The sequence below is a fragment of the Candidatus Krumholzibacteriia bacterium genome (assembly GCA_035268685.1).
Lineage (GTDB): Bacteria > Krumholzibacteriota > Krumholzibacteriia > JAJRXK01 > JAJRXK01 > JAJRXK01.
This window is the reverse complement of the sequence record DATFKK010000129.1, coordinates 1-57,671: the sequence shown is the minus strand read 5'-3', so window position 1 is coordinate 57,671 and position 57,671 is coordinate 1. Positions and strand designations below refer to the sequence as shown.

The 57,671-nt window shown below is 68.9% G+C and carries 42 protein-coding genes (1 of these 42 running past the window's edge); 20 read left to right on the top strand and 22 right to left on the bottom strand.

The genetic code is table 11. The features are described from left to right. The 3 genes in view from VKA86_12400 to VKA86_12390 are tightly spaced (each overlapping or abutting the next) and all read right to left on the bottom strand, a layout consistent with a single transcriptional unit that may run on beyond the window. On the bottom strand, positions 1–2,487 hold the 5' portion of the coding sequence (locus tag VKA86_12400; protein HKK72014.1) for an efflux RND transporter permease subunit. It extends 696 nt beyond the left edge of the window; 2,487 of the gene's 3,183 nt are visible here — the first part of the coding sequence; the start codon lies at positions 2,485–2,487; its stop codon lies off the left edge, out of view. Further along, the gene (locus tag VKA86_12395; protein ID HKK72013.1) at positions 2,484–3,575 is read right to left on the bottom strand and encodes an efflux RND transporter periplasmic adaptor subunit; all 1,092 of its coding nucleotides are present in this window, start codon (positions 3,573–3,575) and stop codon (positions 2,484–2,486) included. Before VKA86_12395 ends, VKA86_12400 begins: the two co-directional genes overlap by 4 nt. Next, a complete protein-coding gene (locus VKA86_12390; GenBank protein HKK72012.1) occupies positions 3,572–5,200 on the bottom strand; it encodes a TolC family protein in 1,629 nt (542 codons plus the stop codon). Before VKA86_12390 ends, VKA86_12395 begins: the two co-directional genes overlap by 4 nt. Before the next feature lie 227 nt (positions 5,201–5,427). On the opposite strand from VKA86_12390, the gene VKA86_12385 reads away from it, so the two are divergent. From VKA86_12385 to VKA86_12375, 3 genes are read left to right on the top strand one after another with little or no spacing between them, the layout of a single operon-like run. Continuing rightward, positions 5,428–6,171 carry a (Fe-S)-binding protein gene (locus VKA86_12385; GenBank protein HKK72011.1) on the top strand — a complete coding sequence of 248 codons (744 nt, stop codon included), beginning with the start codon at positions 5,428–5,430 and terminating at the stop codon, positions 6,169–6,171. A gap of 19 nt (positions 6,172–6,190) precedes the next feature. After that, entirely contained in the window at positions 6,191–7,570 is a 1,380-nt protein-coding gene (locus tag VKA86_12380; GenBank protein ID HKK72010.1) for a lactate utilization protein B, read from the top strand. Then, on the top strand, positions 7,567–8,136 hold the full coding sequence (locus VKA86_12375; GenBank protein HKK72009.1) for an LUD domain-containing protein: 570 nt from the start codon (positions 7,567–7,569) through the stop codon (positions 8,134–8,136). The genes VKA86_12380 and VKA86_12375 overlap by 4 nt, the downstream gene beginning before the upstream one ends. Before the next feature lie 25 nt (positions 8,137–8,161). Here VKA86_12375 and VKA86_12370 read toward each other — a convergent pair whose 3' ends face one another. Further along, on the bottom strand, positions 8,162–8,893 hold the full coding sequence (locus tag VKA86_12370) for a helix-turn-helix transcriptional regulator (GenBank protein HKK72008.1): 732 nt from the start codon (positions 8,891–8,893) through the stop codon (positions 8,162–8,164). On the opposite strand from VKA86_12370, the gene VKA86_12365 reads away from it, so the two are divergent. The 3 genes from VKA86_12365 (at position 8,855) to VKA86_12355 (ending at position 12,766) form a co-directional block, all read left to right on the top strand. Beyond that, on the top strand, positions 8,855–9,988 hold the full coding sequence (locus tag VKA86_12365) for an SRPBCC family protein (GenBank protein ID HKK72007.1): 1,134 nt from the start codon (positions 8,855–8,857) through the stop codon (positions 9,986–9,988). The two genes, VKA86_12370 and VKA86_12365, sit on opposite strands and share 39 nt — an antisense overlap. A 98-nt stretch (positions 9,989–10,086) precedes the next feature. Then, on the top strand, positions 10,087–10,422 hold the full coding sequence (locus tag VKA86_12360; protein HKK72006.1) for a hypothetical protein: 336 nt from the start codon (positions 10,087–10,089) through the stop codon (positions 10,420–10,422). 208 nt (positions 10,423–10,630) lie between these two features. Beyond that, on the top strand, positions 10,631–12,766 hold the full coding sequence (locus VKA86_12355) for a CocE/NonD family hydrolase (protein ID HKK72005.1): 2,136 nt from the start codon (positions 10,631–10,633) through the stop codon (positions 12,764–12,766). Between the two features lie 18 nt (positions 12,767–12,784). Here the strand turns inward: VKA86_12355 and VKA86_12350 are convergent, their stop codons facing one another. After that, positions 12,785–13,405, bottom strand: a complete 621-nt coding sequence (locus VKA86_12350; protein ID HKK72004.1) for a hypothetical protein — start codon at positions 13,403–13,405, stop codon at positions 12,785–12,787. A gap of 294 nt (positions 13,406–13,699) precedes the next feature. Here VKA86_12350 and VKA86_12345 point away from each other — a divergent pair, with 294 nt between their 5' ends. Then, the gene (locus VKA86_12345) at positions 13,700–16,411 is read left to right on the top strand and encodes a protein kinase (protein HKK72003.1); all 2,712 of its coding nucleotides are present in this window, start codon (positions 13,700–13,702) and stop codon (positions 16,409–16,411) included. Here VKA86_12345 and VKA86_12340 read toward each other — a convergent pair. The 3 genes from VKA86_12340 to VKA86_12330 are packed head-to-tail and all read right to left on the bottom strand — an operon-like array spanning position 16,371 to position 22,254. After that, on the bottom strand, positions 16,371–19,757 hold the full coding sequence (locus tag VKA86_12340; protein ID HKK72002.1) for an efflux RND transporter permease subunit: 3,387 nt from the start codon (positions 19,755–19,757) through the stop codon (positions 16,371–16,373). The genes VKA86_12345 and VKA86_12340 overlap by 41 nt on opposite strands. Continuing rightward, positions 19,754–20,917, bottom strand: coding sequence for an efflux RND transporter periplasmic adaptor subunit (locus VKA86_12335; GenBank protein ID HKK72001.1), 1,164 nt, complete (start codon positions 20,915–20,917; stop codon positions 19,754–19,756). The genes VKA86_12340 and VKA86_12335 overlap by 4 nt, the downstream gene beginning before the upstream one ends. Next, complete coding sequence (locus VKA86_12330) at positions 20,914–22,254, bottom strand: TolC family protein (protein ID HKK72000.1); 1,341 nt, start codon at positions 22,252–22,254, stop codon at positions 20,914–20,916. Before VKA86_12330 ends, VKA86_12335 begins: the two co-directional genes overlap by 4 nt. A gap of 893 nt (positions 22,255–23,147) precedes the next feature. Between VKA86_12330 and VKA86_12325 the strand changes: the two genes are divergently transcribed. Both VKA86_12325 and VKA86_12320 read left to right on the top strand, forming a co-directional pair. Continuing rightward, the gene (locus VKA86_12325; GenBank protein HKK71999.1) at positions 23,148–23,561 is read left to right on the top strand and encodes a DoxX family membrane protein; all 414 of its coding nucleotides are present in this window, start codon (positions 23,148–23,150) and stop codon (positions 23,559–23,561) included. 108 nt (positions 23,562–23,669) lie between these two features. Next, on the top strand, positions 23,670–24,140 hold the full coding sequence (locus tag VKA86_12320) for a hypothetical protein (GenBank protein HKK71998.1): 471 nt from the start codon (positions 23,670–23,672) through the stop codon (positions 24,138–24,140). A 23-nt stretch (positions 24,141–24,163) separates the two neighbouring features. Here the strand turns inward: VKA86_12320 and VKA86_12315 are convergent, their stop codons facing one another. From VKA86_12315 to VKA86_12300, 4 genes are all read right to left on the bottom strand, one after another. After that, a complete protein-coding gene (locus VKA86_12315) occupies positions 24,164–26,665 on the bottom strand; it encodes an amino acid permease (GenBank protein HKK71997.1) in 2,502 nt (833 codons plus the stop codon). Between the two features lie 206 nt (positions 26,666–26,871). Next, entirely contained in the window at positions 26,872–28,518 is a 1,647-nt protein-coding gene (locus tag VKA86_12310; protein ID HKK71996.1) for an ABC-F family ATP-binding cassette domain-containing protein, read from the bottom strand. Positions 28,519–28,596: 78 nt separating this feature from the next. Next, positions 28,597–29,736: a quinolinate synthase NadA gene (nadA, locus tag VKA86_12305; GenBank protein ID HKK71995.1), complete on the bottom strand. Its 1,140-nt coding sequence runs from the start codon at positions 29,734–29,736 to the stop codon at positions 28,597–28,599. Between the two features lie 27 nt (positions 29,737–29,763). Next, entirely contained in the window at positions 29,764–30,477 is a 714-nt protein-coding gene (locus VKA86_12300) for an NUDIX domain-containing protein (GenBank protein ID HKK71994.1), read from the bottom strand. Positions 30,478–30,698: 221 nt separating this feature from the next. Here VKA86_12300 and VKA86_12295 point away from each other — a divergent pair, with 221 nt between their 5' ends. Further along, positions 30,699–32,198: an asparagine synthase C-terminal domain-containing protein gene (locus VKA86_12295; GenBank protein ID HKK71993.1), complete on the top strand. Its 1,500-nt coding sequence runs from the start codon at positions 30,699–30,701 to the stop codon at positions 32,196–32,198. A 36-nt stretch (positions 32,199–32,234) separates the two neighbouring features. Here VKA86_12295 and VKA86_12290 read toward each other — a convergent pair whose 3' ends face one another. Next, the gene (locus tag VKA86_12290; GenBank protein ID HKK71992.1) at positions 32,235–34,064 is read right to left on the bottom strand and encodes an HAD family acid phosphatase; all 1,830 of its coding nucleotides are present in this window, start codon (positions 34,062–34,064) and stop codon (positions 32,235–32,237) included. A 198-nt stretch (positions 34,065–34,262) separates the two neighbouring features. Here VKA86_12290 and VKA86_12285 point away from each other — a divergent pair, with 198 nt between their 5' ends. From VKA86_12285 to VKA86_12275, 3 genes are all read left to right on the top strand, one after another. Next, positions 34,263–36,500, top strand: coding sequence for a protein kinase (locus VKA86_12285; GenBank protein HKK71991.1), 2,238 nt, complete (start codon positions 34,263–34,265; stop codon positions 36,498–36,500). Between the two features lie 69 nt (positions 36,501–36,569). After that, positions 36,570–37,229: a hypothetical protein gene (locus tag VKA86_12280; GenBank protein ID HKK71990.1), complete on the top strand. Its 660-nt coding sequence runs from the start codon at positions 36,570–36,572 to the stop codon at positions 37,227–37,229. Continuing rightward, a complete protein-coding gene (locus tag VKA86_12275) occupies positions 37,226–39,283 on the top strand; it encodes a transporter substrate-binding domain-containing protein (GenBank protein HKK71989.1) in 2,058 nt (685 codons plus the stop codon). Before VKA86_12280 ends, VKA86_12275 begins: the two co-directional genes overlap by 4 nt. Before the next feature lie 73 nt (positions 39,284–39,356). On the opposite strand, the gene VKA86_12270 is transcribed toward VKA86_12275, so the two are convergent. From VKA86_12270 to VKA86_12255, 4 genes are all read right to left on the bottom strand, one after another. Next, positions 39,357–40,664 carry a hypothetical protein gene (locus VKA86_12270; protein ID HKK71988.1) on the bottom strand — a complete coding sequence of 436 codons (1,308 nt, stop codon included), beginning with the start codon at positions 40,662–40,664 and terminating at the stop codon, positions 39,357–39,359. Positions 40,665–40,804: 140 nt separating this feature from the next. Then, a complete protein-coding gene (locus VKA86_12265; GenBank protein HKK71987.1) occupies positions 40,805–42,040 on the bottom strand; it encodes an Nramp family divalent metal transporter in 1,236 nt (411 codons plus the stop codon). Further along, the gene (locus tag VKA86_12260) at positions 42,037–43,836 is read right to left on the bottom strand and encodes an ABC transporter transmembrane domain-containing protein (protein HKK71986.1); all 1,800 of its coding nucleotides are present in this window, start codon (positions 43,834–43,836) and stop codon (positions 42,037–42,039) included. The genes VKA86_12265 and VKA86_12260 overlap by 4 nt, the downstream gene beginning before the upstream one ends. Before the next feature lie 86 nt (positions 43,837–43,922). Next, on the bottom strand, positions 43,923–45,113 hold the full coding sequence (locus VKA86_12255; protein HKK71985.1) for an MFS transporter: 1,191 nt from the start codon (positions 45,111–45,113) through the stop codon (positions 43,923–43,925). Between the two features lie 314 nt (positions 45,114–45,427). On the opposite strand from VKA86_12255, the gene VKA86_12250 reads away from it, so the two are divergent. Together VKA86_12250 and typA are read left to right on the top strand one after the other, a co-directional pair. After that, positions 45,428–46,021 carry a YceI family protein gene (locus tag VKA86_12250; protein HKK71984.1) on the top strand — a complete coding sequence of 198 codons (594 nt, stop codon included), beginning with the start codon at positions 45,428–45,430 and terminating at the stop codon, positions 46,019–46,021. A gap of 208 nt (positions 46,022–46,229) precedes the next feature. After that, positions 46,230–48,062 (top strand): translational GTPase TypA, encoded by a 1,833-nt coding sequence (gene typA, locus VKA86_12245; protein ID HKK71983.1) that lies wholly within the window; start codon positions 46,230–46,232, stop codon positions 48,060–48,062. A gap of 99 nt (positions 48,063–48,161) precedes the next feature. Here the strand turns inward: typA and VKA86_12240 are convergent, their stop codons facing one another. The 3 genes from VKA86_12240 to VKA86_12230 are packed head-to-tail and all read right to left on the bottom strand — an operon-like array spanning position 48,162 to position 50,307. Then, positions 48,162–48,911 carry a hypothetical protein gene (locus tag VKA86_12240; protein ID HKK71982.1) on the bottom strand — a complete coding sequence of 250 codons (750 nt, stop codon included), beginning with the start codon at positions 48,909–48,911 and terminating at the stop codon, positions 48,162–48,164. Positions 48,912–48,922: 11 nt separating this feature from the next. Next, the gene (locus VKA86_12235; protein ID HKK71981.1) at positions 48,923–49,747 is read right to left on the bottom strand and encodes a rhomboid family intramembrane serine protease; all 825 of its coding nucleotides are present in this window, start codon (positions 49,745–49,747) and stop codon (positions 48,923–48,925) included. A 2-nt stretch (positions 49,748–49,749) separates the two neighbouring features. Beyond that, on the bottom strand, positions 49,750–50,307 hold the full coding sequence (locus VKA86_12230; protein HKK71980.1) for a NifU family protein: 558 nt from the start codon (positions 50,305–50,307) through the stop codon (positions 49,750–49,752). A 353-nt stretch (positions 50,308–50,660) separates the two neighbouring features. On the opposite strand from VKA86_12230, the gene arcC reads away from it, so the two are divergent. From arcC to VKA86_12215, 3 genes are all read left to right on the top strand, one after another. Beyond that, positions 50,661–51,668 carry a carbamate kinase gene (gene arcC, locus VKA86_12225; GenBank protein HKK71979.1) on the top strand — a complete coding sequence of 336 codons (1,008 nt, stop codon included), beginning with the start codon at positions 50,661–50,663 and terminating at the stop codon, positions 51,666–51,668. A 301-nt stretch (positions 51,669–51,969) separates the two neighbouring features. Next, complete coding sequence (locus VKA86_12220; GenBank protein ID HKK71978.1) at positions 51,970–52,638, top strand: hypothetical protein; 669 nt, start codon at positions 51,970–51,972, stop codon at positions 52,636–52,638. A 38-nt stretch (positions 52,639–52,676) separates the two neighbouring features. Next, the gene (locus VKA86_12215; GenBank protein HKK71977.1) at positions 52,677–53,297 is read left to right on the top strand and encodes a hypothetical protein; all 621 of its coding nucleotides are present in this window, start codon (positions 52,677–52,679) and stop codon (positions 53,295–53,297) included. A gap of 106 nt (positions 53,298–53,403) precedes the next feature. Here the strand turns inward: VKA86_12215 and VKA86_12210 are convergent, their stop codons facing one another. After that, positions 53,404–54,297, bottom strand: coding sequence for a DMT family transporter (locus VKA86_12210; GenBank protein ID HKK71976.1), 894 nt, complete (start codon positions 54,295–54,297; stop codon positions 53,404–53,406). A 73-nt stretch (positions 54,298–54,370) separates the two neighbouring features. On the opposite strand from VKA86_12210, the gene thiD reads away from it, so the two are divergent. Continuing rightward, the gene (thiD, locus tag VKA86_12205) at positions 54,371–55,186 is read left to right on the top strand and encodes a bifunctional hydroxymethylpyrimidine kinase/phosphomethylpyrimidine kinase (GenBank protein ID HKK71975.1); all 816 of its coding nucleotides are present in this window, start codon (positions 54,371–54,373) and stop codon (positions 55,184–55,186) included. Between the two features lie 241 nt (positions 55,187–55,427). Here thiD and VKA86_12200 read toward each other — a convergent pair whose 3' ends face one another. Then, positions 55,428–56,441: an HNH endonuclease signature motif containing protein gene (locus tag VKA86_12200; GenBank protein HKK71974.1), complete on the bottom strand. Its 1,014-nt coding sequence runs from the start codon at positions 56,439–56,441 to the stop codon at positions 55,428–55,430. A gap of 455 nt (positions 56,442–56,896) precedes the next feature. Between VKA86_12200 and VKA86_12195 the strand changes: the two genes are divergently transcribed. Further along, a partial coding sequence (locus VKA86_12195) for a CocE/NonD family hydrolase (protein ID HKK71973.1) occupies positions 56,897–57,671 on the top strand: 775 nt, incomplete at its 3' end.

The window sequence follows — 57,671 nt, the reverse complement described above, 5'->3', positions numbered from 1 at the left end:
GGCGGCGATGGCGTCGAGATCGTCGAGCGCCTGTCCCAGGTCGGCGCCCGGGGCGAGGTTCGCGGTGATGGTGGCCGAGCGCACGCGGTTGTAGTGGTTGAGCTCCTTCGGGGCCACGGTCTCGGTCACCTTCACCACGTTGGCCAACTGCACGAGTCCGGCCTCGCCGCGCAGGTACAGGTTGCGGATCACGTCGGGACGGGCGCGATCGCTCGGCCGCACCTGGGTGATCACGTCGTACTTCTTGTTGCCCCGCGTGAACTCGCTGGCGACGCGGCCGCCCAGGAAGGTCTCCAGGGTGGTGCCGATGTCGGTCACCGACACGCCCAGCTGCGCCGCCCGCTCGCGATCGATGCGGATCTCGAGCTGCGGTTTGTTCAGGCGCAGGTCGGTGTCCAGATTCACCAGGTAGCCAAGCTCGTTGGCGCGTTCCATGAACGCCTGGACGGCCTGGCCGAGGGTCTGGTAGTCGTCGCCCTGCAACACGTACTCCACGGGCGACGTGTTGCCGCGGCCACCCAGGCTGGGTGGATTGATCACGAAGGCGAGCACGCCGGGAATGCCCATCAGGCGTGGGAAGACCGACTGGACGATCTCCTGCTGGCTGCGATCGCGCTCGTCCCGGGGCTTCAGGCGCAGGAACAGGAAGCCGTTGGTCACCCGCCCGGGCCCGCCGAAACCCAGTCCGGTGGCCGTGAACAATGACTGCCGCTCGGGAACGTCGAGCAGGACCTGCTCGACCTGTCGCATGTACCGGTCGGTGTAGTCGAGCGTGGCACCTTCCGGAGCGATGACGATACCGAAGGCCGCGCCACGATCTTCCGTGGGGACCAGCTCGCGCGGGAGCTGCTGGTAGAACCAACCCGAGGTACCGACCACCACCACGATCGCCGCCAGCAGCACCAGGGGCCGTGCCATGACCCAGCGCAGGGTCGCGGCGTAGGAACGGTTCAGGCCGTCGAAGAAGGCCTCGAAGGAACGTTCGCGCCAGTTGCGAGCCGTGCGCTTGCGCACCTCGCCGAGCAGCAGCGAACAGAGCACCGGCGTGAGGGTCAGGGCCACGAAACTCGAGATGATCACGGCCAGGGCCAGCGAGATGCCGAACTCGCGGAACAGGCGGCCCACGGTGCCCGTGAGGAAGGCCACCGGCAGGAACACCGAGACCAGCGAGATGGTGGTGGCGATCACCGCGAAGCCGATCTCCTGCATGCCGGCGAAGGCGGCCTGCCGCCGCGTGCGTCCCATCTCGCGGTGCCGGAAGATGTTCTCGAGCACCACGATGGCGTCGTCGACCACCAGTCCGATGGCGAGCACCAGCGCCAGCATGGTGATGATGTTGATGGAGAAGTCGAGGGCGTAGACCGCGGTGAACGTGCCCACGATGGCCACCGGAATGGCCACGACGGGGATCAGCGTGGCGCGCACGCTCTTCAGGAACACGAGCACCGTCAGGATCACCAGTCCGAGCGCGATGAGGAAGGTGTTGCGCACCTCGGCGATGGATTCCTCGATGAACACCGCCGAGTCGAAGGCCTGCTCGAGCCGCATGCCCGCGGGCAGTTCCTCCTGCAGGCGCGGGATCGCTGCGCGGACCTCCTGGGCCACCGCCACGGTGCTGGCGTTCTTCTGTTTGACCACGCCCAGACCCACCGTTGGTCGGCCGTTGTACCGCGTGGCGGTACGTTCGTCCTCGGCGCCGATCTCCACGGTGGCCACGTCGCCCAGACGCACCACGTTCTCGCCCTGTCGGCGCACGATGATGCGCGCGAACTCCTCGGGCGTCTCGAGCTCGCCCATGGTGCGCACGGAGAACTCGCGTTCCTCGCCCTCGACCCGACCCCCAGGGATCTCGGCGTTGGCCCGGCCGACCGCGCGTTCGACGTCCTGGGCGGTGAGTCCGCGCGCGGCCATGCGCTGCGGATCGAGCCAGACGCGCATGGCGTAGCGGCGCTCGCCGCCGATGAAGATGCTGCCCACTCCGGGAAGGCGTTGCAGACGATCCTTGACCACGCGTTCGGCCACGTCGCTCAACTCGAGCGTGGTGTGCGTCTCGCTGTTGAGCGCGATCCACATGATCGGCTGGGCGTCGACGTCGACCTTGGCGATCACCGGATCCTCGGCCTCGCGTGGAAGGCTGCCCCGGATGCGCGAGACGCGATCGCGGACGTCGTTGGCGGCCTGGTCGACGTCGCGGCCGAGCTCGAACTCGATGGTGATGCTCGAGCCCTGCTCGCGGCTGCTGCTGGTCATGGTCTTCACGTCCTCGAGCGTCGCGAACTGCTCCTCGAGGACGTCGGTGATCTCGGTCTCGACCACGCTGGGGCTCGCGCCACGGTAGAACGTGGTCACCGACACCACCGGCGGGTCGACGTCGGGGTACTCGCGCACGCCGATCCGGCCGAACGAGATCGCCCCGAGCAGGACGATGGCCAGGCTCATCACGGCCGCGAGAACGGGACGTCCGATGGCGATCTCGCTCAGCTTCACGCTCCGGCCTCCTCGTCCCCGCCGCCGACCGGCATCACGCGCGCACCGGGGAACAGTTTCTGGTGGCCGGCGCGCACCACTGCCTGCCCGGCATCGAGGCCGGACACGACCTCCACGCGCGCCGCGCTGCGGGTTCCCAGTTCGATGGGCGTCATGGACACGGTGTCGTCGTCACCGATGGTGTAGACGAAGGCCTGCTGGCCCTGGAAGAACACCGATTCGGCCGGGATCGTCAGCGCGCCCGGGCGCTGCTCGAGGATCACCGTGACCTCGGCCGACATGCCGGGACGCAGCTTCTGCTCGGGGTTGCCGACGCGCGCCACCAGCTCGGCGCTGCGCGACGTGCGTTCGAGCACGGGCGCGATCACGTCGACGGATCCCGTGACCACGAGATCGGGGAAGGGCGAGGTGCGCACCCGCACGGGCGATCCCGGACCGAGCCGGCCGAGGTACAGCTCGGGCGCGCTGAAGGTGACCCGCAGGCTGTCGATCTGGGCGAGCTGCGTGATGGTGTCGCCGGGGCGCAGGTACGCACCGGGGCTGACCTGGCGCGCGCCGACGACGCCGTCGAAGGGTGCGGTGATGCGCGTCTTGTCGAGCCGCGCGCGGACCAGGGCCAGATCGGCCTCCGCGACGGCGAGCGCCGCGGCCGCGTCGTCCAGGTCCTGCGGGGCGCCGGCCTGTTCCGACACCACCGTGCGCACGCGCTCGTAGTTGGTGCGTCGCTGCTGCACCAGCGCCTCGGCGCGCTGGACCTCGGCCCGGATCTGGGCGTCGTCCAGCCGCGCGAGCAGATCGCCGCGCTCGACGGCCTCCCCCTCGGCGAAGGGCAGGGCGACCACGCGGGCGGCGATCTCGGTCACCACGGCGATCTCGAATTCCGCGTCGAGGTTGCCCACCACGGTGAACTCGTCGGCCATGCCGGCCGCCTCCACCGTGGCCGTCTCCACGGGCATGGGCGGGGCCTCGCCGCCACCCCCCGGGCCCCCGCCGCCGGAAGGGCCACCGGCCTGCTCGTCGCCGCCATCGCACGCGACGAGGGTGGTGATCAGCAGGATGTTCGCTGCGAACAGGCTCGCTCGTCTCAAGGGCCGGTCTCCTCTTCGGGATAGGCGCCACCGGTCAGCTGCCGCAGCACCGCTGCGGCGCGGGCGGTGCGCACCAGGGCACGGGAATAGCGTTGCTGGGCCGCGGCCAGGTCGCCGGACAGCCGCACCAGCTCGAAGGCCGAGGTCTGTCCGCTCTCGTACTGGAGCACGCCGATGCGTACCTGCTCCGAGGCCGCTTCCACGCCGAAGCGGGCCGCGGCCAGCCGCTCGCGCCCGTTGGCCAGGGCCCGACGAGTGTCACGAACGTCCGACTCCAGTTGGCGTCGCGCTGCCTCGAGCTGCTGCTCGGCGCGGACCACCTCGGCGACCAGCCGATCGGCCTCGCCCCCGTCGGCACGGCCGCCGATGGGCGCGGCGAAGGTGAAGCCCACCTCCCAGGTGGGGTAGTCGTAGCCCAACACCTGGGAGAGACCGTCGCCCACGTTGCCGGAGAACTCGGTGGTGAAGGTCTCGTCGCCGAACTGGACGTCCTGGGGCGTGCCCGAAAGACCGGTGCCCCCCAGGACACCGAAGACGTCGAGGCTGGGCAGTGCGTTCCGCGAGGCGCGGTCGGCGCGGGCCTCGACGGCGGCCACCTCGTCGGCGAGGGCCTTCAGCTGCAGGTTCTCGGCCGTGGCCGCCGCGATCAACTCGGTGGCCGGTGGGGCCGGGAAGTCGGCCGGCGGTTCGTCGACCGGGCGGTACAGGTCCTCGGGGACGGGACGCTGGCCGATGAGGTCGGCGAGGGCGTCGCTGGCCCGGCCCAGGTCCTCCTCACGGTCGAGCAGGGCCTGGCGTTGCTCGGCGAGGAAGACCCGTGCGCTGGCCGCATCGGCCGGACCCACCAGGCCCGCCCGCTGGCGCGTCCGGGCCTGCTCGAGGAGTGCCTCGGCGCGTTGGGTGATCAGGCGCTGCACCGAGAAGTCGCGTCCGGCCGCGTAGAGGGCCCAGTACGCCACTTCCACCGCGGACTCCGTGCCCAGCCGTGCATCGGCGAGCCGCGCCTCGGCCGCTTCCAGACGGCGTTCGGCGGCGGTCAGGTCACCGCGCTCGCCGGCACCGAAGCCGTCGAGCAGCGGCTGGGTCAGGCGGAGCTCGCCGAAGGTGTCGTACTGGGGCTGCAGCAGGGAGAAGGCGTTGTTGGTCTCCAGCCGCACCGCGCCCAGCGATGCCGAGAATCGGCTGCCCAGGGGTGCACGCCAGCGCAGACCGGCCTCGCCACGCGTCTCGGTGGTCTGCACCACGTCGGCACCCGAGAAGAACGACGCGGCGGGTTCCTCGCGGTCGCGGTGCGAGCCCTCGCCGTACAGCTCGGGGTCGTAGGCCCCGCGCTCGCGCCGCACGGAGCCACGGGCGGCGTCGACCGCGGCCCGGGCCAGGCGCACCCGGGTCGCCCCGGTCCGGGCCAGCGCCCGGGCTTCGTCCAGGGTCAGGGGAGCGCCGGGCAGATTGGCCAGCTCGGCACTCACGGCGGAATCGAGGACCGCCCGCGCGAGTGGGGGCACGTCCGGCACGCCGTCGGGGTCCTGGCCCCTCGAGGGTCCGGCGTGGGCGCCGGCGAGCAACACGACGGTGAAGAGCGGGATCGTCCAGCGCGAGGCCGTCGACAGCATGGTCTGGGACATGGCGTCTCTGCGGGTCTCCGGAGGGATCGGGGCGAACGAAGTGTCACCGTAGTCGCATCCTGGTGTCTACGCACGGTTCCGGGGGCGCGTTGCGGCGTCAAGGGAAGAGGGCGCGGATCGACGCTCCCCGTCGGAGCCTCGGTCTCACAACTCCACACCCCGGGTCTCCACATCTCGGATCCATTTCGGACTACGCTGGGGCCGGCGCCGATCGATGCGAGGTTTCCATGCGCGTTACCCTGTTCGTCCCCTGCCTGGTCAACCACTGGAGCCCGGCCGTGGGCATCGCCACCCTCGAGGTGCTCGAGAAACTGGGACACGAGGTGGTGGTGCCGCTCGGGCAGACCTGCTGCGGGCAGCCGATGACGAACTCCGGCTGCTACGACGAGGCCGAGGACGCCGCGTGGCACATGCTCCACCTGCTGCAGGAGACGGACTGCGACGCGATCGTCTGTCCGTCGGCGAGTTGCACGGTCGCGGCGAAGGAGAACTTCGAGCACTTCGAACCCGGATCGCGCACGCGCGAACTGACCGGGCGGATCCACGAGTTCACGGAGTTCCTGCACGACGTGGCCCCGGTGGACGGCTTCCCGCGCCGGGTCGAGCGCAGGGTCAGTCTCCAACTCTCGTGTCATGGGGTGCGGATGCTGGGCCTGGCGACGCCGAGCGAGATCCGCGGCACACGCGACGACAAACTCGCGAACCTGCTCGGCCGCGTCGACGGCCTCGAGATCCTCTACCCCGAACCGATCGACGAGTGCTGCGGCTTCGGCGGCAGCTACGTCAAGGACGAGGCCGCGGTCTCGGGCAAGATGGGCCGCGACCGCGCCCGCGCCCACGTGGCCACCGGCGCCGACACGGTCGTCGGCTTCGACCCGTCGTGTCTGCTGCACCTCGACGGTGTGATCCGGCGTGAAGAACTGCCCGTGCGCACCCGACACGTGGCCCAGATCCTCGCCGAAGCCCTCTGACCGGGAAGGGAGACCGCACGTGCCGACCGAAGCCATCCGCACCCACGCCGCCGCGGCCGAGGAGTTCTGCCGGGACGAAGCCCACGTCGACTGGCACAACGGCGCCCTCTGGGCGCTGCGCGCCAAGCGCGACGCAGCGAGCGCGAAGGTCGAGGGCTGGGAATCGCTGCGCGAGACCGCGAGCGCGATCAAGCGTCACACGCTGGCGCACCTCGCCGATTACCTCGAGGAGTTCGAGCGCAACTGCACGCGCAACGGGATCGTCGTGCACTGGGCGCGGACGGCCGAGGAGCACAACGCGATCGTGCACGGCATCCTCGAACGGAACGGTCTGGAGCGACTGGTCAAATCGAAGTCGATGCTCACCGAGGAGTGCCACCTCAACCCCTATCTCGAGGAGCGGGGGATCGAGGTCGTCGACACCGACCTCGGCGAACGCATCATCCAGTTCCGCCACGAGCCGCCGTCGCACAGCGTGGTCCCGGCCATCCACCTGAAGAAGGAGCAGGTCGGCGAGCTGTTCGAGGAGAAGCTCGGTACCGAGCCCGGCAACAGCGATCCAACCTATCTCACCAAGGCGGCCCGGCGGCACCTGCGCCAGAAGTTCCTCGGCGCCGAAGCCGGTCTCACGGGCGTGAACATGGGGATCGCGTCGGAGGGCGCGGTGGTCGTGTGCACGAACGAGGGCAACGCCGACATGGGCGCGAACGTGCCCCGCGTGCAGATCCACAGCATGGGTCTGCACAAGGTGGTTCCCGATCTCGACAGCGCGGGCGTGATCCTGCGCCTGCTCGCCCGCAGTGCCACCGGCCAGCCGGTGACCGTGTACTCCAGCTTCTACGCGGGACCCCGGCCGGACGGCGAGATGCATCTGGTACTGGTGGACAACGGACGCTCGGCTCGTCTGGGTGATGCCGAGAAGTTCGAGTCGATGAAGTGCATCAGCTGCGGTGGATGCCTGAACACGTGCCCCGTCTATCGACGCTCCGGTGGCTACAGCTACAATTCGTTGATCCCGGGCCCGATCGGCATCGCGACCGAGACCGGCGGCGACGCCACGCACACGCTTCCGTTCGCGTGCACCTTGTGTGGGAGTTGCACCGCCGTGTGCCCCGTGCAGGTCCCTCTGCACGAGATGATCAGTGCCTGGCGCCGCGATCTCGCGCGCTCCGGCGACCTGCCCTACGGGAAGACCCGGCTGATGCCGCGCATCGGCAAGGTACTCGGGAGCGAGACCGCGATGAACCGTTCGATGGGGCTCGCTCGCTTCGCCGTGCGCCGTCTGCCGGGGGCGATGCTTCGGCCCTTCGCCGGGTTCTGGACGGACACGCGCGAGCTTCCCGAAGCACCTCCGGAGTCCTTCGAGAGCTGGTACCGCAGGAATCGAGGTGGCCGATGAACGCGCGCGAAGAGATCCTCGGCGCACTCCGCCAGGTCGACGTTCCCGACGTGCCGAAGCCGGAGGTCGTTCCCTCCGCGGTTCCCGCCGATCTCGTGGCGGCGTTCGAGGCCGGTCTCGAGTCAGTCGCCGGACGGTTGGTCCGCGTCGGGCAGCTCTCCGAGATCCAGGACGATCTCGACGAGCGCATCGCACGTGGCGAGCAGGTCGTGTGCAGGGTCGACGGCCTGCGGGGCAATCGAGAGATCGACGACGACCCGCGCGATCTCGGTGACGTCGACTACGCGGTGTTCTCGGCCGACTGGGGAGTCGCGGAGAACGGCGCCGTCTGGGTCCGCGACGAGAGCCTCGGACACCGGATCACACCCTTCATCACCGAACACCTCGGACTGGTGCTGCCCGCCGATCGGATCGTGGCCGACATGCACGCGGCGATGCAGGCGATCGAATTGCCGCAGGCTCGCATGGGCGTGTTCATTGCCGGGCCGTCGAAGACCGCGGACATCGAGCAGGCGCTCGTGATCGGTGCGCACGGTGCGTGCAGCGCGACGGTGTATCTGGTGTGAGTTTCGGTTGGTGCCTGGCTCGGCGTCACCCGGCGATCTCCGACTCCACGAACTCTCGCGTTGCCTCGTCGGCCGGGAAGAGGCACTCGACCCGCAGTTCCTCCGTCGTCACGTCGATCGCGGTTCCGAAGGTCGTCACCGTGGAGAGGAACCACAGTTCGACATGGCCCTTGCGCAGCCCCAGGGTGATCACTGGGATCGAGTCGTCCGCGGGGTCTGTCTCCGCCGGCGTACCCGACGAGACGTGGGCGGCGCACTCCTCGTACAAGCCGAGGAGGGTGTCGCTCTGGTAGCGCATGCTCTCCTCGTGCAGTCGCTTCAGGAGCGCGGGCTGGAGTCTCTCGAAGTCCACCAGGTACGGGCGGAGACCATCGGCGTCGAAGAGCATCCGGTAGGTGTTGTCGTGGCGCGTCAACAGGTCGTCGCCGTCGGTCAGCCATGACAGCAGTCGACGTGCGCCCTCGTTGGTCATGATCACGTCGTAGTCGCGTGTCGTGACGAGGGCCGGGTCGGGCTCGTGTCGCGCCAGCATGCGATCGAGTGCGGCGCGGACCATACCGGTCGGGTCGTCGTCGAGCGACCAGGCCGTGTAGCGCGGAGCGTAGTCCGCGGCGACCAGCAGTGAGTTGACGTGACGCAGCGGCAGGTCCAGGGCCTCGGCCAGACGAAGGACCAGCTCTCGTCCCGGCCGGGAGCGTCCGGTCTCGACGAAGCTCAGGTGACGTGTGGACACGCCAGCCGCCAGAGCGAGCTCCATCTGACTGAAGCGGCGGACGCCCCGCCAGTGTCTCAAGAGGTCTCCGAACCGGGACATTGTCTCTCTCCTGGAATCCTGACGATTACCCATGAGGTAATCGTTCTCGTTACTTTTCGCGAGTACCCTGACCGTGAGGTGTTGAGAAGGTCCCACGACGGCGGAGGTCGGAGCGTGCGCACGAAGACCCTGAGGACGGCTCTCGTGGCCAATGCGGTGTTCTCGGCGCTGACGGGGGCGGCGCTGCTCGTCTTCGGCGAGCCGATCGCCGGATGGATCGGTGTCGGGACGCCGTTCGTCCATCGGATTCTCGGCGGCGCCCTGCTCGTGTTCGCCGGTTTCGTGGCTTGGACCGGGACGCGACGTGCGGTCGACACGTTCCGGGCCGCCCTCATCAGCCTGGCGGATTTCTCGTGGGTGATCGGGACCGTCGTGTTGATCTTGATGACCCTCGGAACGTTGGAGGCGCACGCGATTCTCGCGCTGCTGGCGATCGCCGCGGCCGTGCTCTTCTTCGGCCTACGCCAACTGCAAGGCATCGGAGAGCTGTACCGTGACGCGAACGGATCGAGGGCACACGTCCTGTGCCTCGAGGTCGAAAGTCCGGTGGCGCCGGAACGTCTCTGGCCGAGGGTCGCCGACCTGCGCGGTATCGGTCGCTATGCGCCGAAGTTGGCCCGAGTCGTCCTGCGCGAGGACACCGAGCCCGGTGTCGATGCGGTTCGCGAGTGCACGGATACCGGGGGTAGGACGTGGGCAGAACGGTGCCGGCGCTTCGACCCCGACGAACTGCTCCTGGAGTTCGAATTCCTCGCCGACGAGCCGGGGTTCCCGTTCCCGTTCGAGACGATGTCCGGTGGTTGGGAGATCGAGCCGTGCGGGTCGGGGTCGACGGTCATCGTCTGGTTCACGGTCACGCCGAAGTACGGCCTGGCGCATCCCTTCGTGCTTGCCATGATGGCACGGAAGCTCACGACGGACATGGGGGCGGTCGTGGCGCGCATGTCGTCGGCGGCGCGAAGCGAAGCCGTCGACCGGGATGCAATCGTGGCACGTGACGGGGACGCCGCGTGTCACTCGTCCGCGACGGAACCGTAGGTCGTTCGTAGCCGGATCTGTGTCGACTCTGTGAATCCGGCGGTAAGGGGTCCGTGCCCGTCACAGGTCGACGGATTCGGCAGACCGGAGCGATCCGGATGAGCGTCATCAAGCTGTTCTACAATGGTTCCTGCGGGGACTGCGACCGGATGGCGCGGCGTACCCGGCGACTCGACTGGCTCGGTCGCATCGAATTGTCGACGGATCTTCCTCCCTGTGGTCCCCTCGACGGGGGCGAGATCGCCGTGGTCCACACCGCTTCCGGCCGGGTCCACACCGGCATCGAGGCGACACGCGAGGTCTGCATGCACGTCCCTCTCTACGTTCCCTACGGTCTGCTCCTTCACATTCCCCTGGTGCGACGGTTCTTCGGTCGGGGCCGCACTCGAGGTGGGGGAGCGTGCAATCGTGGAATCCACGATGGGCCGACATGACATCCGGCTCCGTCCAGCTTCCCGACTCCACGAAATCCGACCCTCACCGGCGGGGACGATCATGCGCAGATGTCTCGAAGCGGCGTTCGCAGCCGTCGTGCTCGTTGGCGCGGCGGCTTCCGTCGCGAGCGACGACCGGGCCGCAGGACAGGCGACTCTTCGATATCCCGCCCCGCAGGACGATCGGCCCGAGACGCTCACCGCGGCCATGCCCGTACTCGCGGAGAAGCTGTTGGCCGATGCTCCCGGCGACGACACTCCCCACGCGCTGATCCGGCGCATGGAGCTCGCACTCGCCGCGGGACGTCCCGATGCGGCGCTCGCCGCCTTCGCCCGGATGGGCGATGCCGCCGTGCCGGTGGAGACGCCGGCCGCCTTTGTGTATCGCATCCATGCCGAAGCAGCGCGCGCGGTGGAGGACGACGGCGCGGACTTCGCCGCCGCCTACACTGATGCCTTCGACAGGGTGTTCGCCGAGGTCGACGATCGCGGCGCGCACGAACTCGCCTGGTACCTCGAAACGCCGGGCTTCGTCTTCGAGCGACGGCTGCAGGCCGCTCTGGCGCGCACGGGTGGCGCGCCGACTCTGGACCGGGCGGGAGCAACGAGACTCGTGCGGGCGTGGATCAGCACCCGGGTCGACGCCGCCGCGGCGCCCCGTCTCGCAGACCTTCTCGCACGGGACCGGACGCGCCGGTACGTGATCGACGAGAACGTCCGGATTCCAACGCCGGCCGGGGTGACGCTCTCGGCGACGCTGGTGCGGCCGCGCACCGAAGCCCGACTGCCGACGGCGCTGGTCTTCACGATCTACGCCGATGCTGCTGCGAGTCGGCAGCGCGCACTGGCGGCGGCGTCCTACGGCTACGTCGGCATGGTGGCCCTCTCCCGCGGCAAAGGCTCCAGCGATGCCGAGATCATGCCCTACGAGCACGAGGCCGAGGATGCGCCCGCGGTCGTGGAGTGGATCGCCGACCAATCCTGGTCGAACGGCGAAGTCGGAATGTACGGCGCCAGCTACGAAGGCTTCGCGGCCTGGGCGGCCGCGAAGAGCATGCCCGACGCGTTGCGCGCCATCGCAGCCCATGCCGCTGCCCTGCCGGGGCAGGGCCTGCCGATGATGAACAACGTCTTCCTCAGCGCGAACTACGGTTGGCCGTTCTTCGTCGCGAACAATCGCACGCTGGACTTCGAGACCTACAACGACCTCGAGCGCTGGGAGGCGCTCCATCAGGAGTGGTTCGCCAGCGGTCGTCCCTATCGTGACCTCGACGCGATCGACGGGGTGCCCAACCCCTTCTTCCAGCGCTGGTTGGATCATCCCGCCTTCGATTCCTACTGGCAATCCATGGCACCCTACGGCGCCGAGTTCGCCCGGATCGACATCCCGGTCCTGTCGATCACCGGCTACTACGACGACGGCCAGATCTCCGCGGTCCACTATCTGCGCGAGCACGACCGGTTCCGTCCGGACGCCGAGCACTTCCTGGTGATCGGTCCCTACGATCACTTCGGGGTCGCTGCGTCGCGGAAGGCGCGCGAGCTGCGCGGGTACGGCATCGACCCGACGGCGCGGTTCGACACCGAGGCCCTGACCTTCGCCTGGTTCGACCACGTGCTCCGTGGTGCCGATCGCCCGGTGCTGCTCCAGGACCGGATCAATCATCAGGTGATGGGCGCCGACCGCTGGGGCCATGCTGCCTCGCTGGACGAAATGGCGGAGGAGCGCTGGCGACTCCACCTCACCCCCGCCCGCGACGAGGCCTTTCACCGGCTCTCGGAATCGCCGCCGGAACGCCCGGATGCACTCGTCCAGACCGTCGACCTCGCCGACCGGGACGTCATCCACAACGACTACTATCCCGAGGTGATCGACGGCGGCTCGCCGGATTTCGAGACCGGACTCGTCTTCATCAGCGATCCCCTGCCCCGGGCGAGCGAGCTGAGCGGATTCCCGAGCGGCCAACTCACGATCACGATCAACAAGCGGGACGTCGATCTGGGCGTCCGGTTCTACGAGGTGCAGGCCGATGGATCGCTGTTCCATCTCTCCTACTGGCTCGGCAGGGCGAGTCATGCCGACGATCCGACGGAGCGCCGTCTGCTGACGCCCGGTGAGCCGACCGACGTCGCGTTCGACCGTTCCTACCTCGTCAGTCGCCGGATCGAGGCTGGCCATCGGCTCCTGGTCGTGGTGGACGTGAACAAGAACCCCTGGCACCAGCTCAACTACGGCACGGGCGCCGACGTCAGCGAGGAATCGATCGCCGACGCCGGCGCGCCACTGCGGATCGAGTGGGCCAACGACAGCTATGTCGAGTTGCCCGTCACCTGGGTGGATTGACGACCGCGACGCCGTCGTTCATCGCACGTCCGCGGTACCCTCGCTCATGCGGTGCTCCAGCTCGACGTCCCAGTTCAGCACCACGTTCAGGTGGCGCGCACGCTCGGTGCCGCCTTCGATGCGAAGGAGCAGCAGGCGCTCGTCGTCGCCCGCGACGTTGAACGAGATGCCCGGCACGTTCGAGTAGGCGCCTTCGACGTGGACCTCCGGTGCCCCGGTGCGGAAACGGTCGCCGCCCTCGAGCACGGCGGCGCGCATGAAACGATTGCCGTTGCGCCAGAACAGCGCCGCTCCGTCCGACGACCAGAGGGGCTCCTCGCCGCCGTCGACCGAAACGGGCCAGGTGCGGGCGTCCGGGCCGAGGCTGCGGACGTAGATCTCGTAGCGGCCGGACTCGTCGGAGGTGTAGGCCATCCAGCGGCCGTCGGGCGAGACGTCGGGACCCCAGTTGGAGGCGGACGTCGAGACCAGGATCTCGAACTCGCGTTCGTCCTCGTCGGGCAGGATGCGTCCGATGTTCCAGCTCGCCCCCCACCCGGTCACGAAGAGTCCGGCGGTCTCGTGCCAGACGTAGGGTGAACCTCCCGCGCCCACGGGCAGGAGGACCTCGGCGTCGGAGGCGCTGCCGACCGTCCGCACGACCGTCTCCACTCCCTCCGAACCGATGCGGGCGTAGGCGACCCGCTCGCCGTCCGGACTCCAGACCGGGGTGCCGGCCCGGCCTTCGTACGTTTGGGATCACCGCTCATCTCGCGCGGTAGGATCTTGATCGCGACGTCCCGGTCGAGGCGGGTGTCGCGGGCGCGGTGGACCGGCTTTCTGCTCTACGCGAAAAGCGCTCCCTTCTCCTGACACCGTCCGCGACGGGTTTTCGTCGACACCCCTGCCGAGCCTGCTCTAAAATCGATCGATACCCCTGGTCCCGGAGTCCGCGTGATCGGCAAGACCCTCGCCCACTACGAGGTGACGGCGCACCTCGGTGCCGGCGGCATGGGCGAAGTCGTTCGCGCCCGTGACACCAAGCTCGGCCGCGACGTCGCCCTGAAGATCCTTCCGGCCGCAGTGGCCGACGACGCCGAACGCCTCGCCCGCTTCCAGCGCGAGGCCCAACTCCTCGCGTCGCTGAACCATCCGAACATTGCGGCGATCCACGGCGTCGAGGAGGACGACGACGTGCGCTTCCTCGTCATGGAACTCGCCGAGGGCGAGGACCTCCAGGTCCGCCTGCGCGACGGAGCCCTGCCGCTCGAGGACGCGACCGCCATCGCCCGCGACATCGCCGAGGGTCTGGAGGAAGCGCACGAATGCGGCGTGGTCCATCGCGACCTCAAGCCGGCGAACGTGATGGTCTCCACCAACGGCAAGGTGAAGATCCTCGACTTCGGTCTGGCCCGCGCCTACTCGGGCAGCGATCACGAGGAAGGCGATCCCGCCCTTTCGCCCACGATCACCGCCGCGATGACCTCCGCCGGCACCGTCCTCGGCAGCGCCGCCTACATGAGTCCCGAGCAGGCGAAGGGCCGCGAGGTCGACCGGCGCACCGACATCTGGGCCTTCGGCGTGATCCTCTACGAGATGATCACCGGCCAGCGGCTCTTCGAGGGCGAGACGGTCAGCGAGACGATGGCGGCCGTGCTGAAGGATCCGATCGACCTCGACACGCTGCCCGCCGAGGTGCCCGTCGGGATCCGATCGCTGCTCGCGCGCTGTCTCGAACGCGATCCGCGGCGGCGCCTGCGCGACATCGGCGAGGCGCGCATCCATCTCGATCCGTCGGCGACGACGACGGTGCTCTCGGGCGGCGCGCCGGCCGCGAAGGAACCGGTGGCGATGGGCGGTCGGGCCCCCGTCGTGCCGTGGACGCTGTTCGTTCTGGCCGTGCTGGCCGCGGCCTGGTTCGCTCTCGACCCGCTCGCGACGACACCCGAGGACGGCGCCGAGGGTGCGGGCGTGATCCGTGCGGCGATCGAACCGCCCGACGGCGTCGGTCTGCACCTGTCGGGAGCCAACCCGGGACCGGCGACGATCTCCCCCGACGGCACGCGCCTCGTCTACACCGCGCGCACCGAGAACGGCGGACGCGGTCTGTGGTTGCAGGAACTCTCGCACCGCGACGCACGACGACTCGAGGGCACCGACGACGGGCAATACCCTTTCTGGTCGCCCGACGGGCGCTCGATCGCCTACTTCAGCGACGCCGATCTGCGGGTCCACGACCTCGACTCGCGGACCGACCGCGCGGTGGCCGCCGCGGGCGGGGGAAAGGGGGGCTGCTGGTTTCCCGACGACACGATCCTCTTCGCGGCGAGTGCGGCGACCGCCCTCTCGCGGCTCGATCTCGCCACCGGTGAGGTCTCCGCCGTGACGCGTCTGTCCGACGAACCCGCGGCGAATTCGCATCGGCATCCACGCAGCCTGGGAAGCGACCGGTACTTCCTCTTCGCCGGACGAACCACCGAACGCGTGACCGGTCCGTCCGTCGCCATCCTCTTCGGCGACCTCGAGACCGGGGAGGTCCGCGAACTCCTCCGGGCCGACGGGCAGGCCGAGTTCGCGGCCGGCCATCTCTTCTACGCCCTCGAGAGCAAGCTCTACGCGCGACCCTTCGACGCCGCGCGCGGCGAGTTCACCGGGGTCGCGACGCTGGTCGCCGACGGTGTCGGCCTGATCCCCGGTGCCGGGCTGTCCCTGGTGAGCGTGGCGCCCACGGGAGCGCTCGCCTACCACCCCGGCGAGCGGGTCTCGCTCCTGGGCGATCTCCTGTGGTTCGACCTCGAGGGCGAAGCCCTCGGACCGATGGGCGCTCCGGCGGGCTATGGTGCGTTCGACATCTCGCCGGACGGACGTCGGGTCGCGTACGCCGCGTTCGACAACCAGCTCGGTACCGGAGATCTCTACGTCCACGATGTCGAAACGGACGTCCGGACGCGTCTGACCTTCGACGCGGCGGGCGAGGAGTTCCCGGTCTGGTCGCCCGACGGCCGGACCGTGTACTACCTGAGCACCGAGGGCGGCGTCGCGGAGATCCGCGGACTCGAGCCCGACGGCCGGGGCGATCCCGTCGTCATCTACGCGGACTCCAACCTCACCAGGCTCGACGACGTCTCACCCGACGGCACCCGGATCGCGTTCGGCGCCGACGAGAGCGAGGGGACCGGGGAGGAGCAGGCTTACGTCATGGATCTGGACGGGGAGGCCCCACCGATCCGCATCGATCCGACGTCGGTGTCGTCGGGCGTCCCCAGGTTCTCGCCCGATGGCCTCTGGATCGCCTACGCCGCGCGCGACGGCGGAGGCTGGCGCCTCAACCTCAAGGCGAACCCTCCCGGCTCGCGCAAGTGGCAGGTCAGCGACACCGATGCCTTCTGGTTCGACTGGCACCCGCAGGGCGATCGCCTCTTCCACCAATGGGGCAGCGGCGACCTCAGCGTCACGGCGGTCGATCTCTCCGGGACCTCGCCCGCGGTCGGCGCGACGCGCGTGCAGGTGCGTGATCTGCAGACGCCGATCAGTGGCCTGCACGGCTTCCGGATCGCTCCCGATGGCGAGCGCATCCTGATCACGTCCGGAGAGAGCATGGAGGACGACCGGCCGATTCGGCTCGTCATCGGTTGGGATCGGATCGTGGGCGACGCGATGCGCTGATCCCATCCGGCGCGCGACCGGAGCGGGGACTTCCGGAGCTGAACGGAATCCCGTTCTGGTCTTCGCCCGCACCATCGCCTTCGCTGTACATGTGGAAGTACAGCGCCGGGGTCAGGATCAGCGTCAGCAGCGTCGAGACCAGAACGCCGCCGACGAGGGTTACGCCGAGCGGTTTCAGCGCCGGCTCGAATACCAGGGCACCGCTGCCCAGCACGACGGTGCCGGCGGTGAGCAGGATCGGGCGCGTGCGAACGACCCCGGCGGTGATCAGCGCATCGCGCAATGCCATGCCCTGTTCGCGGCGAAGCCGGGTGAAGTCGACCAGTAGCAGCGCATTGCGCACCACGATGCCGGCCAATGCGATGACGCCCAGCACCCCCAGGCCCGCAATGTCCAAGCCGGCCAGCCAGTGGCCCGGAATCACGCCGATGAACACCAGCGGAATCGGAATCATGATCAGCAACGGCACGCGGTAGGAACCGAACCAACCGGCCAGTACGACGTAGATCAGCAGTACGACCACCAGCCCGGCGACGGACAGATCCCGATAGACCTGCTGCGTCATCGCCCACTCGCCACCCCAGTACAGTGTCGTTTCGCGGTCGCCGGACGGCAGGCCGGTCCACTCGATTTCCGGCATCGGCACCTGTGCGCGTTCGAGCTGCCCGACGATGTCGCGCTGCACCGAAACGGGCTGGCTGAGTGCGCGGTTCACCCGCCCGGCAACGAACACGGTTGGCAGTTGCTCGTGGCGATGCCGGTTGGGATTCCAGGAACGCTCGGAAACATTCACCAGGTCGGGAAGTGGCACCGACGCGCCCGCCTGGTTCTTGACGTACAACCCCGCCAGGTCCGTGGCGCGGTCGCGCAGCGCGGGTTCGAGCCGCACGACCACCGGTAGCGGCCGACGTTCGGACGGGACGTCCAGGTGCGCAGCCTCGCGACCGGTCAGCGCGATCCGGACCGCGGCGGCCACGCGAGCCGGTGGCACCCCGTGCGCCGAAGCCCGAGCCAGATCGACCTCCAGCCGAAGCTCGGGCCCGGCCGGCTTGGGGAAGCGCTCCACGGCGCCCACTGCTTCGTGTTCCTCGAAGAGCCGGGCGACGGTATCGGCCAGCCGGTCTCTCTGCTGCATGTCCTCGCCGATGATCTCGGCCTGCAGATCGTTGTCGCTCGACGGGCCCGACGGAATGCTGCGAATCCAGGCGCTCGCATCGAAGCGCTCCAGCAACCCCGGCAACCGCGAGAACGCAAGTTCACGACTGATCTCGAAGCTCAGACGCTCGCGATGCTGTTCGGGAAGCAGCTGTACGTAGAGGCTGGCCCGGTGGTCGGAAGCGCGTGGCAGGTCGGGTGGTCCGGGCGGAGGCAACAGCAGCGGCCCATCCGTGCCCGCGAACAGGGTATAGCCCTCGATCTCCGGGTATTCGCGCAGTGCCCGGCCGACCGTCGAAGCCGCCTCCAGCGTCTCCTCCAGCGCGCTGTCCGGCGGCAGTTCCAGCTCGAGCACGAATGTCTCCCGGTCCAGTGTCGGCACCAGCGTGAGCTGCACCGCGCGCAGGCCCACCATGGCAATGCTGGCGACGAACAGCAGGAGCAGCACCAGGTAGAGCGCCCAGCGCAGCATGGGCCGATCGAAGAACGGATCCAACACACCGCGGTAGATTCCCGCCAGGCGTCCGGAAGGAACTTCGTTCTCGTCGGCCGATTCGCGGCCGCGGCGGCCCTCTTCGTTCCCGGCCGTCGCGGCATCGTCCTGGTTGCCGTCGTCGGCGTCATCTGCGTCGCCGTCGTCGTCATCGTTTCGGGCATCACGGCGGGCCGTCTGCGCGCTCGAGGGCGGCCGCAGGATTCGATAGGCCACGTAAGGTGTCACGGTCAGCGCGATGACCAGAGAGAAGCCGATGGCCAGCGACGTCCCGACCGGAATGGCGCGGGTGTACTGGCCCATCTCTCCGGTGATGAACGCGGTGGGCAGGAACGTGGCGATGATCAGGAACACCGCGAGCACGGTCGGGTTGCCGACCTCGTCCACGGCCCGAACGGCGACGTCGCGGCTGCTTCGTCCGGCAGCGGCGAAGTGTCGCCGGATGTTCTCCATGATGATGACGTTGTCGTCGGCCAGCAGACCGATGGCCAGGATCATGGCCGCAATGGAAACCGGATTGAGCGTGAAGCCGAGCCACATGTAGGCGACCGGAACGATCGCCAGGCTGGAGGGGAGCTGCAGCGAGACGCCGACGGCGGCGCGCCAACCCAGCCCGAGCAGGATGATCGCGATGACAGTGGCCGCGGCGATCCCGAAGTTCTCGAGCACGCTGATCACGGTCTCGGTCGCCATTGCGCCGGCGTCGTAGGCGATCGTGACGTCCACGTTCGACGGGAGCAGTTCACCGGCCAGCCGGTCCAGTCGGGCGAGCGCGCTCTCGGTCACTGCGCTGATGTTGGCGTTGGGCACGCTGGTCAGCGCCAGGCTGACGGCCGGCACCGTGCCGATCCCGCCGCGCTCCCAGTGCAGGCTGGCAGACTCCGGCGGTGCCGGGCCGTCGATGACAGCGGCGACGTCGCCGACGTAGACGGCGCCGGTCGGTCCTGCTCCCACCTGGATCCGTTCGACGTCGGCCACATCGGCAGGCAGCGATCCCGCCCGGAGGTTCTTCGTGGACTGGCCGCGCACTGGTTCGGTGGGCAAACGCAGACTGGCCGCCTCGATGGCTTCGGTGAGTTCGACCAGGCCGATTTCGTAGGCCGCCAGGCGGGCCGGATCCGGCAACACCCGGATCTGTCGCGGCTTGCCGCCGATCACGTCGACGCTGCGGACGCCCCGGATCTGCTCGAGTTCGACCGCCAGTTCATCGCCAATGCGATGCAGGACCTCGCCGCCCAGCTCGGCACTCGACAGCGTGATCATCAGACCGGTCAGGATCTCGTCACCCAAGGTCCGGATTTCGACAGGTCCGGCCGATCGTGGCAGCCGGTGCGCGTTGCTGGCGACGACTTCCGAGAGCAGGCCGTAGGCACGCGAATCGTTCAGGCCCGTGACGAACTCGACCTCGATCAACGCGGCGTCGCTGGAAGAGACCGCACTGACCTCGACGACCTGCTCGAGCTGTCGCGCCCAGGCACTGACCGGGCGCGCAACCAGTTCGTCGACGCGCTCGACACCGGCGCCGGCGAAGGGAACGACGACACGCGCGGTCGGCACCTCGATCTCCGGACGGTCTTCGCGCGGAGTTACCGTCAGCCCCCAGGCACCCGCGATCAGGGTCCCGACAACGATCAGCGGGACCAGCTTCGAATCGATCAGACGGTCTGCAATTCGACCGGCAAAGCCAAGCCCGCTCATGGTTCGGCCAGCACGACCGGCTGGCCATCGACCAGCGCATCCACGGCCTCGCCGACGACGACCCGGTCTCCGCTCACGAGACCGCGCAGGACCCGGACTTCACCGTCATCGCCGTGCGTCGGCGTCGGGGCCACTGCAACCCAACGCAACGTTGCCCGCGCATTGCCTTGCGCGTCTTCGCCGACCAGGAAGACGCCATCGAGCTGTCCTCGTTGCAGAATCGCGGAGGCCGGAACGACGACGAACGACTGCGCCGATCGCGCCGCCGGCAATTGCACTTCGGCGATCATGCCCGGCTCCAGCGACGGTGGTGGGTCTTCGACGACGAGCCGCAGCACCTGTCCGACCCCGGGAGATTCGAGCGCCGGAACGATGGCCTGGACATGGCCCTCGATCCCGTCTCCCAGGCCTTCGACGCCGACCTGAAGCGTGTCGCCCACGGCCAGGTCGGCAGTCCTCGCCTGGGCGATTCCGACGTTGATTTCCAACCGCTTGCGGTCCTCGAACACGATCAGCGGCGGGCCCGGTGCGACGAAAGTGCCGACGTCGGTGAGCACCTCGCTGACCACGCCGGCAAATGGCGCACGCAGTGTTGCGTAGTCGAGGTTGACTTCGACGGCTGCAATCTCGGCGGCGACCTGCTCCAGCCGACCGCGCGCGTCTTCGGCGGCCAGTGTCGCCTCTTCGAGCTCGGCCTTTGCGATCAGGCGCTGGTCGTAGAGGCGTTGGAACCGTTCGCGATTGCGGCGAGCCGTCTCCCAGGCCGTTCGAGCAGCCTGGTGCTGCAGACGCGCCGCCCGCAGCGCGGCTTCCAGGTCGCGGGCATCGACTCGCAGCAAGGCCTGGCCGGCTTCGACCGTGTCGCCGGCTTCGACCATGATCTGCTCGACATTGCCGGCCTGGCGGGTTCCCATGCGGGCTCGTCGAACCGGCGCCACCGCACCGGCGGCGACGAACGAAGACGTTTCCGCGCGCTGTTCGACCACGAAGGTACGGACTTCCAGGGGCTCGCTGTCGGCGAGGCCATCCGCAGTTTCACCGCCCGAGCCCGGATTCCCTTCGCAGGCCGACAGCACGATCACCATGGCTGCGCCCAGCACGATCAAGAGGACACTTCGACCGGGGATCGGGCGAACACGGTTGATCGGCAGGACGATCATGGTTGCACCTTCCCGACGTCGTGGGACACGGCAAGCCGGTATCGCTCGGCGGCGACCACCGCCTCGAACCGTGCGCTGATCTCACGCGTGCGTGCCGCCAGTTCCTCGGCCTGGGCGCGCAAGAGCGCGGTGATGTCGTCCAGCCCCTCGGCGTAGCGCGCCTCGGTCAACTCCAGTGCCTCCTCGGCTTCCAGCACACCTTTCGAAGCCGCTCGCCAGCGCTGGACTTCGGCCTGCCAGTTGGCGTGTTCGGTCTGCGCTTCGGCCCAGGCGCGCTGGCGCAGGGCACGCAATCGGGCCCGCGTTTCGGCTTCCGTGGCCCGGGCCTCGCCGAGCGCGCCGACCTGGTCGAACCCGAGGAACGGTGTCCAGTGCAGGTTGACTGCGACGAGCCAGCCGGTTTCGTCGAAGGACAAAGGATCGTTGACATCGACGTGGTCGAAGCGTGCGTAGAGGTTGAGATCGGGAAGCCATGTCGCACGCGCACGCTCGACTCCGTGTTCGGCCGCTTCCAGGCCCTTCTGCAACGCTTGCAGATCACGTCTGCCGGAAAGCATCTCGCGGCGCTGCGGTGCTTCGTCCACCGGTGGGCTCGGCTGCGGAACACGGTCGGTCAGGATCAATTCCGGATCTTCGTCGATACCCAGCACCTGACGCAGGATGGCATGCGCGGCGACCACGCGGGCCTCGGCAGCCGCGACCCTTGCCTGCATTGCGGAAACCCGCGTACGCGCGCTGAGCACGTCGACCGGTGCGATGAGTTCCTGCTCGAACCCGGCCTCGGCTCGGCGCAACACCCGTCGGGCGGTGGCCAGTCCCTTCTGTTCCGCTTCCACCTGGCGCTGTGCGGTGCAGGCGCCGAAATACGCCTCGAGAACGGCGACATCCACTTCACGTCGTGCCCGCTGCAATTCGAGGTCGGCGGCTTCGAGTGCCCGGCCGGCCTGTCGCCGCGCACTCCAGGCGCCGACGTTGATCAGCGGCTGCACCAGCTCGACGCTGGCCACGTTGCCCTCCAGCGGCCCGAAATCGAGCCCGACGAAGACCGGCGGGAAGTCCGGCTCGAAGGTCGGAATGTTGTCGAGCACCGATGTGTCGAGGCGGAGGTGATAGGCGTCCAGGGTCAGCCTCGGTGAGAATACCTGGCGTGAGCGGACCCGCGCGCCCTCGGCGCCGGCCCGGCGTGCCCGGCCGATGGCGATGCGAGGGTTTTCCTGGCGCGCGATCTCCAGCGCCCGATCCAGCGACAGGGTCAGTTCACCGTCGGCAGGCTCCGGGCCTGCGGCCATGGCCGAGGCCGCGAACAGGGCCAGCAGACCCGGGAATATCCAGCGCAATGCGATTGGCGATCGAGGACTTTTCGGCGCAGGCGCATGAGTCACGGCAGAGACCCCTCGTTACTCCTGGCTGCGGTGATGGTGCTGAATCCACCCCTCGGCACCGCTCGTCGACGAAGGCGCCGGCCTCCTGGGCACGGCAGGCGACGACGACGACCCGGAGCCGCGGAGGTTCGAGTCAAGAGTTGCGAGGACGCATTCTAGCAAGGTCGACCGCACACGTCATCGACCGCGGCGGGGGCGGTGCGACTGGTGCTCGAGGTTCTGCGCCAGCAGGTGTCCCAAGGCTTCGTGCCCGTGCTCGGTCGGCGAGCGACTCGGTCGCGGTGGCGCGATCCTGGAGCTTGCGCCCGGCCCATCCGGCACGGGCCATGTCCAGCGCGGGCGACCAGGGCAAAGGCGATCATCGTCGCGTGGACGCGCTCTCGCGACTCGTCGATTCTGGATTCCAGAGTCCAGAGGAGGCTCGCCGGCATCGGGACCCGCGCCGGGAGGGGGCAGGACGATCGCAGCGAATCGGCGGCCTTGCATGCCGGGGGGATACATATCCTGGTTGGGGCGGTTTTGCGCATGTCAGTCACGGTTGGCTGACATCGGCCCGGTGTCAGCCGACTGGGACTGACACCGGGCCGATGTCAGCCTGTCCGGGCTGACGAACGTGAATCGGCACTTCCCCGACATGTCGCTCGACCCGATCCCGCAACACCGCACACGGTTGCCCCCCTCCACGCGCAGTTCGGGCCGTGGCCGTCGTTCACGCTGGTTCCGGCGAGCGCGCGGGCCGTGGTGGATTATCATCTCCCCGAGACCGGAACGACGACCCGATCGGGAGTGAGACGTTGAGACGTGGAGGAGGCTGGTTCGGCCGGCTGGACCGGGCCATCACGCATTGGATGGCCGTCGCCGGCGTCCGGTTCCTCCGGATCGCCGTCGGCATCGTGTACGTCTGGTTCGGCGGGCTCAAGCTGGTGCCGGGCCTGAGCCCGGCCGAGGACCTGGTCCGGGCCACCGTCCCCATCATCCCGGCCAACGTGTTCGTCCCCTTCCTCGGTGTCTGGGAAGTGGCGATCGGGATCCTCTTCCTCACGGGGCGCGGTCTGCGCGTGGCGATCCTGCTGCTCATGCTCCAGATGCCGGGCACGCTGTCGCCGATCGTCCTCCTGCCGGAACAGGTGTTCACGGTGTTTCCCTACGGGCTCACGCTCGAAGGGCAGTACATCGTGAAGAACCTGGTGCTGATCGCGGCGGCGCTGGTGGTGGGCGCGACGGTGCGGGGTGGTGACCTGACGGAGGCACGGCGAGGCTGAGCGGCGCGGGAAGGTCGGTGCGTCGTGATCGCCGTCCCTTGCCTCGCCCGACGCGATTCCGGACCTTTCCTGCGCACTCCCGGTTCCCCCTTGCTCAGGGAGTCCGCCATGCGCCACGCCCTCTGCTCGTTCGCTCTTGCCGCCGCTCTCATCCTGTTCTGCGCCGCTCCCGCGGTCGCCGATGTCGGTCCGGCCCTGACCGTGAGCGGCACCGGCATTCCCGAGACCACGAGCGTGGGCTCGGACGTCCTCCTGCGGATCGTCGTTCTCGCGGGCACTCCGGTCGAATACTGCTGGACCGCCGCCGAGACCGCCGCTCCGCTCGCGACCATGCGCTACGGCTGGCACGTCGTGGACTTCGCCGACGAGGACGATCCGGGCTGGTCGATCCCGGAGACGTCGTACGACGGCACGGAGACCTGTTCCGACGTGAGGCAGTTCCTCCAGGGAGTGCCGAACTTCGTCGTCCAGGTCACCGACGCCGACGGCGTCGTCACGCGCGTGATCGTGCTGATGCAGATCGATCAATCCGTGCCGGGCACATCGGTCACGTGGGGAGCGGTGAAGGCACGGTTCTGATCGGGGTCGGGGTCGTGGCGGGATCAAGGGTGCGTGGAGTCGCTCCGCTCGCTCCGGTCCTCGTCCTCGTCCGCGGCTCGATGTTCCGGCGCCATCTCGTCGGCCTGCGCCCGAGCGTGGCGTGCGTGTTCGGTTGCCCGCTCGGCCTCGGAGCGCGCCTTCTTCGCCTTTCGTCGGAGCTGGTCGTCGCCCGGCTCGTCGCCGCCGTGGGATGCGAGTTCCTCCTCGGCCGCGTCGGCGCGTTCGCGGGCCTGTTCCGCCTCGCGCTCGGCCTCCTCGGCGCGATCGACCGCCGCGGCGATCTCGGCGGCCTCGCCCTCCTCGGGTTCGGCGTCGAGCTCGAGGTCCTGGGCGGCCATGCAGAAGGCCACCACCGCCAGACCTCGGCCAGCCTCGGCGAAGGAACGACCCGTCGGGCCCACGGCGCGGTCGCCGTGCAGCCGCATGGGCAGGAACACGAGCGAGGCATTGCCCGAAACGGCGTCGATCGGTTCGTCGTCGACGATCACGACCTCGGCGTCGATGCGGACCTCCTCGAGCATGGTGCGCAACTGCTCCTCGAGCCGCTCGCGCGCGCGCCGCGAACCGTGCCGGGTCGCGATCAGGCGGATGGTGGCGTCCTTCCAGTCGGGCGTGCGCGTGGTCAAGTAGGCGAGCAGCAGGCACAGACGGCCGGTCGCGTCGCGTTCGGTCCAGACGTCGATGCGGCGCTGGTCGATCGGGGCCTCGTCGAGCGCGTCGATCTCCTCACGCGTGGCGTCGAGGACCACCAGGTGGCACTCGGATCGCAGCGCGGTCCGCAACCGGCGCGCGAACGCCCGCGCGCGGTCGGGGTCGTCGGCCCCGTCGTCGAGGCGATTCACCAGGACGGTGTTGGCGCGGATCGTCCCCAGGCCGTGTGCACGCAACAGTGTCGGAAGCGCGCTGGCGCTCGGGTCGGTGTCGACGCAGCGCGCGAAGGCGGGCACGTCGGCAGTGGCGATGTCGCTGCGGAGCTGCTCCTCGACCTCGTGGATGCGTCCACGCGTCGCCGGGCCGGTTTCGTCGTCCAGGATCTGGACGGCGGTGGTGAAGCCGCTCCGACCGTCGATCCACCCCGCGAAGCGCAGCAGGGCCACGCGACGTTCCGACTGTTCGGAGAAGGCCAGGATCACCGGCCGCCAGTCCCGCGGGTGCTCGGGCTGGGCGCTCAGACCGTGGAGGTTCTCGCGGATCGAACGCAGCCGCGCCGACCGGCTGCTGTCGGCCCAGCGCGTCACCGTGGTCGATCGCCGGACGTACTGCAGGATCCCGAAGAGGATCGCTCCCGCCACCGCCGCCGCCACGGGGTCGATCGCCAGCATGACGGCGCCGCAGGCGATCGCCCCGGCCAGGCCGATGCGCGGATGGCTGAACCGGAAGGTCGGCCGGAACGACGGGCTGCCCGCGCTGGCCTCGTAGTAGGTCGCGAAGTTCAGCAGTCCGTAGGACACGAGGAAGAACATCGATACCAGCGGCGCGATCACGTTCAGGTTGCCCAGCGCCACGGTGACCAGCGCGATGACCAGGGCCAGGAGCACGCCGCGCCGCGGGTTCTCGCTCGGACCGTGACCGGCGGCGAAGGGATTCAGCACCGGGAACACGCGGTCGCGGGCGAGCGACTGCAGGATGCGCGGGGCGCCCAGGAACGACGCCAGCGCCGACGACAGCGTCGCGGCGATCACTCCGGCGTCGACCAGCCAGGGAAGGATCGACACCCGCCGCATGGCGCCGGTGTCCGAGGCCAGTTCGCTCGCCGGCATCGCCCCCGCGAAGACGACCGCCGTCGCCAGGTAGACGACGATCGACAGACCCACCGCGGCGAAGGTCCCCCGCGGCAGGCTGCGCGACGAGTCGGCCAGGTCGCCCGACATGCTCACGCCCTGCGTGAATCCCGTGACGGCGGGAAAGAAGATCGCGAACAACAGCCAGAAGGGCTGATCGCTGCTCACCACCCAGTTGTCGCGCGCCAACCGCGGGTCGAAGTCGCCCAGGCCGCCGACGAAGAACGTGACGAGGGCCAGCCCGAGCACGGTCATCACGCCGTACTGGAAGGTGGTGGCCGCGTCGGCGCCCACCCACGCCAGGACGAACAACGCGAGAACAGCACCCGCGGCCACGAGCTGCGCCGCCCAGGCGGACTCCAGCCCCACGACGGTCGTGACCGCCTCGGAGAAACCGATCGTGTAGAAGGCGATCGAGATCGCCTGGGCCGCGAAGAGCACGATGCCGAGCGCGCCGCCGAACTCCACACCGAGCGTGCGCGAGATCAGGTAGTAGTCCCCGCCGCTCTTCACCCGCAGGTTCGTGGCGATGGTGGCCAACGAGAAGCTGGTGAGGATCGTGATCACGTTCGCGATCGCGATGATCAGCAGCGTGTTGCCCAGACCCGCGTTGCCGACCACGTAGCCCACGCGGAGGAACAGGATGATGCCGAGGATGGTGAGGATGCTCGGCGTGAACACACCGGCGAAGGTGCCGAGTCCGGACTTCTGGTCGCGTGGCATGGCGTGGTTCGGTTCGGGGTCGTGGAACCCGACGAGGCTGCCACAGGTGCTTCGGGGGGGACAGGGGGAAAACGGGAAGATGAGGCGCGAGGACCTCGCGCAGAGTCGCGAAGGCCACAGACGTTGCCGTCTGCGGGGGATCCCAGGGCCGTGTCACCGCTACGGGCGAACTGCCGGAAGCCCTCGTGTACCCGCTCCGACGCCCGTCAACCGTGCACGCCCGGCGCTTCGTCTCCCGTCGCGACCACGAATTCGCCGTACGACCCGTCGAAGACGCGCGGCGGCTCCGCCGGCGTGCCGTTGCCGTCGCCGGGACGGAGTTCGAGCACGCGGTTGCTCAGACCGCGCAGGAAGGTGCGGTCGTGGCTCACGAAGAGCATCGTTCCCTCGAAGTCCGACAGCGCCTCGACGAGCATTTCCTTGGTCTCGAGATCCAGGTGGTTCGTGGGCTCGTCGAGTACGAGGAAGTTGGGCGGGTCGAACAGCATCAGGGCCAGGATCAGGCGCGTCTTCTCACCCCCCGAGAGGATCCGCGTGGGCTTGTCGACGTCCTCGCCGATGAAGTGGAACGCACCCAACAGCGTACGCAGTGCCCCCTGCCCCTCGGCCGGGAAGGCCTGCTGCGCGGCTTCGAAGACGGTCAGCGTCGGATCGAGCAGGTCGACCGATTGCTGTGCGAAGTAGCCCATCTTCACCGACGGGCCCAGGCGCACGCTGCCGCCGTCGGGATCCGCTGCGCCGGCGACGAGCTTCAGCAAAGTGGTCTTGCCGGCCCCGTTTCGTCCCATCACGCACCATCGTTCGCGGCGCCGGACCACCAGGTCGAAGTCCTCGTAGATCACCCGGGCACCGTAGGCCTTGCCCACACCCTCGAGCACGGCGACATCCTCGCCGGAGCGGGGCGGCTCGCGGAACTCGAAGCGGACCACGCGTCGCGTGCGTGGTGGCTCGACGGTCTCGATCTTCTCGAGCTTCTTCACCCGGCTCTGGACCTGCGACGCCTTGGCCGCGTGGGTCGAGAATCGATCGATGAACCGGCGTTCCTTCGCCAGCATCGCCTGCTGGCGGGCGTGCGCGGCCTCGCGATTGGCGTCGGCCAGGGCTCGTTGCTCCACGTACGTGTCGTAGTTGCCGGCGTACGAGACGAACTCGCCCCCGTCGATGTCGACGATCCTCGTCACCACGCGGTTCATGAAGTCCTTGTCGTGGCAGGTCATGACCACGGTCCCCGGGTAATCCCGGATGAACTTCTCGAGCCAGAGGATCGACTCGATGTCGAGATGGTTCGTCGGCTCGTCGAGCAGGAGGACCTCGGGCCGGGCCAACAGGACGCGGGCGATCGCCACGCGCATCTTCCAACCGCCGGAGAGCGTGTCGACCGGGCCGTCGATCTGGTCGTCGTCGAAGCCCAGACCCTGGAGGACCTCGCGCGCCATGGACTCGAGTTCGTAGCCTCCGCCGTGCTGGTACTCGTCGAGGATCTCCCCGTAGCGCGCGAGCGACCCGTCCATCTCGTCGGCGCGCGCGGGGTCGGCCATGGTCTCCTGGAGTGCCGCGAGTTCGTGGTGCAGTTCACCGACCCGTCCGGCACCGGCGATGGCCTCGTCGAGGACGCTGCGCCCGGAGGCCTCGCTCGCATCCTGCCGGAAGTAGGCGATCGTCGTGCGCCTGGGCACGGACACCGTGCCTTCGTCGGGGGACTCGTCGCCGACGATCATCCGGAAGACGGTGGACTTCCCCGCGCCGTTCGGTCCGACGAGTCCGACCTTCTCTCCGGAGTTGATCTGGACCGACGTCTCCACGAAGAGGATCTGCCGGCCGTACTGTTTCGAGATGTCGTTCAGCGTGATCATCGGACGAGGATAGCAGAGAACAGTGACGCGGACAGGCAACTCCACCCGGGCACGGCGTGGGAATGACTCCGTGGCCGGTCATCCCACATGGGCTCGAGCCCGCCGCTGTCCGACCGCGCCGTCGCCCTTCAGGGCCAGCATCCGCTCCAGCGCCACCGTCGCGCCTTCGGTGACGTCGCGCGGCACGCGGATCGGGTTGACGACCTCGCCACGAACCAGGCTCTCGAGGGCCCACAGCAGGTGGGGCGGGTCGATGCGGTACATGGTCGCGCAGGCGCACTGGATGCCGCTCAACGAGGTGATCTGCTGCTCGGGGTGTTGTTCGGCCAGGCGGTTCACGAGGTGGAACTCGGTACCGATCGCCCACTTCGAACCCGCGGACGCGTTCTCCACCTGCTCGATGATGAACTCGGTGCTGCCGACGAGGTCGGCGTTCTGCACGACCTCGAAGTTGCACTCGGGATGCACCAGGATCTGGATGTCGGGATCGGCCTCGCGCAGGGTCCAGACGTTGGTCACGTCGAACTTCTGGTGCACGGAGCAGTGGCCCTTCCACAGGATGATCTTCGAGTCCAGGTAATGCTCGGGCGTCGCGCCGCCGTCGACGGCGTGGGGATTCCACAGGGGCATCTGCTCGAGGTCGATGCCCATGGAGTAGCCGGTGTTGCGGCCGAGGTGCTGGTCGGGGAAGAACATCACCCGCTCGCCGCGCTCGAAGGCCCAGCGCAGGACCTTCTCGGCATTGCTGCTGGTGCACACGATACCGCCGTTGCGCCCGCAGAAGTCCTTGATGGCCGCCGTCGAGTTCATGTAGGTGATCGGCACGATGTCGCGCACGCCCATCTCGGCGAGGATGTCCCACGCCTCCTCGACGTCGACCACGTCGGCCATGTCGGCCATCGAACACCCGGCGCCCATGTCGGGCAGGACCACGGTCACGTCGTCGCCGGTGAGGATGTCGGCGCTCTCGGCCATGAAGTGCACGCCGCAGAAGACTACGTACTTCGCCTGGGTCTGGGCCTGGGCGTGCTGGGCCAGCTTGAAGCTGTCGCCGGTGGCGTCGGCGTGACGGATCACGTCGTCGGCCTGGTAGTGGTGGCCGAGGAGGACCACGTCGTTGCCGAGTTCGCGTTTCGCCGCGGCGATGCGTTCCTGCATCGCGTCGGGGGACAGCGACGTGATCTCTTCGGGCAGCGGGGTCCAGGTGCGGGTGCTCATGACGGGCCTCGGTTCGGAGGGGCGGGTTCAGAACGGCGAGTGGAAGCCGCGATCGCGCAGATGGACGAAGTCCACGTGATGGAAGCGATGGAGTGCGGCCGGACGGCCGGGTCCTTCGCTGCGCATCTCGCCGGTCTCCTCGACCAGCTCGAGCAGCTTGAGCCGCCGGCGGAAGTTGCGTTTGTCGATCGGACGGTCGAGCACGACCTCGTACACGCGCTGCAGCTCGCCCAGCGTGAAGTCGTGGGGCATGAGCTGGAAACCGATGGTGGTGTACTCGAGCTTGGTGCGCACACGGGCCAGCGCGACCTCGATCATGCGCGGGTGGTCGAAGGCCAGCGGCGGCAGCTCGTACACCGGCCACCAACGGGCCTCGGCCTCGAGTTCGTTGGGGACCAGCGGGCAGCGGTCGGCGTCGAGAAGGGCGACGTAGGCCACGCTGATCACGCGGCCGCGGGTGTCGCGGCCGGGATCGCCGAAGGTGTAGAGCTGCTCGAGGTACACGTCGGTCACGCCGGTGGCGTCGCGCAGCTCGCGCAGCGCCGCTGCCTCGAGCGGTTCGCTCGGCTCGACGAAGCCGCCCGGCAGCGACCACAGGCCCTCGAACGCGTCCTCGCCCCGGCGCACGAGCAGCACCTGCAACGTGGCGTCGAGCACGGTGAAGATCACCGTGTCCACGGTCACGGGCAGATCCGGCAGGGGCCGGCTGCGGCGGCTCGGCTGGCGGACGGTGTGGGGCACGGGCGTGTTCCGAGGGGGACCAGGATTCGTGTGCAGCCGACACTTAATCGGCGCCTCACACGAATAGTGTGAGAAGGACACGAAGGCAAGGGGGAATGCCCCGGGTCCGACCGCCGACCGCCGCCCACGGATCCGCCCTGGTCGCCCGCCGGGCACCCTGCGATACTCCGCCGCCGGATCCGGCGAACGGGTCGCCGATGCCGCGGAACAGGAGGCCGGGTGTGCAGTCCGACAAGGACCAGGTCTTCGACTGGAGCGCGGGCGCGGCCCTGCCCGACGACCTGCGCGACGCCGTCACCGGCGCCGAGACCGACACCCTGACCGTCGATCCCGGTCTCGGCCGTCTCTTCGCCGACCTGCGGCCCGGCCGCTGCCGGATGAGCCGTGACCCGAGGGCGCTGCTCGCCGGGCTCGATCCCGCGCTCTCCGACCGCGCCCTCTCGCACTTCCTGCACCACGGTTTCGTCCCGGCGCCGGGCACCGTCCACGTCGACGTCGCCCGGCTCGGCTTCGGCGACCGGCTCCGCGTGACGCGCCGCGGCGAGACCTTCGAAGCGTCCTTCACGTACGAGCCGATCTTCCGCAACGCGCGCAGCCGCGAGGACCGGGTCCCCTCGACCGACCGCCTGCTCGAACTGCTCGTCGGGGCCGTCCAGCGCTGGCTCGGTGATCGCTCGTCGGTGCTCATGCTCAGCTCGGGGAAGGACTCGGTGGCCCTGGCCCTGGCCTGTCGCGAGGCGGGGCGCGACGACGTGCGGGCGATCACCTTCGCCTCGGAGCCCGACGAGGACGAGGCAGTCGACGCGGCGGCCTTCGCGAAGCAACTGGGCGTGCCGCACGAGACGGTGGTCCTGCCCGACGACCGCACGGAGATCGAACCGATCGTCACGCGCTGTTTCGAGCACGCCACCGAGCCCTGCGGGGATCCGACGCTCGTTCCCTACCTGCTCGGGGTGGCGCGCGCGGGCATGCAGCCGGGCGAGGGACTGATCGACGGTCTGAACAACGACTCGTGGATCGGCTACGTGCCGTCGGCGGCCGAGCACCGCAACTCGCGGATCGCCGACCGGTGGCTGGCGTGGCTGCGGCCGTTCCGCGGGATGTTCCCGCCCGAGCATCCCCTGAGCGCGGCGCTGCGCACGCGGGCGGAGTGGCACTTCTTCGGCGGGCGCTGGCTGCGCCACACCGACACCAAGCGCTTCTTCGACGGCTCGATCGACACCCACGCCGAGTGGGCGCGCGAGAGCCGCGCGCGGCGCGACCTCGACGATTTCGACTTCCGGTCGGAGGTCCGTGGCCGGCACGCCGATCAGAACGCGATGGTGGTGAAGGCCTACGTGGCGGCCGAGATCACCGGCACGCGCGCCCTGTTCCCCTTCGTCGACCGCGATCTGATCGATTTCTGGTTCCACTTGCCCGAAGCCAGCCGCTTCGACCGCGAGCGACTGGTGAACAAGGTCCTGCTCCGGCAGCTGCTGCGAGAACGCGTGGGCTACGACGACGCGCGGATCGGCAAGCGCACCTTCCAGTTCGACGGCCCGCGCTTCCTCACGCAGCATCGCCGCTGGGTGGAACACGAGATCACGCAGTGTCCGCTGTGGAGTGGTGCGGTGCGCGGGGTGATCGACCGGCAGCTCGACCGGCCGGCGGCGCTGCAGAAGACCTGGCCGTCGCTGATGGCCCTGTTCCAGTTGTCGGGCTGGGTGCGGCGCCATCTCTGAACGACGCCGCACCGTGCGTTCGACCGCACCGCGCGATCAGTCGCGCAGCGGCTCCAGCCACGCGCGCTTGCGCTGCAGCTTCTCGGCGCGCGAGGCGCCCCAGTCGCCGTCGATCAGGGTGCCGTCCCACGAGCCGTACATGGGGTTGGGCAGCACGAACCAGCGCTGGCCCCACCAGTCGGCGTGGGCGGCCACGCGCGCGTCGCGCTCTTCGGATCCGAGATCCTCGATGTCGACGAAGTCGCCGAGGTTGTCGCCGAACATGGCGACCACGCGGTAGCGCTCGGCCACGAAGGCCCGGCGCGAGGTCTTGTCGCCCGTCCAGCCCTCGCGCTCGCCGCGGGTGAGCACGCGGTCCTCCTCGTCGGACAACGGGAAGCCCTGCAGGCGCAGGTTGTCGGTGGTGGCCTCGTCGACGTTCGCGCGCCGATTGGTGACGTAGAAGACGGCCACGCCGCGCGCATCGGCGGCGCGGCAGAACTCCAGGGCGCCGGGCACGGGCACCGCGGCCCGTTCCTCGCACCACGCCGTCCAGGTCTCCGAGCCGTACTCGTCCTCGTCGAGGATCAGCCGCGCCTGGTAGGCCACGTTGTCGAGGACGGTCTCGTCGACGTCGAGGATCACCGCCGGGGGCAGGTCCTGGTAGTCGCCCGTCTCGAGCTGTTCGAGCGACGCGCTCATGGAACGATCGGCGAGCAGGGCGTCGAGCGCGCGTGTGGCGGACCGGTACACGCCCAGGGTCAGGGCGTCGTACTCGGCGGCCTCCTGCGCCCAGAGCGTGGCCATGAGTCCCTCGTGCTCCAGGCCGCCCGTGCGGGTCGGCGCGAGCGGCGAGTGGGCCAGGCCGTCGGGCTCCTTGCCGCCGACCAGTCGATCGACGACCTCGAAGCTCTCCAGGTCGATCACGCTCACCACGTCGGCGTTGGTGTTCGCGACGAAGGCCCGGTCGCCGTGCGGATGCACGAGGATACCCACCGGAACGGGGCTGTCGTCGAACTGGTCGCCGAACAGGCGCTCGTCGATGCCGGCCACCGTCTCGGCCAGCATGGGCACGCGGTGCAGTTCCTCGCGGGTCTCGGCGTCGAATACGGCCACGTCGCCCGTGCGCGCGTTGCTGACCATCGCATGGCGACCGTCGTGCGTGAACTTCAGGCGGATGGGGAACGAGCCGCAGGGGATGGTCTCGATCACCTCGTGGTCGTCGGTGTCGACGATACTGATCGTGTCGCTGCCGCGGTTGGTGATCCACACCTCCTCGCCCGACGGATGGGTGTCGATGCCCTCGGGCTGGGACTGCAGCTCGAGCAGGGCGAAGCGCTCGCCGGCGTGCAGGTCGATGACCGCGACGTCGTCGGAGCGCATGTGCGGCACGTAGGCCCAGCGCTCGTCGGGCGTGATCGCCACCATGTGACCGAGCTGTCCACCGGTCGGCATGGCGCGCGTGATCTCGCCGGCGAGGACGTCGACCTCGAGCAGGTGTTCCGAACCCTCCGTGGTGACGATCACGTGGCGGTCGTCGCGCAGGAAGACGATGCCGTGCGGTCGGGTGTGCTCACCGAGTTCGATGGTGCGCACCACCTCGAGCGTGGCCAGGTCGATCACCGTGAGCGTGTGGCCCGGCTCCTCCTGGCCGTAGTCGGCGACCACGGCCGTGCGCATGTCGCCGGCCACGGCCACCTCGTGCGGCCCGACGCCGGTGGGGAGCTTCGCGATCTCCTCGCCGGTGGCCAGGTCGAGGATCGAGGCCGAGGCCTCGTCCTTGTTCAGCACGATCAGGGTGCCGGGTTCGGGCCCGGTGGCCGCGACGGCCGGGTGCGCGGTGAACAGGGCGACGAGCAGGACGAGGACGATGGCGGTGGTCTTCATGGATCCTTCCGGGCCGGAACCGAGGAGCGATCGGGTCGAGTCGGGACAGGACGGGGTAGTATAGTGGTGCGGCCGGAACGCGTCGACGAACACGAGCTGCAACCCGCATCACAGCCGCCACGTAGGCCTCGCATCGGGTGACTCCGGACGGGAGCGCCTCCCCGACGCCCCCGCCCCGGTCCGGACCGGGAGGCGACCATGCTCGGTCGCACGATCTCGCACTACCGCGTGCGCGAGAAGATCGGAAGCGGGGGGATGGGCGACGTCTATCGCGCGGTCGATCTGCAACTCGATCGGCCCGTCGCCCTGAAGTTCCTCAACGACGAGCTCCTGCACGAGGACGCCGCGGTCGAGCGCCTGCACCGTGAGGCGCGGGCGATCGCTCGGATGGCGCATCCGAACATCGCCACGCTCTACGAGATCGTGCGGACGCCGGAGACGATCTTCCTCGTGCTCGAGTTCCTCGAGGGCGAGTCGCTCGACCTTCGCCTCGCCCACGGTTCCATGGGCCTCGACGAGATCCTGCGTGTCGGCATCGGTGTGGCACGCGGATTGGCCGAGGCCCACGCGCACGGGATCGTCCACCGCGACGTGAAGCCGGCCAACGTCATGCTCTCACCGCGCGGCGACGTCAAGATCCTCGACTTCGGGCTGGCCCGGGTGCCGGTCGCGAACAAGGACCGCGCATGTGGTCCCGAGGCCACGCCGGCCGGTACCGTCAGAGGCGACATCGCGTCGAGGGCCTGGGCGGCGGGCCAGGAGAAGACGCTCGAGATCGCCGACGGGATCTCGGGAACCCTCTCGTACATGGCGCCCGAGCAGTTGTCGGGCGCTCCGCCCGATCCCTCGATGGACGTCTACGCCCTGGGCGTGATGCTCTACCGCATGTGCTGCGGCAGTCTTCCCTTCACCGCCGCGAATCGGCCCGAACTGGTGGCGAAGATCCTCTGTGACCGGGCGCCGCGCCCGGGCCAGTTCCATCCGGATCTGCCCCGCGAACTCGAGCGCCTGATCGAGGACTGCCTCGAGAAGGAACCCACGCACCGGCCCTCGTCGGCGGGTTTCGTCGCCGACGAGCTCGAAGCCCTCGCGCACCGGCACCTGCGCCGGTCGTTGCACGGAACGCAGCGGCTGGCCGTGCTTCCCTTCGTCGACATGAGCGCCGAAGGTGACCAGGCGTACTTCTGCGACGGTATCACCGAGGAATTGATCCTGGGGCTGTCGCACGTGGCGAAGCTCGACGTGATCGCGCGGACCTCGGTGTTCCGTTACAAGAACAGTCCCATGGACATCCGGCGCATCGGCCACGACCTCGGCGCCGACGCCGTGCTCGAGGGCAGCGTGCGCAAGGCCGGCGAGCGTCTGCGGATCACCGCGCAACTGATCGACGTGGCCAGCGGCAACCCGCTGTGGTCGGAGAGCTACGACCGTCAGCTGCGTGACGTCCTCGCCGTGCAGGACGAGATCGCCCGCAACATCGTGCGCGCGCTCGAGGTCACCCTGCAGCCTGGCGAGTCGATGCCCCGCGCCTACCGTCGCGCCCGCGATCCCGAGGCCTACGACTACTATCTGCGCGGACGTCAGTTCTTCTACCTGTACCACCGTCGCGGCATGGAGCTGGCGCTGAAGATGTTCGGCCTGGCCGTCGAACACGATCCCGACTTCGCCCTGGCCTACACGGGCATGACGAACTGCTGGTCGTACCTGTTCCTCTACGCCGATCGGCGCTCGGAGAGCCTGCAGAAGGCCGACGAGGCCAGTCTGCGGGCGCTGGAGCTCGACCCCGACCTGGCCGAGGCGCACGTGGCCCGCGGTCAGGTGTTGTCGTTGTCCGAGCGGCACGACGAGGCCGAGCAGGAGTTCCGCCGCGCCATGGATCTCGACCCGCGCCTCTTCGATGCGGCATACCTGTACGCGCGCGACTGCTTCGCGCAGGGACGGCTCGAGGAGGCGGCGGCGTTGTTCACGCGGGCCCAGGAACTCGACCCGCGCGACTACCAGTCGCCCGCACTGCTGGCCATGGTCCACGACGGATTGGACCAGCCCGCACCGGCGCTGCGTGCACGGCGCTGCGCCGTCGACCTGATCGAGGAGCACCTGAAGCGGCACCCGGGCGACGTGCGCGCCCTGTACATGGGTGCCAACTGTCTGATCTCGATCGACGAACCGCGCCGCGCCCTGGAATGGGCGGAGTTGGCGCGTTCGATCGAACCGGACGACCCGATGGTGCTGTACAACCTCGCCTGCATCTTCTCGAAGGCCGGCGAGGTCGACGACGCGCTGGACTGTCTGGACCGCGCCGTGCGTGGTGGTCTGGTCCAGCGGGGGTGGATCGTGAACGATCCGGATCTCGAGGCGGTCCGCGCGCACCCGCGCTACGCCGAAGTACTCGCATGGGTCGACCAGGCGAAGGCGCGCGCCGCAGAGGGCGATTGACAGTCCGGGGACCGGGGTCCGAAGCTCTCCGGGTCGGAGTTCATCCTCGCGTTCCCGAACCACCACACCATGCTCGCCGAGACGCGCCGCCGCCTGATCTGGCTGTCGATCTTCACCGTGGCCATGGCCCAGCTCGAGGCCACGGTCGTCGTGTACCTGCGCGAACTCTTCTACCCCGAGGGCTTCGAGTTCCCCCTGAAGATCATCCGGGGATCGATCGCCTGGATCGAGATCGGCCGCGAGGTCTCGACCGTGGTCATGCTCGTGGCCGTTGCCAAGCTGGCCGCCCCGCGCGACGCGTGGCGCCAGTTCGCGGCCTTCCTGTGGGCCTTCGGGCTGTGGGACATCCTGTACTACTTCTGGTTGTGGGTCATGCTCGACTGGCCGGCCAGTCTGTTGACCACCGACGTGCTGTTCCTGATCCCGGCACCGTGGATCGGGCCGTGCCTGGCGCCCATGACGATCGCGGCGATCATGATGGGCAGCGGTCTGGTACTCGAATCGCTGCGCGACCGCGGCCGGCGGGTCCGCGTCACGCGCCTGGAGTGGGCGCTGACCATCGGCGGCGCGCTGGCGTTGATCGGGATCTTCGTGCTCGAGGCGCCGGCGGTGATCGAGGGCGAGATGCCGGGTCCGTTCCCGTGGATCTGGTTCCTGCTGGTCCTCGCCGTCCCGACCGCGGCCGCGGCGTCGGCGTGGCGGCGGAGTGAAAGGGAAGGCGACGCGTGAGGTACTGGATCTGCATCCTGATCGTGACGTTGGCCGCCTGCGGCCCCGGCGACGGCGACGAACGGCCGGCGCCGCGCTACACCGACGACCTCACCGGCATCGAGGCGCGGGGGACGCTGCGGGTGCTGGTGGAGGTGGACGACGACCAGTACCTGCCGCGACGCGGCGATCCCCTGGTGCGCGAGCGCGAGATCGCGCGCGAGTTCGCGCGGCGTCGCGGCCTCGAAGTGGAGTTCGTGTCGCTCGACCGCTTCGCCGACCTCGTGCCCGCCCTGCTCGAGGGACGGGGCGACGTGTTGGCGGCGAACCTCACCGTGACCGATGCTCGCAGCGAACGCGTGGCCTTCACCCAGCCGATCGATCGTAGCCACGAGACCGTGGTCGCCGCGGCCGATTCGCCCGTCCCGTCGACGATCGACGACATGGACGGCACCATCGGCGTGCGGCGCGGGACCAGCTTCCTGGAGACGGCCGAGCTGCTCGCCGCCGAGCACGACGCCGTCGACGTGCGCGTCTTCGAGGGGTCGATCGGCAACGAGGACGTGCTCGACTCACTCGTCGCCGGCGTCGTCGACTACACGATCCAGGACAGCAATCGGCTGGACGTCCTGCTTGGCTACCGTGAGGGCATCCGTCGGGGCCCGGTGATCACGTCGGCCCGGCCGCTCGCCTGGGCCGTACGTCCCGACAATCCCGCCCTGCTGCAGGCCCTCGACGCCTTCCTGTTCGAATTGCACCTGCTGCAACCCGAGGAACGGATCTACGTCGAGGATCTCTCGGCTCTGCGCGAGCGCGGGCATCTGCGCATGATCACGCGCAACAACGCGGCCACCTACTTCCTGTGGCGCGGGCAGCTCATGGGCTTCGAGTACGAGCTCGCGAAGAAGTTCGCCGCCGATCAGGGACTGCGTCTCGAGGTGGTGGTGGCACCGTCGCACGATGACCTGTTGCCGATGCTCCGCGCGGGCGAGGGGGACTTCGCCGCGGCCTTCCTCACGCCCACCGACGAGCGGCGTGACGCCGGTGTGGCCTTCAGCCGTCCCTACCACTGGGCGTCCGAGGTCCTCGTGGGTCGCCGGGGCGAGGCCGCGATCGACTCGATCGCCGATCTCGGTGGCCGCACCGTCACCGTGCGGCGCTCGAGCGCCTACTGGACCCACCTCGAGGCCCTCCGCGATTCGACGGGCATCGACTTCGAGCTGCGCGCCGCGCCGGCCGACATGGAGACCGAAGCGATCCTGCACGCCGTGGGCGAGGGCGAGATCGATCTCACCGTGGCCGACTCGCACCTGCTCGAACTCGAGATGACCATCCGCGACGACATCGCGGGTCTGCTGACGCTCGGCGAACCGCAGGGACACGCCTGGGCCGTTCACCCCGACAACCGCGAGCTGCTGGCGGCGATCGACGCCTACTTCGACCAGCAGGTGCGGGGACTGTTCTACAACATGCGCTACACCAAGTACTTCGAACGGGTGCGGCACCTGAGCGACGGCGGCGCCGAGTTGCGGGGCGACGGTAGCATCAGTCCCTACGACGACCTCGTGCGCCGCACTGCCGAGGCGCACGGCTTCGACTGGCGACTGGTGGTGGCCCAGATGTACCAGGAGAGTCGTTTCGACCCCGACGCCGAGTCGTGGGCGGGGGCGCGCGGTCTCATGCAGGTGTTGCCGCGCACCGCGCAGGAGCTGGGGATCGACGACCTGCACGATCCCGAGAAGAGTATCGAGGCCGGCCTGCGCTACCTGGAGTGGGTGCGCGAGCGCTTCCCCGCGTCGCTCGATCCGGCCGAGCGCATGTGGTTCACGCTGGCCGGCTACAACGCCGGGCACGGGCACGTGCGCGACGCCCGCCGATTGGCGCGACGACTCGGCTACGACCCCGACCGGTGGCTCGGTCACGTCGAGCACGCCATGCTGAAGCTGTCCGAGCCGGAGCACGCGAACCGGGCCCGCCACGGTTTCGTGCGCGGGCGGGAGCCGGTGCAGTACGTCCGATCGATCCGTGATCGCTATCGGGCCTACGTCGAGTTGCTGCGCAACGGAACACGGTAGCCCGAGGCCCCGGACGCGACGAGGCCGGTGGATGTCCACCGGCCTCGCGTCCGTGTCGGGTCGTGGGCGCGGATCAGCGGACCGGCAACGAGAATTCGGTTCCGTCCGGCGCCTCCAGTTTCACCACGAACTCCACGGGCCCGCCGTACACCTGCAGGTAGTGCTCCACCAGTGGGGTCAGGTCGAAGCGCCGCCACTCCTCCCACCACGCGTCACACAGCTCGCCACGGTCGTCGTGCGACAGGCGGAGCCAGGTCTGCGGCGGAGCGGTCTCCACGAAGTTGCGACCGGCATAGGCCAGCAGCGGATGGCCGGGGCTGCATCCGCTGTAGCCGACCCGGACCTCGAGCAGGTACCGCACCGGCCGGGTTCCGTCGGCCGGCGGCGCCATCGTGATCCGCGCGTCGAGCAGACGGTACGGATCGGTCTGCACCGAATCGGCGGGACCGTCGGACAGGATGACCACGTCGTCGGGCGGCGGTGGTGGTGGCGGAAGCTCCTCGGCGATCCCGAAGTCGGCGCCGTCGAATCCCTGCGGTTCGCCCGTCGACGACGGCGTGATCAGGATCTCGAGCGGATTCGGCGTCGAGAACGACCAGGGAAGCGGCCCGGCCGTCGGCGGCGGCAGGTACAGCGCGCTGTACAGGCCCGTCCGGCGGATCGGCACCCGCCAACGGCCGGTGTCGTCGACCATGGTGCGCTGCAGGTATCCGTCGGCGTGGGTGACCTGCACCATGCCCGCGCCGAACGGCAGCTCGTCGTCGTCGAGCTCGCCGTCGAGATCGTCGTCGAAGAACACACGGCCCGAGATCGTGGGCCGGCTCGGATCGAGCCCGACCCGTACCGCCGCGCCGAAGGCGAAGGACACGCCGCCCGGCACCTCGAAGCGCCACGTGCGCGCATCGGAGGTCTCGCCGGGTCCGAGCAGACCGTCGTCGCCGAAGGTGCCGCCGTAGTCGAACCAGTCGGGGTAGGGCCCTTCGGGCGGTACGTCGTCCGGCCCGAAGTCGACGACCTGGTTGTCGCCGTTGAGCAGGCGAACGGTCGACGGATCGTAGGCGCCCAGGAACACCAGCGCCGGCAGGCCCACCGTTCGGTCGGAGCGATTGCGGAGAGCGACGTCGGCCTCGACGACGCCGGTCGTGACGTCGACCTCGACGCGGTCGGCCACGAGGTCGATCCGGACCGGCCCTTCGGGCGTGTCGGTCACCAGTCGTTCGAGGACGACCTCGTCGCCGTCGAAGGCCCCACCGAAGGCCAGGGTCGCGTCGTCACCGCTCGGTGGGTTCGTCGACGACGGGTCCTCGCCACATCCCAGGAACGCGGCGATCGGGAACAAGAGGAATGGAAGGAACAGGAAGCGGCGTAGAGTCCGAGACATGGGATTCTCCTCGTGGCGGTTCCACCCGGTCGTCGACCGCGCGGAGAGGGGATGCACGAGACGGCGGCGCGCCGGCCGCCGGCTGCTTCCGGGGATCAGTGTACGGCCATCGAAGGGTGCCGAACAAGCCGTGCGCCGGGTCAGGTGTCCAGCAGCTGGCGCACGAGGATCATGCCGAAGAGCAGCAGGGCCAGCGCGAGCGCGCCGTTGGCCGCCCGACGATTGCGGACGGCGCCGAGCCAGCGGGCCCGCCCGTTCATCCACAGCAGCGAGGCGGCGAGCAGGGGCATGAACAACGCGCCGGTCACCGTGTACAGACGGATCACCCACACCGGCCGGTCGAGCGCAAGCAGCAACATGGGAGGAATCGCCAGGTAGGCCAGGCCCAGACGGTACGCGCGCCCGTGCGTGTCGACCGGCGTGTCGAATTCGCCGCGCCATGCCTGCGCGGTGTCGGCGAACAGGTAGGGCACACCCTGCCACACACCGAGGGTGCTCGTGGCGATCGCCGCCCACGCACCGATCAGGAAGACCGCGCGCAGCGCGGTGCCGGCGTCGGTTCCGAAGCGCTCCGCCCCCGCGGCTCCGATCGCGTCGCCGCACGCGACCAACCCCCGCGAACCCGCGGGCAGCCCGTCGCCGCCACCGAGGACCGAGGTCGCGAGCAACAGCATGGCCACACCGAACAGCGCGGTCAGCGCGTATCCCACGCCCAGGTCGATGCGCACGTCACGAAGTCGTTCGATCGACGACCACCGCTTTTCGCGGATCCAGTAGCCGTAGCTCAGGAGCGTCACGCTGCCGCCGACGCCGCCCATGAGCGCCAGCGCGCTCGGCGCCGAACCGGTCGGCAGGGTCGGCACCGTCAGCCCGCGCAGCGTGGCCCCGGGATCCACGCCGATCAGGAGCACGCTGCCGAGGAGTGTGGCCACCATCAGGCCGATCAGACCCTTCATGGTCGACTCGAAGAGACCGTAGCGCCCGGTCGACACGAGCGCGGCCGCGGCCAGCGAGTGGAGCATCGCCCACGCCGCGATCGGAACCTGCGGCACCAGCGCGTGCGCGGCCACGCCGCAGGCGCTCATGAGGCCTCCGGCCACGATGAATCCCCACACCACCAGGTACACCGTGAAGTAGATCCGCAGGACCGGGCCCAGGTACCGGAACCATCCCTCGAGCAATGGCGTGCCGGTCGCCAGTTGCCAGCGGGCGAGACCTTCGTTCATGGCGAACTTCAGCGCCGCACCGACCACGATCACCCACAGCAGCGGCGTTCCGTGTTCGGCGCCGGCGATCAGGGCGGCCATGAGGTCGCCCGCACCCACGCCCGTGGCCGCGATCGCCAGGCCCGGCCCGACGATGCGCAGCCATCTCACGGAGAGGTTCCCTCCTGGAACTGCATCGACTGCAGGGTCCAGTACCGCCGGTAGAGCTCGTTCGCCTCGTAGAGTTCGTCGTGCGTGCCCGAAGCCACGATCCGCCCATCGTCGAAGACGAGGATGCGATCGGCCCGACGCGCGGTGACCAGGCGGTGGGCGATCACCAGTGTGGTGCGCCCCTTCATCAGTTCGGTCAGGGCTTCCTGCACGCGCTGCTCGGAGTCGGGGTCCAGGGCACTCGTCGCCTCGTCCAGGAGCAGGATGGTGGGATCGCGCAGGAATGCCCGCGCGATCGCCAGGCGCTGGCGCTGTCCGCCCGACAACCGTACGCCGCGCTGTCCGATCTCCGAACCGTAGCCGTCGGGCAGCCGCTCGATGAACTCGGCCGCGCCGGCCATCTCGGCCGCGCGCCGGATCTCGTCGTCGCTCGCGTCGAGACGGCCGATCCGCAGGTTCTCCTCGATCGACCCGCTCATCAGGAAGATGTCCTGGGGCACCACTGCGATGTGCCGGCGCACGTCGTCCACGCGCAGGTGGCGCAGGTCGATCCCGTCGAGCTGGACGTTGCCGGCGACGGGATCGTGGTAGCGCAGCAGCAGGTTGAACACCGTGCTCTTGCCGGCGCCGCTCGGTCCGACCAAGCCGACCACTTCGCCCGGTTCGATCACCAGATCGACGTCGCGAAGGGCGAGGCGCTCGGGATCGTCACCGTAGGCGAAGTCGACGTGGTCGAGCCGCAGCTCTCCGCGGGCGTCCCGCAGCGGAACGGGGTGCTCCGGATCGGAGATCGTGGGCAGTGTGTCGAGCAGCTGGAAGATCCGCGCGCTCGAACCGCGCAGCTCGCGGAAGGCGGCGTACAGCGATCCCAGTGTTCCGACCGAGACGGCGATCGAGAAGGTGTACAGCAGGAAGGACGTCAGTTCTCCCGGCGTGAGCGCACCGTCGAGCATGAGGCGGCCGCCGTACCACATGACCACGGCGAAGGCGCTGTAGGCGGCGAACTGCACGGTGCCACTGAACGCACCCTCGACGTGCGCGTTGCGGATCTGCACGCCGAGCAGCGAACGCAGCTTGCCGAAGTAGCGGCGGACCTCCTCGCCCTCGCGCTGGAAGGCCTGCACCGTCCGGATGCCGCTCAGGGTCTCCTCGGCCCGCGCTCCCGCGGCCGCGGTCGCGTCGCGCTCCTGCTGCGACAGGCGCTCGAGCTTGCGCCCGAAGTACACCGCCAGCAGCACCACCGGCGGCACCACGATCAGGGCCACCAGCGTGAGCTTCGTCTGCAGGACGAGCAGGATGGCCAACGTGCCGATGAAGCGCAGCACCGCGGAGATCCCACTCGGGATACGGTTGGTGAGCGAGGCCTGGACCTGTCCGAGATCGGTTCCCATGCGGCTGAGCAATTCGCCGACCGGACGGTTCTCGTAGAAGTCGGGTGACAGGACGGCCAGGTGGTCGAACAGATGGTGGCGAAGGTCCAGGAGCATGCGTGCGCCGGTGGTACGCAGCACGTAGTGCTCGACGTAGGTCGTCACGCCCAGGGCGGCGAAGAGAGCGATCAATGCGCTGACGATACGATTGAGACGATCGAGGTTTCCGTCCACCAGTGCGGCGTCGACCACGCCCCCGGCCACGCGTGGCGTCACCAGGCCGATCGCGGTTCCGATCAGCATGAGCGACGTGGCGGCGATCAGCGATCCCACGTAGGGGCGCGCCAGGCCCAGGATCCGCTTCAGGTCGGCGGGCGGCGCGAGATCGTCGCGGATCTCCTCGGCGTCGCGGAAGGGGTCGGACATGCGGGCCTCGGGGGGTGGATCTGCGGGAGCGCTCCGGGGGAGCTATAGCATCGATCTGCGGTGTGTCCCACGGCCAATGGAGCCGTCTACGGCGCTTCCTGCCCGGTCGATGCGATCCTGCCGACGCCGGCCATCGCCAGGACCGCTCCCGCCGCCAACAGGAGGGTCAGGTGGCGAACGTCGAGGCCCGCGTCGATCGCCAGGCCGAAGAGTACCGGCGACGCGGCAGTACTCACGACCATGAGCGCGTGCTGCATCGCCCGGATCGCGCCGAGATGCCGGCGCCCGTAGAGCTCGACCCACAGGGCCCCGGCCACCGTCGAGCCCATGCCCGCCGAGAAGCCGACGAGGGCCATGTACACGAAGGCCACCGGTCGTGCATCGGCGACGGCCAGCGAGGCCAGTCCGAATGCCATGGGCACCAGGACGAGGCGCACGATGCGCCGGGCGGACCATCGGTCCACCGCCCAGCCGCCGAGCAGTCCACCGCACACCTGGGTGACGGCGTACGCGAGGAAAGCGGTCGCCAGGAGCGACAGCGGCCAGCCCATTCCGTCGGCCACGGCGGCCTGATGGAAGAACAGCCCGGTCACGACGAAGGGTGGGGCCAGGACCACCGGCAGGACACGATGGAATCGACGATCGCGGACCACGTCACGCCGGCTGGCGCCGGGCTCGGAGTCGTCGGGCCCGTCCGGGGCCGAAGAGACACCACGACCGAGCCGGACCAGTGCCGGGAGCACCAGGGTCACCAGGACGACGGCACAGGCCCACCATACGCCTCTCCACGAGGTGAGTGCGAGCGCGGCCACCACCAGGCTCGGTAGCACGGCCTCTCCGACCGGGAAGCCGAGCTGGGCGATGGAGAGACTCCGCCCGCGCGCCTTGGTCGCGTGGCGGGCCACGGTGGTGATGGCGATGTGTCCCATGAGGCCCTGGCCGCACAAACGCAGCAGGAGCAGCCCCGGGAACAGCATCCAGGCCTCGGGCGCCACCGCGATCAGCCCGCAGGCGACGGCGAAGGACGCCACGACGACGGCGGTGAAGCTCCGGAGCGGCGTACGGTCCAGCCACCGTCCGGCCTCGATCATTGTCAGACCGCTGACCAGGGTGGCCGCACTGTACACGGTGCCGAGCCCCGCGTTGCTCAGGGCGAAGTCCGCCCGCCACTGGCCGCCGAAGAGTCCCACGAAGTAGGTCTGGCCGAATCCCGAGGCCAGCGTGGCCAGGAAGCCGAACGACAGGAGTTCGAGCTGCGCGGGAAGGCGGCGGGCCACGAGAGATGCGCTCCGGGGCGACGGGAGGGGCGATGCGGCCCGCCAAGATAGGCGCACGAGGCTGCGGGCGACACCGCCCCCCCTGCATCGGGACACCGGTTGCGAGCGAACACCACCGCACGTCCGGCCGGGTTTTGCACTCTCGTCACACCCCAGGCTTTGGCAGTTCGTCCGATTGTCGTTATAACAATAAATGTCTCACGGCCGGAACCCGGCGAGCCCGAGGGTCGCCTTCGCAAGGGCGGACCCGCGGCCGAGTCCCGGCGACGGCCCTGGAACACCCGACGCCCCCTTCGACCCGAGGAATTCCGACCATGAAGAAGATCCTGTCGACCTTCGGCGCCCTCGCCCTCGTCGTCATGCTGGCCGGCCAGGCCACCGCGGCGACCTGGCAGATCGACACGACCCATTCGACGCTCAGCTTCAAGATCCGTCACATGCTCAGCAAGACCGGCGGGCAGTTCACCGACTGGAGCGGCACCATCGAGGCCGGTGACGACCTGACGAAGGGCTCGGTGAACATCGAGATCCAGGCGGCCAGCATCGACACGCGTGACGAGAAGCGCGACGAGCACCTGCGCAGCGCCGACTTCTTCGACGTGGAGACCTACCCGACCCTGACCTTCGAGAGCACGAAGGTGGAGATGGACGGCGACAACTACGTCCTGCACGGCAACCTGACCATGCACGGTGTGACCCAACCGGTGGAGATCCCCTTCGAGTTCCACGGCACCGCCACCGACCCGTGGGGGAACACCAAGGCCGGGTTCAGCGGCACCGTGACCATTGATCGCAAGGACTTCGGCATCGTCTGGAACCAGAACCTCGACCAGGGCGGCGTGGTGCTCGGTGACGAGGTCGAGATCCAGATCGACATCGCCGCGGCCAAGGCCGAGGCGGGAAAGTAGGAACCGGTTCCGGCGTTCGCTGCGGCGGCTGGATTCGATCGGCCGCTGCGGCGGATCGCGGAACCTCGACCGGAGGGTGGCTCGGCTCGCCCTCGATCGCGACGCGAGACCCCGGGGGGAAGCCTCCGGGGTCTCGGCGTCTGGCGCCGGGGCCCCGGCCCACCTAACGTGCCGCTCCCGATTCCGTTCTCTCCGGCCGAGGCCTCCGATCTTGGACATCCGCAACGTCGCGATCATCGCGCACGTCGACCACGGCAAGACGACCCTGGTCGACCAGATCCTGCGCCAGTGCCATGCCTTCCGCGATCACCAGGTCGTGCAGGAGCGCGTGATGGACTCCGGCGACCTCGAACGCGAGCGCGGGATCACCATCACCTCGAAGAACTTCGCGGTCACCTACGCCCACGGTGGCGGCGAGACCCGGATCAACCTGATCGACACCCCCGGTCACGCCGACTTCGGGGGCGAGGTCGAGCGGGTGCTGAAGATGGCCGACGGAGTACTGCTGCTGGTCGACGCCTTCGAGGGCCCGATGCCGCAGACCCGCTTCGTCCTGCAGAAGGCGCTGCACCTGGGCCTGACGCCGCTGGTGGTGATCAACAAGGTCGACCGCCCGCACGCGCGTCCGCACGAGGTGCTCGACGAGGTCTTCGACCTGTTCACCCAACTGGACGCCACCGACGAACAGCTCGACTTCGCAGTCGTGTACGCGAGCGGGCGCGACGGTTGGGCCGCCACGGAGCTCGACGACGTCCGCGAGGATCTCGGACCTCTGCTCGACCGGATCGTGCAGGTCGTTCCGGCTCCCGCGGTGGAGGACGGACCGTTGCAGATGCTGGTGGCCGCCATGGATCACAGCAATTTCCTCGGCCGTATCGGGGTGGGTCGCATCGTGCGTGGCTCCCTTTCGGTGCGCGACCGGGTGGTGCTGCTCAAGCGCGACGGCAGCCGCGTGAACACGCAGGTCAAACAGCTGTTCGTGTTCGACAACCTGGGCCGGCGTGAGGTCGAGGGGGTGGACTGCGGCGACATCTGTGCGGTCGTGGGTCTCGACGACGTGGACATCGGCGACACGCTGGCCGACGTCGAGCGGCCCGAACCGCTCCCGATCATCGCCGTCGACGAGCCCACGTTGAGCATGACGTTCATGGTGAACGACAGTCCCTTCTACGGACAGGATGGCAAGTACGTCACCAGCCGGCAGCTGCGGGAGCGGCTCCAGCGCGAGGCCGAGCGGGACGTCGCCCTCCGCGTGCGCGACGGACGCACGGCCGACCAGTTCGAGGTCAGTGGCCGCGGCATCCTGCACATCTCCATTCTCATGGAGACCATGCGGCGCGAGGGCTTCGAGTTCATGGTCGGCCAGCCGCAGGTGATCTACCGGGAGATCGGCGGCCGCAAGGCCGAGCCGGTCGAGGTGCTCACCGTGGACGTGCCGTCCGACCTGGCGGGCACGGTGATCGAATACGCCGGATCGCGTCGGGGCGAGATGGTCGACATGCAGCCGGGGGACGGGCGGACGCGCATCGAGTTCCACATTCCGAGTCGCGGCCTCATCGGGTTCCGCAGCCGCATGCTGCAGGCGACCGGCGGCGAGGTCGTGCTGCACCACCGCTTCTACGAGTACGAGTTCTTCAAGGGAAGCATCCCCGAGCGGCAGACGGGCAGTATCGTGAGCATGGCCAAGGGGCCGGCGAACGCCTACGCGCTCGATGCGTTGCAGGACCGCGGCGTGTTCTTCGTGGAGTCGGGCGACGAGCTCTACACCGGTCAGGTCATCGGCGAGTCGAACAAGGACGAGGACCTGGTCGTGAACGCCCAGAAGGCGAAGCAGCTCACGAACATGCGCGCCGCCGGCAGCGACCGGAAGCTTCGGATCGCCCCGCCGGTGAAGATGTCGCTCGAAGAGGCGCTCGAGTACGTCGATCACGACGAGCTGGTCGAGGTCACCCCGAACCACATGCGCCTGCGCAAGACCCTGCTCGACGAGAACGCCCGCCGGCAGGCGGCGAAGCGGCGGAAGCTGGGCACGAGCCCCTAGTGTTGTCCCGCACGACACGAACCGAGGGGTTCGTGTCATGGGAGCTCGAGCCTGGCTCGTTCTTCGAAGAACGAGCCAGGGGCCCACTCCGACCTTGCGTCAACGCAACGGCACGTCGACGGCCACGACCGCGAAGTGCAACCAGGCGAAGTTGTAGACCGCATCGACGTCGGCCCCACCCTCGATGGTGCGGTAGCCCACGCTCACACCCCAGCCGTGTCGACGGCCGTAGCGCAGCGTTGCGGCACCGTCGATCGCTCTTCCCGGCCCGCCACCCAGGGCCTCGACCTCGAGCGAGCCACTGAAGGTGTCGGTGAAGAAGCGTCGGCCGGCGAGGTGCAGCAGCGGGACGAAGCCGAGGTCGGTGTCGTTCGCACTCAGCCCGTCCTGTTCCAGCTTCACCTCGGCATCGCGCAGCTTGGCGGTGAAACCGATCCAGGCGTCGCCACGTGGGCCCGACACCAGGCGGTAGCGGTAGCCGATGCGCCACGAGTTGAACCGGTAGGTGGCCTCGGCCTCCCGCCCCGCGGCGAAGGTCTCTCCGGCGAAGGAGATCCCGGTGTCCGGCGTGCCCGACTCCACCAGCTGCAGCGGCGCGCCGAGCGCGTGGAGCTGATGACGGTCGCTCAGGTTCCAACGCAACGTCAGCCTGCCCGCCGCCACCGGTCCGTTGCCCACCAGGTCGACCAGCGAGAAACGCGTGGCCGAGGCGTCGTTGGGGATCTGGACGTCGTTCTTCGACTGCCAGACGGCGGCCCCCTCGAGTTCGAACTCGAAGCGCGGGACGTCCTGGGCAGTGGCGATCGTGGCGACGGTCAGCAGCGCGAGAGTCGTGATCCATCGCGTCATGGCGGTCCTCCTCACCCGAAACGGACGGCGACGAAGCTGGCGATCACAGCACCGACGGTGGCCAGCGCCAGTGCCAGCGCCCCCAGTTGCACGAGCGGACCCTCGGCACGTTGGCTCTGCTTGAGCAGGACGAACATCGCCAGGCCTCCGACCACGAAGCCGCCGGCGTGTGCCCAGTTGTTCGTGGTGCGCGAGACGAAGCCGAAGGCGAACAGCAGTACCGCGTACATGATCGCCTGTTGGCCCACCGCCTGTCCCCAGGCGCCGCCGTGGTGTCGCGCCAGGATGATGGTGGCGGCGAGCAGTCCGAAGATCGCACCGGAGGCTCCGACGGTCGGATTCCCGGTGACCGTGTTGGACACGACGAATCCGCCGGCACCGGCGAGAGTGTACAGCAGGAAGAAGCGTCCCGGACCGAGGTCGTGCTCGAGCTGTGGACCCAGGATCCGCAACCACATCATGTTGAAGAAGATGTGCAGGAGGCTGCCGTGCAGGTAGGTGGCCGAGAGCGGCGTCCACCACAGTCCGAAGCGATCGACGAGGCCGCCGCTGGTCATCCCCAGCTGCAACAGTGCCTGGCTGCTCGGCGACAGGATGTTGAAGAAGCCCCGGCTCTGCATGACCGCCCCTGGATCGAGCACGAGCGACAGGGCGTACAGGATGCAGCAACCCCAGAAGATCAGCTGTGTGACCTCGAGCGTGCCGAAGGTGCGCTGCAGGATCGGGGCGAGCCCGAACAGGGACGGTTGCCAACGCCCGCAGTTCGGGCACCGGGACTCGCCGAGTTCGACGAGCCGCCCGCACTCGGGACAGACGACGGAACCGGGTCCTCGCAAGGTCAGACGGCCTCGACGCTCTGCACCTGGGGAATGAAGTGGCGCAGTCGCGCCTCGATGCCCTGGCGCAGAGTGGCCGTGCTCGAGGGGCACCCGCCGCAGGCGCCCTGCATCTTCAGCTGCACGACGCCGTTCTGGAAGCCCACGAACATGATGTCGCCGCCGTCCATGGCCACGGCGGGGCGGATCTGCTTGTCGAGGATCTCCTTGACCTTGGTCTCGACCTCGCCCTGCTCGCCGCCGTGGTCGTCGACCTCACCGGTCAGGATCGGCTCATCGGCCATCAGGTGCTCGCGCAGGACATCGACGATCGTCGGCGACAGCGTGGTCCACTGGTCGTCCCGATCGGCGGTGACGGTGACGAAGTTCTGGCACAGGAAGACGCCCTCGACGTGGTCGAGGTCGAAGAGCTTGCGCGCCAGGGGGGAGCGCTCGCAGCTCTGCGGTGTGCGGAAGTCCGCGCTGCCCACCTCGACCAGCGTGCGATCGGTGAGGAACTTCACGCTGCGCGGGTTCGGCGTGCCCATGGGTTGGATGTCCGGCATGCGAACGTCGGTCATCGGGTGCCCCCTCTTCGGAATCCGGTGGTCCGGCCGGCGTGGGATCGCCGGCCAGCGAGGTCACAAAATAGCAGAAAGGCGGCGGAATGCCCCTGTCGATCGGGCTCGGTTCCGATGCGTCCGCGCTGTAGGAGTCCATGGCCTCGTCCGGGGCTGTAACTGTATTGGAATGAACCTCTTGCGTGGGGCGAGGGCGGGCGTGCCTCCGTGCGTCCTCCGGGGCGGAACGCGGCCACGCCCGGATCGTGGCGCCCCCGGCCCGGATGCGCGATCCTTAGGGCTTCCGCCCGTTCCGGCGCCGCGAGGGTGCCGGACCCGACCGTCCTCCGTCCGGCTCTCCCCAAGAGGTCTCGATGAACGTCGATCCCCTGCAGGCCCCCGGCCATCCCGCATCGCATCCCCATCCCGTGCCGACACCGACCGCGGTGGTCGCGGTGGGCGGCCACGCCTTCATCCAGAAGGGGGAGACGGGAACGATCGAGGACCACGAGCGCAACGCTCAGGTCCTCTGCGATCACCTCCTGCTGCTCATCGAGCGCGGCTACAACCTGGTGATCACGCATGGCAACGGTCCTCAGGTGGGCAACCTCATGCTGATCCAGGAGACGGCCACGGCCGAGGTGCCATCGATGCCCCTCGACGTGCTGGTCGCCCAGACCGAGGGATCGCTGGGCTACATCCTGCAGCAGGCGCTGCTGAACCAGTTGCGCCAGCGCGAGATCAAGCGCTACGTCGAGACCGTCGTCACCCAGGTGGTCGTCGACGTCGACGATCCGGCCTTCAACGATCCGACCAAGCCCATCGGCCCCTTCTACGACGAAGACACCGCGAAGGAACGGAAGGGCGAACTCGGATGGAGCATCACCGAGGACGCCGGGCGCGGCTGGCGTCGGCTCGTCCCGTCTCCGAAACCGCTCAAGGTGATCCAGCGCCGCACCATCCGCGACAGCGCGCTGCGCGGGCACATCGTGCTGGCCGGTGGGGGCGGGGGAATCCCGATCGTGATCGATCCCGAGACGCGTGCCTACAAGGGCGTGGAGGCGGTCATCGACAAGGACCTCACGAGTGCCGTGCTCGCGCGCGAGATCGAGGCCGACCTGTTCATCATCCTGACCGCGGTGCCACAGGTCTACGTCGGCTTCGGCACTCCCGAGGAGCGGGCGCTCGGCGCGGTCACGCTGCAGGAGATCCAGCGGCTCCGCGCCGAGGGGCACTTCCCGTCGGGGAGCATGGGGCCGAAGATCGACGCCGTGGTCGACTTCCTCGAGCAGGGGGGGAAGCGGGCCCTGGTGACCGATCCCGCGAGCCTGCACGCTGCGATCGACGGTCAGGGCGGGACCCACTTCATCGGCCGGATCTGAGGCCCGGCCCGGGTCTTCACCTGGCTTCGACTCTCTCTTCCCCGTTTCTTCGATTCCGGCGGCAGAATCCGGTGGATCGGGGAACTCCGGGGAATCGAGAGGCTTCCCGCGGGGCTCCCATCTGTGTTAGGTTGCCCCCGCGGTTCCGGTGGAGGTCGACGTACCGTCCCGCCGGTGCCGGACCTGAACCCCGCTCAGGCTCCCGAGCAATCGCCTCTCTCGAGCTGGCGCTCCCTCGCGCGGCGGCGCTCGTCCGAGAGTACAACTCGACGACCTGACTCCATTCCGGAGGACCATGCCCATGCGGCTCCATGCCCTCTTCGCATTCGCACTCGTGTTCGCCGTCGCCGCGCCAGCGTCGGCCCAGAACGTCATCCTCATGGACTACTCCGGCTTCTCGTACGAGACCGGTGGCCTCGGTGACGGTGCGCCCAGCGACCCCGGTGACGTTCTGGTCATCACGGCCGTCGCCGACCAGTACGACGAGCTCTTCGGCGTCGATCCGCTGAGCCAGGAAGTGACCATCTACATCTACGATCTGGTGAGCGATGGTGGCTTCGACGACAACGGCATCGAGCGCATCGCCTACACGGGCGGGCGCATCGAGGTCTACGAGGACCCCGTCCTGAACCACGAATGGGGCACCAACCCGCCGAACGGCCTGCTCACGACCTTCACCGACGGCCAGCTCCTGTTCGAGGGTGAGTTCACCGACTTCAACCTGAGCATCGACGGATTCGGGATCGGCGGGTACACCGGGAACATCGACGGTGTCGGTGGGACCGCGGCCCAGATCTGCGACAACGAGGCCGATTGCGCCTACACCTTCGGCGGTGCCTTCACCAAGCCGCTGGCTACGCAACTGCCCGAGGGTTACGACCTGCAGATCACCGGGACCCTCGAGGTCGACGCCGCCGTCGACACCGACGAGTCCAGCTTCAGCGCCGTGAAGTCGCTGTTCCGGAACTAGACCCGACACTCGCGAACGACCCAAGGAGAACGGACACGATGAAGAACTTGCTCCTGATGTCTCTCGCGGCGCTGGTGATCTCGCTTCCGGGCACCGCGACCGCTCAGTCCCAGTGGTTCGACTTCAACGGCCAGGCCCTGTTGCCCGGCGGAGTCGGTGGAACCCTGACGATGGTGTCGAAGATCACCAACAATGGTTCCATCGAGACGCCGCTGCCGCTGACCGGTGACGTGAACGCTCGTTACACCCTGGTCATCGAAGGCCTCGAGCTGATCACCGACAGCGGGACCCAGCAGGATTTCGCCGGGGGCACGATCGCCCTCTACGAGGACGACGGCACGCTCGCCGACTTCGGCGATGCCGCGACCTTCAGCGACGGCACCGCCATTCTGACCGGGACCTTCGATCAGTTCCGCCGCGTCGACTTCGGTTCGGTGCAGAGCGGTGCCGGCACGGTCAACTGGACCGGTGGCACCCGTCTCGGCGAGATCGCACCGGCCGATCAGCTCGGCTGGGCCTTCGTGGTCAGCATCAGCAGCAGCACCACGGTGACCCTCGATGGGTACGACGAGAACTGGAACGGCAAGGTCGAGCCCTCCGATCCGATCGTCGACGGCGAAGTTCGCACCTGGGGCCAGCTGAAGCGGAACTACCAGTAGATCCACCGCGAACGAGACGAAGCACAGATCCCGGAATCGGGATTCGGGTCGAAGGGCCGCTCTCGCGAAGAGGGCGGCTCTTCGCCGTTGCTCGAGGTCGGGTGGGTCAGGTCGCCGGCGTCGGTCGCGTGGGACGACGCCGGGTCAGCGCAACGCCCAGGAACACCAACGCGGCCGCCGGGATCAACCGCAGCGACAGCGGTTCGTCGAGCAACCACGCCGACAACGGAGCCGCCAGGACGAATTGCAGGTACACGAACAGGGCCACCCGTGACGATTCGACCCGTCGCAGGGCCCACACGTTCAGCGCATAGGTCCCGACCGTCGGCCCCAGCACGATCACGACCGCCAGCAGCCACACCAGCGGGGGCACCGCCGACCAGTTCGTCGAGACCAACGAGGGCAGCCCGAAGAGGGTGATCGCGATCGCCCCGATCCCGAACACGATCGGGGTGACGATCCTGGCCCCGAGTTCGCGCGCCACCGGCCGCGACAAGACCAGGAAGACCGAGAAGGAACTGGCGTTGGCCAGTGTCAACAGGTCTCCCTGCACGGTTCCCGCCGATGGGTCGAAGTCCTCGACGCGAAGCAGGATCAGCACGCCGGTCAGGGCCACCGCCACCGCGGCGACCTTGCGCCGGTCGAAGTGTTCCTGTCGGAGCAGGACGGCGACGAGCAGCGTCACGACGGGGATCGACGTGTTGATCAGCGCACTGTGCGAGGGCACCGTGCGCGACAGGCCTTCGACGAAGAGGATCTGGTTGACGATCACACCGAACACGCTGAGCAGGGCGAGGCGGGCCCACATCCTTCGTGAGCGCGGCCACCGCGGCCAGTCGTGCCGGGTGAAGGCCAGCATGATCGCGGCGGCCCCGGTCACCCGCAGCGCGGCCCACGCCGGCGGCGGGATGTGCTCGAGCAGGTGCTTCGCGGCCACGTAGTGGATCGCGAAGAGAAGCTGCACCGTGAGCAGCGCGAGGGTCACCCGGTCGAAGCGCATGGCGCCGAAGGTAGACGCGGCGGCACTTCGCGGCCATCTTCCGCCCGATCACCGTTCCGAGGGAGGAGTCCACATGAGCAGCACGATGCCCGTCACCCTGACCATCGCCGGCAGCGACAGCGGGGGCGGCGCCGGGATCCAGGCCGACCTGAAGACCTTCTCGGCGCTCGGCGTCTTCGGCACCAGCGCGATCACCGCCGTCACCGCGCAGAACACCCAGCGGGTACGGGGCTTCGTGGCCCTGGACCCGGCCTTCGTGCGGGCGCAGATCGACGCCGTGGTCGAGGACTTCGACGTGGCCGCGGTGAAGATCGGCATGCTGGCCAACGCCGAGATCGTCGACGCCGTGGCCCGCGCGCTACGCGAACACGGGCTGCCGAACGTGGTGCTCGACCCGGTGATGGTCGCCGGCAGCGGCGATCCCCTGCTCGAGGACGACGCGGTCGAAGCGGTCCGGGATCGGCTGCTGCCGCTGGCGCACCTCGTGACGCCGAACGTCCCCGAAGCCGGCATGCTGCTCGAGCGCGAGCTCGCCGACGACGACACCGAACTCCGCGCCGCGGCGAAGTCTCTGCACCAGAGCTGCGATGTGGCCGTGCTGCTGAAGGGCGGACACCGGCGGGGCGATGCCGACGACCTCCTCGTGACCACCGGCACCGAGCACGTGCTCGAGGCCGAGCGGGTTCCCGGCAACGTCACGCACGGAACGGGGTGCACGCTCAGCTCGGCGATCGCGGCGCTGCTCGCGCGTGGTCGTTCGATGGACGACGCGGTGACCCAGGCCAAGGACTACGTCACCCGCGCCATCACCGAGGGCGTGCAGCTGGGCAAGGGCCAGGGCAATCTTCATTTCTTCTGGGAGTACTACGGGAACGAGGGGTTGCCGTAGCGGAAGTGACTATTGTGCAATGATTCGGGGCGGTGAAAAGGTTGTCGTGGCGAGGTGGTTCACATCCCTGTAGCGGGTGGCACGGCGAGCCCAACACCCGACCAGGGTACAGCCGGCGCGTCGGCGAAAGGCGGCGGCGACACTCACCATCCGGCGGCAGTGCAGAAGGCAATCGCATCGCGGCGCACCACTTCGACGGAGTGGGTTCGAGGCCCTTCCCCGCGCTGGTGCGAGACCCCCCTCACACGAACTCCGCCACCCTCCGATTGTGCGTCCCGCACAGCAGCCGGAGGTTCGCGACGTCGTTCGTGCCCCCCTCACAGTACGGCTCGACGTGATCGATCTGGAGATCGTGCGTCGTCGTACACCGCGTCCCCTCCGGTGCGACGAACGCGCAGCGATGACCGTCGCGCTCGAACACGGCTTCGCGCGTGGCGCGCGGGATGTGACGCGTGCGCCGGGCCGTCGGAGGATTCGACCGCCTGCGTCGCTTCGGTCGATGTTCGTCGTGGTAGGCCACGAGCGTCCGAACGGTCTCCTCGAGGGTCAGCGGTTTCGGCCGCGTGCGACTCAGGCGCGTGCGCGCGGCCTGCAGAGCGTCGAAGTCCTCGCGCGTCATGGTGAACGAGACGGAGACGCGGGCTTCGGAGGGCGTCGGGGCTGCAGGAGACGTCGGCCTGTCGACGGCCGTCGCGGGTCCGGCAGCTCGCGCAGGTTCGCTGGTGTCGGACGAAGCCCCTACGCGCGGCCTCGACCCGGAAGCGGAACTCCCCACCGTATCTTCCGACGCGGAACTTCCCCAATCCATCCCCAACTCGGAACCGTTGTTTCGCGCCGGGCGGGCAACGGCGATCGGGCGCACCCGCTCGGCCGGCTTCGGAACCGGCCGCAGTCCGGCCACGACCGCATCGACGTCGTCGGGCGTGAGCCCGTCGATCGAGCGCAACAGCGCATCGGGATCGGGGCACGACTCCAACGACGACGCGACCTTCGCCAGTGCCGTGAGGCTCGTGCGATGCCCGCGCAACATGTCGATCACGAACGGACAGCGCATCGCGCACCGCATCGCCGCGAACCGGCGCGACGCCGCGGCGGGCGAGTACTTCAAGCGCTCGACCAACAATTGGAACACGGAGCGATACCCCGCATCGACGTGCGCGCGTGTCCGATGGCATTCGACGAGGCCTTCGATCAACGCGACGGTCGCGTCGTGTTCGCGGGCGCGCAGGGATTCGAGGCGCTTCAGGATCTGCATGGCGGACTCCACGGGAGGGCGTGTGGACTGCGCGCATTGTACACCCGGTTTTCGGACGCTCTGAGCGGGCGTGGGTGGGCGTTTCGGGGCACGGGATGGCGTCGAAGTGCAATGCACCGCCGAAACATCCGTGGAGGTCGAACCAGTGGCGTCAGGAACCGCATCGGTCGTGGAATGGCCACCTTGCGAAGGTGCACCCCCAGAAGGCTGTCAATGGGCTCGTGACGAAAGCTGGGGATGTCCGCGTTGCGGCGGAACGGGACTCCGGTGAATCCACGCGCGGGATTGAATCGCCCCGGGATTCCCGGAGACTCCATTCTGTGAGAAGACGGGGTCATGTCACGACGAAGAAGATCTACCGAAGAAGGGGTTGCCTGATCTTCCGGAGCGCACCGTGGCCGGGTGCGGATCCCTGCGCTAGACTCGCCCCTATCCCGCTCCCGGAGGTCCGATCCGTGCTCCGCCGTGTCCTGCTCCGTCTGTCGATCGTCGCCACGGCGCCGATTCTCGCCGCCACCCCGGCCGCCGCCGCCGACGATCTGGCCGCCTTCGTCCGCGCGAACTACACCAAGACCGAACACCTCGTGCCCATGCGCGACGGCGTGCGACTCTACACGGTGGTCTACACGCCGAACGACCTCGAGGGTGAGTGGCCGGTCATGCTCTTGCGCACACCCTACGGCAGCGGGCCCTACGGAGCCTCGGACTACAGGACCCGTCTCGGGCCGAGCGAGCACTTCGCGCGCGAGAAGTTCGTCTTCGTCTACCAGGACGTCCGCGGCAAGCGCATGAGCGAGGGCACCTTCGTGAACATGCGCCCGCAGCGCGCCGGCGGCGAGGACGGCGTCGACGAGAGCACCGACACCTGGGACACGATCGAGTGGATCGTCGACGAACTGCCGCGCACGAACGGGCGCGTGGGGATGTGGGGGATCAGCTACCCCGGGTTCTACGCCGCCGCGGGCATGATCGACACCCATCCCGCGCTGAAGGCGGTGTCGCCGCAGGCCCCGATCGCCGACTGGTGGTTCGACGACATGCACCACCACGGGGCCTTCGGCCTGAACCTCGCGTTCAACTTCTTCAGCAGCTTCGGCGTGCCGCGTCCCGAGCCCGCGGAGAAGGGCGCGCCGTGGTTCGACCACGGCACCGACGACGGCTATCGCTTCTTCCTCGACCTCGGCCCCTTGAAGAACGTGAACGAACTCCACTTCGAGGGAGAAATCCCGT

Coding starts and splice junctions, on each gene's coding strand:
- VKA86_12260 (HKK71986.1), bottom strand. CDS start 43,836: ATGTCCGACCCCTTCCGCGACGCCGAGGAGATCCGCGACGATCTCGCG.
- VKA86_12230 (HKK71980.1), bottom strand. CDS start 50,307: ATGACCGACGTTCGCATGCCGGACATCCAACCCATGGGCACGCCGAAC.
- VKA86_12215 (HKK71977.1), top strand. CDS start 52,677: ATGAAGAACTTGCTCCTGATGTCTCTCGCGGCGCTGGTGATCTCGCTT.
- VKA86_12325 (HKK71999.1), top strand. CDS start 23,148: ATGGCCGTCGCCGGCGTCCGGTTCCTCCGGATCGCCGTCGGCATCGTG.
- VKA86_12320 (HKK71998.1), top strand. CDS start 23,670: ATGCGCCACGCCCTCTGCTCGTTCGCTCTTGCCGCCGCTCTCATCCTG.
- VKA86_12200 (HKK71974.1), bottom strand. CDS start 56,441: ATGCAGATCCTGAAGCGCCTCGAATCCCTGCGCGCCCGCGAACACGAC.
- VKA86_12210 (HKK71976.1), bottom strand. CDS start 54,297: ATGCGCTTCGACCGGGTGACCCTCGCGCTGCTCACGGTGCAGCTTCTC.
- VKA86_12220 (HKK71978.1), top strand. CDS start 51,970: ATGCGGCTCCATGCCCTCTTCGCATTCGCACTCGTGTTCGCCGTCGCC.
- VKA86_12310 (HKK71996.1), bottom strand. CDS start 28,518: ATGATCACGCTGAACGACATCTCGAAACAGTACGGCCGGCAGATCCTC.
- VKA86_12360 (HKK72006.1), top strand. CDS start 10,087: ATGAGCGTCATCAAGCTGTTCTACAATGGTTCCTGCGGGGACTGCGAC.
- VKA86_12285 (HKK71991.1), top strand. CDS start 34,263: ATGCTCGGTCGCACGATCTCGCACTACCGCGTGCGCGAGAAGATCGGA.
- VKA86_12240 (HKK71982.1), bottom strand. CDS start 48,911: ATGACGCGATGGATCACGACTCTCGCGCTGCTGACCGTCGCCACGATC.
- VKA86_12390 (HKK72012.1), bottom strand. CDS start 5,200: ATGTCCCAGACCATGCTGTCGACGGCCTCGCGCTGGACGATCCCGCTC.
- VKA86_12335 (HKK72001.1), bottom strand. CDS start 20,917: ATGATCGTCCTGCCGATCAACCGTGTTCGCCCGATCCCCGGTCGAAGT.
- VKA86_12375 (HKK72009.1), top strand. CDS start 7,567: ATGAACGCGCGCGAAGAGATCCTCGGCGCACTCCGCCAGGTCGACGTT.
- arcC (HKK71979.1), top strand. CDS start 50,661: ATGAACGTCGATCCCCTGCAGGCCCCCGGCCATCCCGCATCGCATCCC.
- nadA (HKK71995.1), bottom strand. CDS start 29,736: ATGAGCACCCGCACCTGGACCCCGCTGCCCGAAGAGATCACGTCGCTG.
- VKA86_12280 (HKK71990.1), top strand. CDS start 36,570: ATGCTCGCCGAGACGCGCCGCCGCCTGATCTGGCTGTCGATCTTCACC.
- VKA86_12385 (HKK72011.1), top strand. CDS start 5,428: ATGCGCGTTACCCTGTTCGTCCCCTGCCTGGTCAACCACTGGAGCCCG.
- VKA86_12355 (HKK72005.1), top strand. CDS start 10,631: ATGCCCGTACTCGCGGAGAAGCTGTTGGCCGATGCTCCCGGCGACGAC.
- VKA86_12250 (HKK71984.1), top strand. CDS start 45,428: ATGAAGAAGATCCTGTCGACCTTCGGCGCCCTCGCCCTCGTCGTCATG.
- VKA86_12340 (HKK72002.1), bottom strand. CDS start 19,757: ATGAGCGGGCTTGGCTTTGCCGGTCGAATTGCAGACCGTCTGATCGAT.
- VKA86_12370 (HKK72008.1), bottom strand. CDS start 8,893: ATGGAGCTCGCTCTGGCGGCTGGCGTGTCCACACGTCACCTGAGCTTC.
- VKA86_12270 (HKK71988.1), bottom strand. CDS start 40,664: ATGTCTCGGACTCTACGCCGCTTCCTGTTCCTTCCATTCCTCTTGTTC.
- VKA86_12315 (HKK71997.1), bottom strand. CDS start 26,665: ATGCCACGCGACCAGAAGTCCGGACTCGGCACCTTCGCCGGTGTGTTC.
- VKA86_12290 (HKK71992.1), bottom strand. CDS start 34,064: ATGAAGACCACCGCCATCGTCCTCGTCCTGCTCGTCGCCCTGTTCACC.
- thiD (HKK71975.1), top strand. CDS start 54,371: ATGAGCAGCACGATGCCCGTCACCCTGACCATCGCCGGCAGCGACAGC.